This window comes from Streptomyces sp. NPDC050988 (assembly GCF_044456225.1).
Lineage (GTDB): Bacteria > Actinomycetota > Actinomycetes > Streptomycetales > Streptomycetaceae > Streptomyces.
Map to the genome: position 1 here is coordinate 115,343 of NZ_JBITFQ010000018.1, position 53,575 is coordinate 168,917.

At 69.7% G+C, this 53,575-nt stretch carries 70 protein-coding genes, 1 tRNA gene and 1 pseudogene (2 of these 72 cut by a window edge); 59 read left to right on the forward strand and 13 right to left on the reverse strand.

The genetic code is table 11. The features are described 5' to 3' along the window. Positions 1–355, reverse strand: partial view of a GTPase gene (locus ACIBEI_RS31375; RefSeq protein WP_398893658.1) — the 5' end (the start) only. 1,739 nt of this gene lie to the left of the window's left edge; the window shows 355 of its 2,094 coding nt (coding positions 1–355); it begins with the start codon at positions 353–355; its stop codon lies off the left edge, out of view. A 5-nt stretch (positions 356–360) separates the two neighbouring features. Then, entirely contained in the window at positions 361–1,968 is a 1,608-nt protein-coding gene (locus ACIBEI_RS31380) for a dynamin family protein (protein WP_362079666.1), read from the reverse strand. A 311-nt stretch (positions 1,969–2,279) separates the two neighbouring features. Between ACIBEI_RS31380 and ACIBEI_RS31385 the strand changes: the two genes are divergently transcribed. Together ACIBEI_RS31385 and ACIBEI_RS31390 are read left to right on the forward strand one after the other, a co-directional pair. Further along, positions 2,280–2,352, forward strand: a tRNA-Arg gene (locus ACIBEI_RS31385). Positions 2,353–2,464: 112 nt separating this feature from the next. After that, positions 2,465–3,436, forward strand: a complete 972-nt coding sequence (locus tag ACIBEI_RS31390; RefSeq protein WP_398893581.1) for a tyrosine-type recombinase/integrase — start codon at positions 2,465–2,467, stop codon at positions 3,434–3,436. A gap of 27 nt (positions 3,437–3,463) precedes the next feature. Here ACIBEI_RS31390 and ACIBEI_RS31395 read toward each other — a convergent pair whose 3' ends face one another. Together ACIBEI_RS31395 and ACIBEI_RS31400 are read right to left on the reverse strand one after the other, a co-directional pair. Continuing rightward, positions 3,464–3,646, reverse strand: coding sequence for a hypothetical protein (locus ACIBEI_RS31395; RefSeq protein WP_398893582.1), 183 nt, complete (start codon positions 3,644–3,646; stop codon positions 3,464–3,466). A 185-nt stretch (positions 3,647–3,831) separates the two neighbouring features. Next, on the reverse strand, positions 3,832–4,230 hold the full coding sequence (locus ACIBEI_RS31400; protein ID WP_398893583.1) for a hypothetical protein: 399 nt from the start codon (positions 4,228–4,230) through the stop codon (positions 3,832–3,834). Positions 4,231–4,508: 278 nt separating this feature from the next. Here ACIBEI_RS31400 and ACIBEI_RS31405 point away from each other — a divergent pair, with 278 nt between their 5' ends. The 22 genes from ACIBEI_RS31405 (at position 4,509) to ACIBEI_RS31510 (ending at position 17,844) form a co-directional block, all read left to right on the forward strand. After that, positions 4,509–4,841: a helix-turn-helix domain-containing protein gene (locus ACIBEI_RS31405; protein WP_398893584.1), complete on the forward strand. Its 333-nt coding sequence runs from the start codon at positions 4,509–4,511 to the stop codon at positions 4,839–4,841. After that, a complete protein-coding gene (locus ACIBEI_RS31410; RefSeq protein WP_398893585.1) occupies positions 4,738–5,067 on the forward strand; it encodes a hypothetical protein in 330 nt (109 codons plus the stop codon). The genes ACIBEI_RS31405 and ACIBEI_RS31410 overlap by 104 nt, the downstream gene beginning before the upstream one ends. Before the next feature lie 89 nt (positions 5,068–5,156). Continuing rightward, positions 5,157–5,549, forward strand: a complete 393-nt coding sequence (locus ACIBEI_RS31415) for a hypothetical protein (protein WP_398893586.1) — start codon at positions 5,157–5,159, stop codon at positions 5,547–5,549. After that, the gene (locus tag ACIBEI_RS31420) at positions 5,546–6,373 is read left to right on the forward strand and encodes a hypothetical protein (protein ID WP_398893587.1); all 828 of its coding nucleotides are present in this window, start codon (positions 5,546–5,548) and stop codon (positions 6,371–6,373) included. The genes ACIBEI_RS31415 and ACIBEI_RS31420 overlap by 4 nt, the downstream gene beginning before the upstream one ends. Further along, the gene (locus ACIBEI_RS31425) at positions 6,373–7,308 is read left to right on the forward strand and encodes a hypothetical protein (protein WP_398893588.1); all 936 of its coding nucleotides are present in this window, start codon (positions 6,373–6,375) and stop codon (positions 7,306–7,308) included. Before ACIBEI_RS31420 ends, ACIBEI_RS31425 begins: the two co-directional genes overlap by 1 nt. Continuing rightward, complete coding sequence (locus ACIBEI_RS31430; RefSeq protein ID WP_398893589.1) at positions 7,308–8,447, forward strand: hypothetical protein; 1,140 nt, start codon at positions 7,308–7,310, stop codon at positions 8,445–8,447. The genes ACIBEI_RS31425 and ACIBEI_RS31430 overlap by 1 nt, the downstream gene beginning before the upstream one ends. Then, positions 8,444–9,199, forward strand: coding sequence for an exonuclease domain-containing protein (locus tag ACIBEI_RS31435; RefSeq protein ID WP_398893590.1), 756 nt, complete (start codon positions 8,444–8,446; stop codon positions 9,197–9,199). Before ACIBEI_RS31430 ends, ACIBEI_RS31435 begins: the two co-directional genes overlap by 4 nt. Next, positions 9,196–9,684 (forward strand): hypothetical protein, encoded by a 489-nt coding sequence (locus ACIBEI_RS31440; protein WP_398893591.1) that lies wholly within the window; start codon positions 9,196–9,198, stop codon positions 9,682–9,684. Before ACIBEI_RS31435 ends, ACIBEI_RS31440 begins: the two co-directional genes overlap by 4 nt. A 5-nt stretch (positions 9,685–9,689) precedes the next feature. Continuing rightward, on the forward strand, positions 9,690–10,055 hold the full coding sequence (locus tag ACIBEI_RS31445) for a hypothetical protein (RefSeq protein WP_398893592.1): 366 nt from the start codon (positions 9,690–9,692) through the stop codon (positions 10,053–10,055). A 32-nt stretch (positions 10,056–10,087) separates the two neighbouring features. Continuing rightward, positions 10,088–10,327 carry a hypothetical protein gene (locus tag ACIBEI_RS31450; protein WP_398893593.1) on the forward strand — a complete coding sequence of 80 codons (240 nt, stop codon included), beginning with the start codon at positions 10,088–10,090 and terminating at the stop codon, positions 10,325–10,327. 1 nt (position 10,328) lies between these two features. Next, positions 10,329–10,889 carry a Holliday junction endonuclease gene (locus tag ACIBEI_RS31455; protein WP_398893594.1) on the forward strand — a complete coding sequence of 187 codons (561 nt, stop codon included), beginning with the start codon at positions 10,329–10,331 and terminating at the stop codon, positions 10,887–10,889. Beyond that, complete coding sequence (locus tag ACIBEI_RS31460; protein ID WP_398893595.1) at positions 10,886–11,275, forward strand: hypothetical protein; 390 nt, start codon at positions 10,886–10,888, stop codon at positions 11,273–11,275. The genes ACIBEI_RS31455 and ACIBEI_RS31460 overlap by 4 nt, the downstream gene beginning before the upstream one ends. Continuing rightward, entirely contained in the window at positions 11,272–11,535 is a 264-nt protein-coding gene (locus tag ACIBEI_RS31465) for a WhiB family transcriptional regulator (protein WP_398893596.1), read from the forward strand. The genes ACIBEI_RS31460 and ACIBEI_RS31465 overlap by 4 nt, the downstream gene beginning before the upstream one ends. Next, entirely contained in the window at positions 11,532–11,819 is a 288-nt protein-coding gene (locus tag ACIBEI_RS31470; protein WP_398893597.1) for a hypothetical protein, read from the forward strand. Before ACIBEI_RS31465 ends, ACIBEI_RS31470 begins: the two co-directional genes overlap by 4 nt. A 129-nt stretch (positions 11,820–11,948) precedes the next feature. Beyond that, the gene (locus ACIBEI_RS31475) at positions 11,949–12,320 is read left to right on the forward strand and encodes a hypothetical protein (protein ID WP_398893598.1); all 372 of its coding nucleotides are present in this window, start codon (positions 11,949–11,951) and stop codon (positions 12,318–12,320) included. Between the two features lie 2 nt (positions 12,321–12,322). After that, positions 12,323–13,141, forward strand: coding sequence for a DUF2303 family protein (locus tag ACIBEI_RS31480; protein ID WP_398893599.1), 819 nt, complete (start codon positions 12,323–12,325; stop codon positions 13,139–13,141). A gap of 89 nt (positions 13,142–13,230) precedes the next feature. After that, complete coding sequence (locus tag ACIBEI_RS31485; RefSeq protein WP_398893600.1) at positions 13,231–14,838, forward strand: DnaB-like helicase N-terminal domain-containing protein; 1,608 nt, start codon at positions 13,231–13,233, stop codon at positions 14,836–14,838. 375 nt (positions 14,839–15,213) lie between these two features. After that, entirely contained in the window at positions 15,214–15,675 is a 462-nt protein-coding gene (locus ACIBEI_RS31490) for an SLOG family protein (RefSeq protein WP_398893601.1), read from the forward strand. 85 nt (positions 15,676–15,760) lie between these two features. Then, entirely contained in the window at positions 15,761–16,111 is a 351-nt protein-coding gene (locus tag ACIBEI_RS31495) for a hypothetical protein (protein WP_398893602.1), read from the forward strand. After that, positions 16,108–16,686 (forward strand): hypothetical protein, encoded by a 579-nt coding sequence (locus ACIBEI_RS31500; protein WP_398893603.1) that lies wholly within the window; start codon positions 16,108–16,110, stop codon positions 16,684–16,686. The genes ACIBEI_RS31495 and ACIBEI_RS31500 overlap by 4 nt, the downstream gene beginning before the upstream one ends. Positions 16,687–16,688: 2 nt before the next feature. Beyond that, on the forward strand, positions 16,689–16,979 hold the full coding sequence (locus ACIBEI_RS31505; protein ID WP_398893604.1) for a hypothetical protein: 291 nt from the start codon (positions 16,689–16,691) through the stop codon (positions 16,977–16,979). A gap of 94 nt (positions 16,980–17,073) precedes the next feature. Then, positions 17,074–17,844 (forward strand): hypothetical protein, encoded by a 771-nt coding sequence (locus ACIBEI_RS31510; protein WP_398893605.1) that lies wholly within the window; start codon positions 17,074–17,076, stop codon positions 17,842–17,844. 51 nt (positions 17,845–17,895) lie between these two features. On the opposite strand, the gene ACIBEI_RS31515 is transcribed toward ACIBEI_RS31510, so the two are convergent. Further along, complete coding sequence (locus ACIBEI_RS31515; protein ID WP_398893606.1) at positions 17,896–18,192, reverse strand: helix-turn-helix domain-containing protein; 297 nt, start codon at positions 18,190–18,192, stop codon at positions 17,896–17,898. A gap of 164 nt (positions 18,193–18,356) precedes the next feature. Between ACIBEI_RS31515 and ACIBEI_RS31520 the strand changes: the two genes are divergently transcribed. From ACIBEI_RS31520 to ACIBEI_RS31575, 12 genes and pseudogenes are all read left to right on the forward strand, one after another. After that, entirely contained in the window at positions 18,357–18,644 is a 288-nt protein-coding gene (locus ACIBEI_RS31520; protein WP_398893607.1) for a hypothetical protein, read from the forward strand. After that, complete coding sequence (locus ACIBEI_RS31525) at positions 18,641–18,820, forward strand: hypothetical protein (protein ID WP_398893608.1); 180 nt, start codon at positions 18,641–18,643, stop codon at positions 18,818–18,820. Before ACIBEI_RS31520 ends, ACIBEI_RS31525 begins: the two co-directional genes overlap by 4 nt. Further along, entirely contained in the window at positions 18,817–19,005 is a 189-nt protein-coding gene (locus ACIBEI_RS31530; RefSeq protein ID WP_398893609.1) for a hypothetical protein, read from the forward strand. The genes ACIBEI_RS31525 and ACIBEI_RS31530 overlap by 4 nt, the downstream gene beginning before the upstream one ends. A 111-nt stretch (positions 19,006–19,116) precedes the next feature. Continuing rightward, positions 19,117–19,791: pseudogene (locus tag ACIBEI_RS31535) on the forward strand (DUF2637 domain-containing protein); the annotation flags it as partial. A 362-nt stretch (positions 19,792–20,153) separates the two neighbouring features. Then, entirely contained in the window at positions 20,154–20,315 is a 162-nt protein-coding gene (locus ACIBEI_RS31540; RefSeq protein ID WP_398893610.1) for a hypothetical protein, read from the forward strand. A 10-nt stretch (positions 20,316–20,325) separates the two neighbouring features. Continuing rightward, positions 20,326–20,841, forward strand: a complete 516-nt coding sequence (locus ACIBEI_RS31545) for a hypothetical protein (protein WP_398893611.1) — start codon at positions 20,326–20,328, stop codon at positions 20,839–20,841. Positions 20,842–21,513: 672 nt separating this feature from the next. Then, the gene (locus ACIBEI_RS31550) at positions 21,514–21,930 is read left to right on the forward strand and encodes a PASTA domain-containing protein (RefSeq protein ID WP_398893612.1); all 417 of its coding nucleotides are present in this window, start codon (positions 21,514–21,516) and stop codon (positions 21,928–21,930) included. Positions 21,931–21,999: 69 nt separating this feature from the next. Then, a complete protein-coding gene (locus ACIBEI_RS31555; protein WP_398893613.1) occupies positions 22,000–22,497 on the forward strand; it encodes a hypothetical protein in 498 nt (165 codons plus the stop codon). Then, complete coding sequence (locus ACIBEI_RS31560) at positions 22,484–23,734, forward strand: PBSX family phage terminase large subunit (protein WP_398893614.1); 1,251 nt, start codon at positions 22,484–22,486, stop codon at positions 23,732–23,734. The genes ACIBEI_RS31555 and ACIBEI_RS31560 overlap by 14 nt, the downstream gene beginning before the upstream one ends. After that, positions 23,734–23,997 carry a hypothetical protein gene (locus ACIBEI_RS31565; RefSeq protein ID WP_398893615.1) on the forward strand — a complete coding sequence of 88 codons (264 nt, stop codon included), beginning with the start codon at positions 23,734–23,736 and terminating at the stop codon, positions 23,995–23,997. Before ACIBEI_RS31560 ends, ACIBEI_RS31565 begins: the two co-directional genes overlap by 1 nt. Next, positions 23,978–25,573 carry a phage portal protein gene (locus ACIBEI_RS31570; RefSeq protein ID WP_398893616.1) on the forward strand — a complete coding sequence of 532 codons (1,596 nt, stop codon included), beginning with the start codon at positions 23,978–23,980 and terminating at the stop codon, positions 25,571–25,573. The genes ACIBEI_RS31565 and ACIBEI_RS31570 overlap by 20 nt, the downstream gene beginning before the upstream one ends. Positions 25,574–25,576: 3 nt before the next feature. Then, positions 25,577–26,716: a phage minor capsid protein gene (locus tag ACIBEI_RS31575; protein WP_398893617.1), complete on the forward strand. Its 1,140-nt coding sequence runs from the start codon at positions 25,577–25,579 to the stop codon at positions 26,714–26,716. Here the strand turns inward: ACIBEI_RS31575 and ACIBEI_RS31580 are convergent. Then, complete coding sequence (locus ACIBEI_RS31580) at positions 26,713–26,913, reverse strand: hypothetical protein (protein WP_398893618.1); 201 nt, start codon at positions 26,911–26,913, stop codon at positions 26,713–26,715. The two genes, ACIBEI_RS31575 and ACIBEI_RS31580, sit on opposite strands and share 4 nt — an antisense overlap. 112 nt (positions 26,914–27,025) lie before the next feature. Here ACIBEI_RS31580 and ACIBEI_RS31585 point away from each other — a divergent pair, with 112 nt between their 5' ends. The 18 genes from ACIBEI_RS31585 (at position 27,026) to ACIBEI_RS31670 (ending at position 41,935) form a co-directional block, all read left to right on the forward strand. Then, entirely contained in the window at positions 27,026–27,802 is a 777-nt protein-coding gene (locus ACIBEI_RS31585) for a hypothetical protein (RefSeq protein WP_398893619.1), read from the forward strand. 10 nt (positions 27,803–27,812) lie between these two features. After that, positions 27,813–29,012 (forward strand): DUF5309 family protein, encoded by a 1,200-nt coding sequence (locus ACIBEI_RS31590; protein ID WP_398893620.1) that lies wholly within the window; start codon positions 27,813–27,815, stop codon positions 29,010–29,012. A gap of 5 nt (positions 29,013–29,017) precedes the next feature. Next, positions 29,018–29,311 carry a hypothetical protein gene (locus ACIBEI_RS31595; protein ID WP_398893621.1) on the forward strand — a complete coding sequence of 98 codons (294 nt, stop codon included), beginning with the start codon at positions 29,018–29,020 and terminating at the stop codon, positions 29,309–29,311. After that, positions 29,311–29,820 (forward strand): hypothetical protein, encoded by a 510-nt coding sequence (locus tag ACIBEI_RS31600; protein ID WP_398893622.1) that lies wholly within the window; start codon positions 29,311–29,313, stop codon positions 29,818–29,820. The genes ACIBEI_RS31595 and ACIBEI_RS31600 overlap by 1 nt, the downstream gene beginning before the upstream one ends. Positions 29,821–29,832: 12 nt before the next feature. Then, positions 29,833–30,243 carry a hypothetical protein gene (locus ACIBEI_RS31605; RefSeq protein ID WP_398893623.1) on the forward strand — a complete coding sequence of 137 codons (411 nt, stop codon included), beginning with the start codon at positions 29,833–29,835 and terminating at the stop codon, positions 30,241–30,243. After that, positions 30,237–30,551 (forward strand): hypothetical protein, encoded by a 315-nt coding sequence (locus ACIBEI_RS31610; RefSeq protein WP_398893624.1) that lies wholly within the window; start codon positions 30,237–30,239, stop codon positions 30,549–30,551. Before ACIBEI_RS31605 ends, ACIBEI_RS31610 begins: the two co-directional genes overlap by 7 nt. After that, entirely contained in the window at positions 30,548–30,901 is a 354-nt protein-coding gene (locus ACIBEI_RS31615) for a hypothetical protein (protein ID WP_398893625.1), read from the forward strand. Before ACIBEI_RS31610 ends, ACIBEI_RS31615 begins: the two co-directional genes overlap by 4 nt. A 61-nt stretch (positions 30,902–30,962) precedes the next feature. Then, complete coding sequence (locus tag ACIBEI_RS31620; protein WP_398893626.1) at positions 30,963–31,394, forward strand: minor capsid protein; 432 nt, start codon at positions 30,963–30,965, stop codon at positions 31,392–31,394. 14 nt (positions 31,395–31,408) lie between these two features. Then, on the forward strand, positions 31,409–31,882 hold the full coding sequence (locus tag ACIBEI_RS31625) for a phage tail tube protein (protein ID WP_398893627.1): 474 nt from the start codon (positions 31,409–31,411) through the stop codon (positions 31,880–31,882). Further along, positions 31,882–32,391, forward strand: coding sequence for a hypothetical protein (locus tag ACIBEI_RS31630; protein WP_398893628.1), 510 nt, complete (start codon positions 31,882–31,884; stop codon positions 32,389–32,391). Before ACIBEI_RS31625 ends, ACIBEI_RS31630 begins: the two co-directional genes overlap by 1 nt. 86 nt (positions 32,392–32,477) lie before the next feature. Next, the gene (locus tag ACIBEI_RS31635; protein WP_398893629.1) at positions 32,478–32,615 is read left to right on the forward strand and encodes a hypothetical protein; all 138 of its coding nucleotides are present in this window, start codon (positions 32,478–32,480) and stop codon (positions 32,613–32,615) included. Continuing rightward, positions 32,596–34,683 carry a hypothetical protein gene (locus ACIBEI_RS31640; RefSeq protein WP_398893630.1) on the forward strand — a complete coding sequence of 696 codons (2,088 nt, stop codon included), beginning with the start codon at positions 32,596–32,598 and terminating at the stop codon, positions 34,681–34,683. The genes ACIBEI_RS31635 and ACIBEI_RS31640 overlap by 20 nt, the downstream gene beginning before the upstream one ends. A 6-nt stretch (positions 34,684–34,689) precedes the next feature. Then, on the forward strand, positions 34,690–38,484 hold the full coding sequence (locus tag ACIBEI_RS31645; protein ID WP_398893631.1) for a hypothetical protein: 3,795 nt from the start codon (positions 34,690–34,692) through the stop codon (positions 38,482–38,484). Between the two features lie 9 nt (positions 38,485–38,493). Next, a complete protein-coding gene (locus tag ACIBEI_RS31650) occupies positions 38,494–40,107 on the forward strand; it encodes a NosD domain-containing protein (RefSeq protein WP_398893632.1) in 1,614 nt (537 codons plus the stop codon). A 64-nt stretch (positions 40,108–40,171) separates the two neighbouring features. Further along, on the forward strand, positions 40,172–40,600 hold the full coding sequence (locus ACIBEI_RS31655) for a hypothetical protein (protein WP_398893633.1): 429 nt from the start codon (positions 40,172–40,174) through the stop codon (positions 40,598–40,600). Next, positions 40,600–41,427 (forward strand): N-acetylmuramoyl-L-alanine amidase, encoded by an 828-nt coding sequence (locus ACIBEI_RS31660; RefSeq protein ID WP_398893634.1) that lies wholly within the window; start codon positions 40,600–40,602, stop codon positions 41,425–41,427. Before ACIBEI_RS31655 ends, ACIBEI_RS31660 begins: the two co-directional genes overlap by 1 nt. A gap of 18 nt (positions 41,428–41,445) precedes the next feature. Next, the gene (locus tag ACIBEI_RS31665) at positions 41,446–41,631 is read left to right on the forward strand and encodes a hypothetical protein (protein ID WP_398893635.1); all 186 of its coding nucleotides are present in this window, start codon (positions 41,446–41,448) and stop codon (positions 41,629–41,631) included. Positions 41,632–41,668: 37 nt separating this feature from the next. Beyond that, on the forward strand, positions 41,669–41,935 hold the full coding sequence (locus ACIBEI_RS31670; RefSeq protein ID WP_398893636.1) for a hypothetical protein: 267 nt from the start codon (positions 41,669–41,671) through the stop codon (positions 41,933–41,935). A 725-nt stretch (positions 41,936–42,660) separates the two neighbouring features. On the opposite strand, the gene ACIBEI_RS31675 is transcribed toward ACIBEI_RS31670, so the two are convergent. After that, a complete protein-coding gene (locus ACIBEI_RS31675; protein WP_398893637.1) occupies positions 42,661–43,524 on the reverse strand; it encodes a helix-turn-helix domain-containing protein in 864 nt (287 codons plus the stop codon). A gap of 9 nt (positions 43,525–43,533) precedes the next feature. Then, the gene (locus ACIBEI_RS31680; protein WP_398893638.1) at positions 43,534–44,286 is read right to left on the reverse strand and encodes a DUF6879 family protein; all 753 of its coding nucleotides are present in this window, start codon (positions 44,284–44,286) and stop codon (positions 43,534–43,536) included. A gap of 172 nt (positions 44,287–44,458) precedes the next feature. On the opposite strand from ACIBEI_RS31680, the gene ACIBEI_RS31685 reads away from it, so the two are divergent. Genes ACIBEI_RS31685 through ACIBEI_RS31695 form a run of 3 tightly spaced genes read left to right on the forward strand, consistent with a single transcriptional unit; the run spans position 44,459 to position 45,457 of the window. After that, the gene (locus ACIBEI_RS31685) at positions 44,459–44,668 is read left to right on the forward strand and encodes a hypothetical protein (protein WP_398893639.1); all 210 of its coding nucleotides are present in this window, start codon (positions 44,459–44,461) and stop codon (positions 44,666–44,668) included. Continuing rightward, positions 44,665–45,084, forward strand: a complete 420-nt coding sequence (locus tag ACIBEI_RS31690; protein WP_398893640.1) for a DUF6415 family natural product biosynthesis protein — start codon at positions 44,665–44,667, stop codon at positions 45,082–45,084. Before ACIBEI_RS31685 ends, ACIBEI_RS31690 begins: the two co-directional genes overlap by 4 nt. Then, entirely contained in the window at positions 45,053–45,457 is a 405-nt protein-coding gene (locus ACIBEI_RS31695) for a hypothetical protein (RefSeq protein ID WP_398893641.1), read from the forward strand. Before ACIBEI_RS31690 ends, ACIBEI_RS31695 begins: the two co-directional genes overlap by 32 nt. Positions 45,458–45,565: 108 nt before the next feature. Here the strand turns inward: ACIBEI_RS31695 and ACIBEI_RS31700 are convergent, their stop codons facing one another. Beyond that, positions 45,566–45,802, reverse strand: coding sequence for a helix-turn-helix domain-containing protein (locus tag ACIBEI_RS31700; RefSeq protein WP_398893642.1), 237 nt, complete (start codon positions 45,800–45,802; stop codon positions 45,566–45,568). A gap of 699 nt (positions 45,803–46,501) precedes the next feature. Here ACIBEI_RS31700 and ACIBEI_RS31705 point away from each other — a divergent pair. Then, positions 46,502–47,419, forward strand: a complete 918-nt coding sequence (locus tag ACIBEI_RS31705) for an NADP-dependent oxidoreductase (protein ID WP_398893643.1) — start codon at positions 46,502–46,504, stop codon at positions 47,417–47,419. A 236-nt stretch (positions 47,420–47,655) separates the two neighbouring features. Here the strand turns inward: ACIBEI_RS31705 and ACIBEI_RS31710 are convergent, their stop codons facing one another. The 4 genes from ACIBEI_RS31710 to ACIBEI_RS31725 form a co-directional block, all read right to left on the reverse strand. After that, positions 47,656–47,814 (reverse strand): hypothetical protein, encoded by a 159-nt coding sequence (locus ACIBEI_RS31710; RefSeq protein WP_398893644.1) that lies wholly within the window; start codon positions 47,812–47,814, stop codon positions 47,656–47,658. Between the two features lie 114 nt (positions 47,815–47,928). After that, positions 47,929–48,591 carry a response regulator gene (locus ACIBEI_RS31715; protein ID WP_398893645.1) on the reverse strand — a complete coding sequence of 221 codons (663 nt, stop codon included), beginning with the start codon at positions 48,589–48,591 and terminating at the stop codon, positions 47,929–47,931. Further along, positions 48,588–50,699, reverse strand: a complete 2,112-nt coding sequence (locus tag ACIBEI_RS31720) for a histidine kinase (protein WP_398893646.1) — start codon at positions 50,697–50,699, stop codon at positions 48,588–48,590. The genes ACIBEI_RS31715 and ACIBEI_RS31720 overlap by 4 nt, the downstream gene beginning before the upstream one ends. Then, positions 50,696–52,789, reverse strand: coding sequence for an ATP-binding protein (locus ACIBEI_RS31725; RefSeq protein WP_398893647.1), 2,094 nt, complete (start codon positions 52,787–52,789; stop codon positions 50,696–50,698). The genes ACIBEI_RS31720 and ACIBEI_RS31725 overlap by 4 nt, the downstream gene beginning before the upstream one ends. 621 nt (positions 52,790–53,410) lie before the next feature. On the opposite strand from ACIBEI_RS31725, the gene ACIBEI_RS31730 reads away from it, so the two are divergent. Next, positions 53,411–53,575: the start of a histidine-type phosphatase gene (locus ACIBEI_RS31730; RefSeq protein ID WP_398893648.1), read on the forward strand. 1,245 nt of this gene lie beyond the right edge of the window; the window shows 165 of its 1,410 coding nt (coding positions 1–165); the start codon lies at positions 53,411–53,413; its stop codon lies beyond the right edge, outside the window.

A 53,575-nucleotide genomic window follows, 5' to 3' on the forward strand; every position in this document is an offset into this window, starting at 1 on the left:
CCTTGCTGCCTGTGCCGTCGATGCCGTCCGCGTCGTCCGTGCCGCCCCCGGAAGCGGGCTTCTCGGGGTAGTCGTCGATCTCCACGCGCACGAGCCCGAACATGCGGCTCTCCGAACGGACACCTGCCTTGCCGAAGTCCTTCTTGCCGACGTCCTTCTTGCCGGGGTCCTTCTTGCCTGGGTCCAACCTGCCGAAGTCCTTCTTGCCGAGGGTCTTCCTGCCAGGGTCCTTCTCGGGGGCGTCCTTGCGGTCGGTCACGAAATCGTCCTCCACGCGCGCGTGCCCAATGCCCTCACGCCCCTCGTCGTCTCCGGGGTGATCGGCGTGATCCGTGTGGTCCGTGACGGCGGTCACCACGATCACCTCTCCTTCTGCAGTACGGACAGCGCGGCGATGAGTTCGGCCTGGGGTTCGGGGTGTACGTCGAGTGCGTCGAGCGGCGCGAGCCGCCGCTCCCGTTCGGTGTGCAGGGTCTTGTCGAGGTAGTCGCTGAGCAGTCGCCCGCCCTTGTCGCGCAGCCGCAGGGCACCGTGGGCCCCGATCCGCTCGGCGAGTCCTTCGCCCGCGGACCGCGCCCGACGGCCGCCCAGGAGCGCGGTGGCGACCAGCGCCGCCACCACCTCGGGGTCCGGCGCGACGCTCTTCTCCAGCGCACGCACCTCCTCCTCGGCGTACTCCTCGAGGATCCGCCGCCAGCGCCGTACGGCCATCCCGATGCGGTGCTCGGCGCTCTCCAGGGTCGGATCACGGTCCGTCAGCCCCGGCGCGGCCGCGCCGGGTTCGCGGCGCCAGGCCTCGTCGATGCGCTCGTCGGCGGCGGTGACGGCGCACAGCAGCAGTGCGGCCAGGCTCTCGGCGAGCGCGTCGAGCAGTTCGCCGGCGGTGCAGTCCAGCGGATAGCTGCGCCACCGTTTGAGCGCGTCACCGGCGAGCACGGCCCCGGCCTGCAAACGGCCCCGTACGCGCGCGTGCTCGCTGTCGTACGCCCCGTCGACGGCCGCGGTGAGCCGCAGGGCGGCGGCGTACTGCGCGGCCGCCGCACCGGCCAGCTCGGGCATCCTCGTCTTCAGCGAGTCGAGCACCCCGTACGCCGTGCGTGCCATCGCCTGCTGTCGGGCTCCCGGATCCTCCACCTGTTCCGTGAGCCAGGCGAGCAGGGGCGCCACCGCGGTGGCCGGAAGCAGCCCCCCACCCCATGCCGACTCGGGCAACTCGGGCACGGTGAAGCGGGGTACGTCGCCGAGTCCCGCCTTGGCGAGGAGCGCGCCGTACTGACGCGACACCTCCGAGACGACCTGGTGGGGCACCCGGTCGAGGACCGTGACGAGCGTCGCGTCGTGTTCCTTCGCGGTACGCAGCAGATGCCAGGGCACCGCATCCGCGTACCGGGCGGCCGTGGTGACCATCACCCAGATGTCGGCCGCGCAGATCAGTTCGGCGGCGAGCACCCTGTTGTCGGCCACGAGGGAGTCGATGTCGGGCGCGTCCAGGAGGGCGAGCCCGCGCGGGAGGGTGTCGGCGGTCTCGATGCGCAGCACGCGCCCGTCGTCCTCACCCGGCAGCAGCGGATCGTCCAGGGCGTCCTGTTGGGGCACCCACACGCGCGTGAGGTCGGGCAGTACGCGCATGCCGCTGAACCAGTGATGGTCCTCCGGGTGGCACACGAGCACCGGAGTGCGGGTCGTGGGCCGCAGTACCCCGGCTTCACTGACCCGCCGCCCCACAAGGGAGTTGACCAGTGTGGACTTGCCCGCCCCCGTCGATCCTCCGATCACGGCGAGCAAGGGTGCTTCGGGTTCTCTCAACCGGGGCACGAGATAGTCGTCGAGTTGCGCGAGCAGTTCGTCGCGGTTGGCACGCGCGCGTGGAGCCCCCGCCAGGGGCAGCGGGAAGCGTGCGGCGGCGACACGGTCGCGCAGGGCGGAAAGTGCGTCGAGCAGCTGAGGCCGTACGTCCAAGGTCACCACATGCGAAGAATGCCCAATTTTGGAGGCTTTCTGAAGCATATGAGCATGCCTGCGCGCCGATCGGACATACGAGGCGGAAGGGACGCATGGGGCGCAGGCATAACGAGTGCACAACACCCGGGGCGTGAGACGCCAAAAGCGATGCACGATTCGCACCTGCCTGCGATTATCAGGACCGCTTCACTGAACCTCCACATCGAGCCACGGAGGCGAAGCACCAAGGACAGGGACCCGGGCGCTCTATCCTTGTCCCCGGCAAGGTCACGGACCCGCCCACACCCGGGCACCAGCACCACAGGCCACCACACCCGGCCCCCGTAGCTCAGTGGATAGAGCAGGCGCCTTCTAAGCGCTTGGCCGCAGGTTCGAGTCCTGCCGGGGGCGCTCACCCACTATGACCAGCGGAAACGCTGGTCTTCTTCATGTCCGGCGCTATGCACATCGCTTATGCGCCAAGCGCCTTGCTGTCCACGATCGTGGGCGCCATGATGACTCCATGGCAGACGAGCGATACAACTTGGCGCCTATGACCGCCTCATGGCTGCGCGCGCTCAAGTCAGAAAACAAGTCAGAGAACACGATCCGGATCTACGGCCACGCCGTGAGATCTTTCACCGCCTTCCTGACCGATGAGGAGGACGGCTACCGGCCGGCCGTCGACGAGGAAGGCAACCCCGGACGCCCCGCGCCGACCGAGCTGGACGAGATCCACCGCGAGCACGTCCAGGCGTACATCACCGCCACGATCGAGCGGACGAGTGCGAGCAACGCACACCAGCACTTCCGCAGCCTGAAGACCATGTTCAACTGGCTGGTGGACGAGGAGGAACTCGCCCGCTCCCCCATGCGGACCATGAAGCCGCCGACGGTCACCGAGACCGAGGTTCCCGTCATCAGCGACGACGACCTCTCCAAGCTCTTCAGGACCTGCCGGGGCAAGACGTACGCCGACCGGCGCGACATGGCCCTGCTGATGCTGTTCCTCGACACGGGCGTCCGGCTGAGCGAGGCGACCGACCGCCGCGTGGCCGATCTGGACCTGGACCTCATGGTGTTGCAGGTGCTCGGCAAGAAGAACAAGGTGCGGTCGGTGCCGTTCGGCCGGGCCACCGCGACCGCCCTGGACCGGTACCTCCGGGCCGCGGCGAAGCACAAGGGCAAGGCCCTCGAAGACGACATGTGGCTGTGGTGGGGCGACCGCAACAAGGGTCAGCGCATCACCATCTGGGGTGTAGGGACCATGCTCAAGCGGCGGTGTGCCGAGGCCGGCATCGCGGCACTACACCCGCATCAGTTCCGGCACACGTTCGCGCATCAGTGGAAGGTGGGCGGCGGGAACGAGGACGACCTCATGCGGATCACGGGATGGACGTCACGGCAGATGCTGTCGCGTTACGCCTCGTCGGCCGGCGCGGAGCGGGCGCGCGCGGCCCACAAGAGGCTGAGCCCCGGTGACCGGCTGAAGTAGCCGGTCACCGTCGGCGGGGGCTCAGGCTCACAGATGGATCAGATCGAGGCTTCCGATGAGCCGCGGTATGCGCACGCAGATGAGTGCGACGGCCGCGGCTTCGTCGATCTGTGAGGGGTCGTAGGCCATACGGACGTGTTGACCGTAGTCCCTGTACATCACGGGGATCCCCGTGTCGAGGTCGGCCTGTTCGACTTGCACATCTGTCACATGACCCCCTGTCCCGCCGGTGATCCGGGCACGCCGGATCGCACACGCGTTCGAACCGCGCGAGGTCACGTAACCATACGACTACAGAAGGGATTCATGCAGGCCGGAAGGTGGAACGAGCACAGGTCTTCCGCATTGTGACCATTCGGAGATCAAGCATCACGTACGACAAATAGCCCACGCGTCTACTCCTCTGCGGCCCAACCCTCCGCAACGGAGCGGGACTTGGAGGCAGACGCCGGCCGTTCGCCGATCTTGTGGAGCACCGTCGCGGGCGCTTCGCCCGCCAGTTCGGACTCCGTGTAGCCGATCACCTGGAAGTGGGCGGCCGCGGCAACGACTTCACGCGGCAGGCCGAGGCCTTCAGCGAGAGCGGAGACCAACTGCGGCGTGATGTCGTACGACTGACCCGCAGCGATCTTGGCGACGAGAGACTTACTCGGGGCCCATCCAGTGTCCGGGTCCACGGCGATCTCGGCGAAGGCGCGCGTGGACCAGCGCTTCCCGGCGCCGACGTTCGCCGCGACCAACTCGGTCAGAGCATCTCGCTGCTCGGGCACCACTACCGCCTCTCTGGGCGTCACAGTCCACACCTTTCAGCCGGTAATGACCAAGAAGTGCCAGGTCAAGCCGTACAACCTTTTGCCTATCGCGGCTCATTGTCCACGATCAGGGGCGGCACGGGGGCGGTAAGGGTCCCCTGATATGAAATTTGACCGAAAGGAAAACTGCCCACGCTCGTGGACACTGCTTATGCGGTGTGCTTAAGTGGAGCTGTCCACGAACGTGGGCAGCACGCCGGAGGTACTCGATGTCGTCCGCCAGACTCCACCTGACCAGCCCCGACCTACTGCGAGGCCTCATGCAATGGGCCCCGGAAGGCCGGAGCCTCAACGGGCAGGAACTGGCAGACCGCGTCGGAATCTCCAAACAGAAGGTCTCCGCACTCCTCTCCGGAGAGCGCGCAACGGTGACACGCGAGGTCGCCGGGCGCATAGCCGCAACCCTCGGCGTCCACCAACGCGCTCTCTTTTTTGAGCCAATGCCCACGCCCATGGGCGTGGGCAACTCGACTCGGAAGGACTCCCCCCATGAACACCAGCGAGCGCTCGATGCAAATGCGCCTCGCCGCGCACAAGAGCTGGGCCGTCACCCCCGACAGGGCGAGCCGTACCGCAGCCGCCCGACGGGCTAGCCACCACACCCGCTTCATCGCGAAGGCCCGCGAGCTGAACCCCGGCGCGACCGAGGAGCAGATCACGCAGATCGCCGACGCGCTGAAGAAGGCGCACTACCAGGAACTCGCGCTCCGGTCGGCGCAGGCCCGGCGCCTCAAGGGCCAGGCCGCGAAGGACGCGGCGCGCAAGAAGCAGGCGGCCGAGCTGGCCGCGTACAAGGCCGGCAAGACCGAAGCCGCCTGATCCCCAGATGCGCCGAAGGGCCGCCCGACTTCCCGGCCCGGCAGCCCTCCGTACGGCGCCTCCACCACCAAGTGAAAGCAGAGGTCACCGTGACCACCGAGACTACTCAACCGACGGCGCAGTTCACCGCACCGGACCCTGGACAGCTCGTCGACCAGACGGCCGCCGTCGAGGCGCTCTTCGCGCTGATCAAGATGTTCCCCTCCCTCCCGAGGCCGTACGTCACGATCTACTCCTCCGGCACCGAGGGCTTCAACCTCCAGCTGGATCACCCCTCGCACTTCGAGGCGTGGCGCACCGCGCTCCAGCTCCCGACCAACCCGATCACGCTGAACGCCTCGGGAGGGAGTGTGTGGCTGGACGCCTCCGGCGTCTTCCGGGGGGTGCCGCTCAGCCTCAGTGGTTTCCGCGTGCCGTTGACGAGGGAGCAGGCCGAGGCGCCGCAGGCCGTTGACGATGCCCCTTCGGCGGTGGCTGCGTGATCGCCCGGTCGGTGAACGCCGCGGCGGACGTGATCGCCCGCGCGATGGTGAACGGGAAGCAGACGCCCGCGGGTTGGGCGATGGCGCTGGACGCGACCGGCATGCTCCAGACGCCCGAGACGGCGGCCGAGCTGACACGGCTGCGCGAGCGGTTCAATGCCGCCCCGGCGGAGCTGTCTCCCGAGCAGCGCACGGCTCTGGACGAGCAGCTCGGCGACGCGAAGCCCGCCACTACCGGACTGATCGTCTCCTTCGGCCAGTCGATCGCCAACCGGCGCAACCACGAGCACCCCACGTGGGAAGACCTCTACTGCATGAACCTCTCCTCCTACATGGGGGAGCGGATGGCCCCAGTTCTGCGCCGTCTACTGGACGTTGAGGCGGAAGCCGCGCAGCTGCGGGCCCGGCTCGCCGAGTTCGAGCGCCCGGTCGACGAGGACCCGATCGCGTACGAGATGACGCCGAAGGCCAAGGCTGCGGCAGACAAGCTGACGCGCCTGTTGGCTCCGTTGCAGGCCCTCCGCGAGGACGAGTCCGCCGAGGAGCAGGCCGTCCGTCGTTCGGTCGATGCCCAGTTCCCGAAGGTGGCCGCCTTCCTCGCGGAGGAGAAGACCATCCCCGCCCCGGGGACTGCGGTCACTCCCGGACCCACCAGCCCCGAGCCCGACCGCGAGCTCCCCCAGATCGCCGTGGGCTGTCCCGCCTGCCACGCCAAGCCCGGCGACCTGTGCACCAGCCACAGCGGCACCCGCCCCCGCCGCGACAACACCCACCAGGCGCGCAGCGCTGCCTGGGCCAACACCCAGAAGGGCGGTACCGCCTGATGACGACCACCGCGCAGGCCGGGGCTTCGGCCCCGGCCGCCGGCCGCCGCCGCAAGGCCGCAGCCCCCGCACCCACCGGCGCCGACCGCATCCCCAAGCCCTCCGCCGGCTGGTACCGCGTCAAGGGCACCGACCTCAAACTCCGCCGCGTCACCACCATCCTCAACCTGGGATGCGCCAAGGGCGACGCCCTCACCTTCTGGGCCGGGAACATCACCGCCGAGACGGCGATGGCGAACCTCCCGTACCTCGTCCGCTCGTCGCTCTTCCCCGACCAGCGCACCGAGGCGTACGACTGGCTCCGCCGCGCCCACACCCGCAAGAAGGACGAGCGCAAGGACGTCGGTACCGCCGTCCACGACGTGATCGAGGCGAAGGTCCTCGGCACGCCGATGCCGGAGGAGCTGCTCACCAACCCGGAGTTGACCCCGTTCCTTGACCACTTCCTCCGCTTCGTCGAGGAGTGGCAAGTCACCTTCGAGGCCTCGGAGATGGTGGTCGGCAACGAGGAGGCTGGCTACGCGGGGAAGCTCGACTACCTCGTGAAGTCCCCGCTCATCGCCTCGGCGCTCGCCGCGTACTTCGACACCGAAGTGGCCGCGGACTCCGTGTTCATGGGCGACACCAAGACCGGTGGCGAGCTGGACGTCAAGGGGGTCTATCCCGAGGCCGCCTTGCAGATGTCGGCGTACCGGAAGTCGAAGGTCGCGTGGCTGCGCGACGGCTCGACGGTGCCGATGCCCGCCACGTTCTGGGCCGGGGTCGTGCTGCACCTGCGGCCGGAGGGCTACCGGCTCATTCCGACCGTGGCCGACGACGACGTGTTCGGCGCCTTCCTGACGATCAAGGACGCCGCCGAGTGGGCGTCCGGCCTCTCGAAGACGGTCGTGCGTCCCGCCCTCAGCCTTCCCACGCTCACGGAGAGGGCTGCCTGATGCCCATCATCGACTTGCAGCGCCGTATGCGGCAGCTCGGCGAGATCCGGATCGGTCACGTCGTCTCCGGCGTGTCCGCGAAGGGCAACGCCTACACCCGTCCGGCGAAGCTCGACAAGTTCCGCTTCACCAGCCCCTCCAGGGAGATCCTGGCCAGCGTCGCCGAGCTGTACGGCGGCGAGGTGAAGCCCTGGACCCCGGCCAACGGCGGCCCGGCTGAGTTCGAGGTGTACTCGCAGGCCAACCGGCTCCCCGTCCTCATCCCGCCCCTGGACGCCGTCTCCCAGTGGTACGAGCTGTACGCAGGCTCGAAGTGCCAGCGCCGATGCGACGGCCAGACCGAGCACAAGAGCGACCGGCCGTGCATGTGCGACCCGGAGAACCGGGACTGCAAGATCACCACACGCGTGAACGTGATGTTGCGCGACGTCCCCGCGCTTGGCCAGTGGCTCCTCATCACCAAGGGCTACCACGCCGCCGTCACCCTGCCCCCGGCCGCCGAGCTGCTGGCGCAGGCCGGCGGATACGTCGCCGGGTGGCTCGGCATGGAAGAGAAGACGGCCATCGTCAAGGACCAGGTCGCCCGCTTCCTGGTCCCGACACTCGACGTCGAGATCACCCCGGCCGCGCTCATGGCCGGGAAAATCACCGGCGCCACGGCGGCCGTCGCCCCCGGTCCGGAGCGGGTGGCCATCACGGGCGGGCGGCCGGACTACGCGGCGCTCGCCGCTGTGGCCAAGACCTCTGCGGACGTCGGGAAGTTGTGGACGCAGGCGAACCAGGCCAAGCACCTCGACGACGCCCTCGCGGCGACGCTGAAGACGCGGGCGGCCGAGCTGAAGAAGGCCGAGGAGCGCCAGGCCGAGCTGGACCACCCGGACTACGACCCGGACTACGACACCGAGCTGCTGTCCGCCGAGTCGCAGGACGTCGTCCACGACGTCGAGGTCCTCGACGACCCGGCCGACGTGCAGGACGTGTGGTTCCAGGTCATCGCCGCCGCCGGTGGACACAGCCTGACGACCGAGCAGGTTGAGGCCGGATTCGCACAGCGGCACGGAGGCCTGCACCCCTCCAGCGCGACGCTCGCGCAGATGACCGCGTACCTCGCCGTCGTGAAGGCGGGTGAGGTCCGATGAGCACCTTCGCCGACATCCGCAAGGGCGCGTTCGACACCGAGACCACCGGACCGAACCCGCTTGAGGACCGCATCGTCACCGCCGCGCTCGTCGTGCGCGGCGGGGGGCGGGACGACAAGGTCATGTCCTGGCTGATCAACCCCGGGGTGCCGATCCCCGAGGAGGCAACCGAAGTCCACGGCATCACCAACGAGCAGGCTGCCCAGGGCGCCGACCCGAAGGAAGCTCTCGACGACATCGCCGGGAACCTCGCCGCGGCCCTCCAGTACGGCATGCCGGTCATCGCCTTCAATCTCAGCTTCGACTGGACCGTCCTCGCCTGCGAACTCGCCCGGCACGGGCTGCCGTCCATGGCCGAACGCCTGCCGGGCCTGAGCGCGCTGCCGCTGGTCGACCCGCACGTCATCGACAAGCAGGTCGACAAGTACGTCAAGGGCACCGGCATGCGGAAGCTCAAGCCCACCGCCGAGCGGTACGGCGTGACGCTGGAGGACTGGCACACGGCCGAGGCCGACGCGTACGCCGCGCTGCTGATCGCCGAGGCGCAGTTCGCCAAGTACGCCCGGCAGCTCAGTCGGATGGGCCCGCAGCAGCTGTTCGCCGCGCAGAAGGCGTGGCGGGCGGAGCAACAGGCCGGCCTTCAGCAGTGGTTCCGGACGAAGGCCTCGCCGGAGCAGGGCGGCGACCCGAAGAAGGTCATCGACGGGTCGTGGCCGCTGATCCCCGCGCAGCGTGCTGGGTGTGAGGCGTGATGTTCGTTTCCCGCCGCAAGTACGACGATCTCCAGGCCCGCTACCAGAACCTGGGCCAGGACCACGAGCAGCTGAAAACGGAGCTGAAGAACTCCCGAGGCGCCACGCTCCGGCTCGCCGGGAACTACACGCAGCTGCTGGAGACCGGCGAGCCGATGCCGATGTTCTCCAGGCCGAGCAAGGTCCAGGAGCGCGTCATCAACCTGGAGCGTCGGCTGGCCCGCATCGTGCGGGCGTGCCGCCGCTACCGGGCCGAGCTGGTCGACGAGCGCGCCGTCCTGGCCAAGACCGTGGACAACTTCGAGGCCTTCGTCGAGGTGTCGGGGGGCGTCTCGGTCGACGTGCTGGAGGAGCGCCGTCTCCGGCGACTGGCCGAGCAGGCGCACCGCGGCCTGGACGAGCAGATGCGCACGCTCCAGGCCGCGAACGAGGCAATGGCCGCCGAGCTGCGCGACCACGCCGAGCGGGCGGGCGGTGACGCATGACGCCCATGACCCGAGCCCAGCTCGACGAAGCCCGGAAGCTCCTCGGCTTCGCCGCCGCGGCCAGCAACGAAGGCGTCCTGCGGGCCATCGGCGTACTCCGGCACGCCGACCGGCACCGCACGGACCCGACCGCCGTCTCCCAGGCCCTCGCCGCCGCAGCGTCCCTCGCCTGGCGGCTCATCGACGGCGAGGCCGAGCGGACCGCCTTCCGGTCGACGATCGCCCGGCTCCACGTCGCCAACCAGCACGGAGACGACTACGGCCTCGGCGACCTCGCCTTCGAGCTGGAGCGCGCCTCCATCGACCTCACGGACGAGTACGACGTCGCCAACGACCTCGCCCGCGCCGCAGGAAGAGAGGGACTGCTGTGAACCCGGATATTGCCGTCGGCGCTGCGTCCGTCATGAGCGCGCTCATCGGCGCGGTCGGGGTGGCCCGCTGGTACGTCCGGCCGGAGGAGTCGTCCGGCCGGCACCGGAAGCCGCGCACGCTGCTGCGTCCTGTCGAGGCCCTCGACCAGGCGGAGGCGTGGTGCCCGGTCGAACACCGGAAGACGCTGCACCTCCGCTTCAGCTCGGGCGGCGCGATGTGCCTGGACTGCCGCCGCGAGTTCGCCGCGGCTGCGACCACGAAGGAGAGCTGACGTGCCCGATCTGTTCACCCCTGAGGTTCCGGCCGCCACCACGGCGGCCGGGCCCCGGGCCCTGCGAATCCTCGGACTCGACCTCTCCATCACCGCGCCCGGCATCGCCTGCCCGAACGGCGACACCGTCACCATCACGGCCAAACAGCCCGGTGACTGGCGCCTGATGGAGATCGAAGCCTTCATCCACACCGTCGTCGCCGAGGGCGTCGACTACGCGGTCATCGAGGACCTGCCCACCCACGCGAAGGCGGCCGGGATCACCGGCATGGTCCACGGCGCCATCCGGCTCCTGCTGATGACCGAGAACGTGCCGTACGTCGTCGTCACCCCGGCCACGCTGAAGGCGTACGCCACCGGCAAGGGCAACGCCGACAAGACCGCCATGGCGCTGGCCGCCTTCAAGCGCACCGGCCGCGAGTTCGCGGACGACAACCAGTGCGACGCCTGGTGGCTCCGCGCGGCCGGCCTCGACTGGTACGGCGCGCCGGAGTTCGACCTGCCCAAGGCCCAGCGCGACCGGCTCGCGAAGGCCAAGTGGCCTCAGGCGGTGGCCCGATGATCGAGATCACCATCCGCCTCAAGGGCCCGGCACAGGCCCGGCGCCTCGCCACCCTGCTCCGCACCCTGGCCGACACCGAATCGGACCGCGGCCAGGCCAAGACCTACCGCGGAGCCGCCCGCCGCCTCGAACACCTCGCCCGCCCGTTCCGCTACACGACCACCCGGCCTCCCCGCCCGGCGCACGCCGAGCTGGACGAGGAAGCCGTGCAGCGCGTCGTGAAGGGGCTCCGGCCGCTGCCTGAGTTGTCCCGCGCTGAGGCGCGCATCGCGTGCTGGCGCCTCACCGCGCGCAGGTGCAGCGCGCCGGAGATCGCCGCACGGGTCGGCGTCACGCCGCGCACGGTCAACCGGTGGCGCGCCGAGGACAAGGCGGTGACGCGATGAAGGGCGACCCGTGGCACGGCCAGGCCGCGTGCGGCGACGACCCGGAGGCCATGTTCCCCGGCTCCGACACCGCGAAGGTCCGCGAGGCGAAAGCCCTCTGCGGCGGCTGCCCCGTCCGCGAGGAGTGCCTGGTCGACGCGATGAAGGCCGAGGGCAACGCGGGCAAACTCCGACGGTTCGGCATCCGTGGCGGGCTCACGCCCACCGCGCGACGCCGCCTGCACGAGCAGACGCAGCGCCGAGCCCAGGCGGCGGCATGAGGGGCGCCCGCGACCGGGAGCCCTGCGACGGCATCACCGGCGAACACACCGGCCCCGTCCGCTTCTACCGGACCGGCTGGAAGTGCAACACGCACAGCCCGTGGGCGGAGGCCGGACTGGACGAACCGAAGCCCGGCTACGGCCTGCCCCCGAGCGCCCTGCCCCCTTCCCCTCTGGCCGCGTCCGCGGTCTTCGACGAGAAGGCCATCGCCTCCGGCAAGCGCCGCTCCAGTCCCGAGGCCTACCGCGCGGCGCAGGCCGCCCTCGCCCACAAGACCACCTGACCGGCGGCCGAGCTCACGGCGCCCTCCACGCCGCGGCCGTCACCGGGCCCGCCCCCAACTTTCCCCCCTGAACGGGGGCGGGCCCGGACCTCAACCGCAACACCCGTCACAGAAAGGCACCACCAGCACATGACCCAGCAGCAGACCGAACCGGCCCAGAAGGACGACGAGTTCGCCGTCTTCCTCGTCCAGCACAGCCGCGGCGAGGCCCACGACCAGATCAGCGGCGAACTCCGCGAGCTCCTCAACGCCGTCCAGGAGCACGGCCGCAAGGGCTCCCTCACCGTCAAGGTCACCGTCGAGCCGCCCAAGGGCCACGTCGACGGCGCGCCCGTCCTCGTCACCGTCGAGTCCGACCTCAAGGCGCCCCGGCCCATCGCCCCGCCCGCCATGTACTTCGTCGACGACGACGGCCGGCCCACCCGCAACGACCCCCGCCAGACGTCGGCGTTCGACGTCCGGGACCTGCCCACCAGCAAGAACGAGATCAAGGAACTCTGAACATGACCGAGACCGACACCAGCGTCCAGGCCGTCGCCGCCCTCGCGCAGCAGGCCCTCGACCCCAAGGAGGTTGAGCCCGGCGGGATCTACCTCGTCGCCACGGCCGACGGCGGCGTCCAGCCGTTCGACCTCACCGGGCCCGAGTACACCGGCCGCGTGACCCGCAAGACCGGTATCACCACGGTTCGCGACGCCGCCTCCTTCCTCACCTACTACGCCAAGCACCGCGACGTAGACGCTAGCGAGGTCTACTCCGACGTCGAGCGGCTCTCCGTCACCGCCGTCCTCGACGCCCACGCCGAGGACGAGCCCGGCTTCGCCGAGCACCGCCTCATCCTGGCCCTGCGCCGCACCAAGGCCTGGCAGGAGTGGACCGACCTGGACGGAAAGCTCGTCGACCAGGAGCGGTTCGCGAACTTCCTCGAGGACCACCTGCCGAACCTCGTCGAGCCGGACGCCGCGACGATGCTGGAGATCGCGCAGTCCATCAAGGCCACGACCAAGTGCGACTTCCAGTCGTCCACCCGACTGCAGTCCGGCGAGCGGAAGTTCGCGTACGTCGAGGACACCAAGGCGACCGCCGGCGGCAAGGGCGACATCGCGATCCCCGAGACCTTCAAGATCGCGGTCCCCCCGTTTGAGGGCGCGGACGCCTACTCGATGGTCGCGCGCTTCAAGTACCGGCTGGACCGTAGCCAGCTCACGCTCGGCTTCAAGTTGGAGCAGCCCGAGGAGCGTGCCAAGGCCGCCTTCGCGGACGTCCTCAAGGCGATCGCCGACGGTATCGACACGCCGATCCTGAACGGCTCCCCGGCCTGACCCGCCCCGCAGGTGGGGCGGCGTCGACTCTCGCTGCCCCACCTGCGGCACCCCTCCCCATCACCACGCACCACCGAGGAGACCCGCACGTGGAGAACGTCCGCCGCATGGAACCGCGCGACACGGCGGACGACGACGGGTTCACACGGGTCCCGCCCCAAGATCTGGACGCTGAACAGTCCGTCCTCGGCGGCATGCTCATCTCCGAGCGAGCCATCACCGAGGTCATCGAGGTCCTTGACGGACCCGAGTTCTACCGGCCCGCCCACGAAACGATTTTCCTCGCCATCACCAGCATGTCCGTGCGCGGCGAACGGGTCGACCCGATCACCGTGGCCGCGGAACTCACCAAGCTCGGCGACCTCGTCAAGGTGGGGGGCGCGACCTACCTCCACGGCCTCGTCCAGAAGGTCCCCAGCGCAGCCAACGCCGAGCACTACGCCGAGATCGTCCGCGACACCGCCGTCCGCCGACGCATCATCGAAGCCACCGACCGGGCCGCGAACCTCGTACGGTCCGGCGAAGGCGACCTCGACGACGTCCTCGACCTCGTCCGCGAAGAGATCACCACCGCCACCGAACCGACCGGGCCCCGCTCGGCCGAGACAACCGGCTGGGACTTCTCCGACCTCACACCGGTCCTCGACGGCACCCACAAGCCCGCTCAGCCCGTCATCGGCGCGCGAGACGACGGCATCGGCCTCTTCTATCCCGGCCGCGTCAACGGCATTCAGGGCGAGTCCGAGGCCGGCAAGTCATGGGTCGCGCTCATCACTTGCCTCGTCGAGATAAACCGCGGCAACCGCGTCGTCTACCTCGACTTCGAGGACTCCGAGGAAGGCGTCGTCTCCCGCCTCCTCCTCATCGGCGCCACCCCCCAGGACATCGCCGAACGCTTCCTGTACGTACGCCCCGGCTCCACACCCACACCCGCCGCGCTGCGTGCCTTCATCGCCCGCATCGGCGACCTCGGCCCGTCCCTCGTCATCGTCGACGGCGTCACCGAGGCCATGGTCATGCTCGGCCTGGAGCTCAAAGAGAACACCGAGATCGCCAAGTTCGGCCGCATGCTCCTGCGCCCCCTCGCCGACACCGGGGCCGCCGTCGTCCCCCTGGACCACGTGGTGAAGAACAACGAGTCCCGCGGCCGGTACGCCCTCGGAGGCGTCCACAAGCTCAACGCCGTCGACGGCGTCCAGTACATGCTCGAAGCCGTCCGCCCCTTCGGCATCAACACCGAAGGCCGCTCCCGCCTCCGCGTCGCCAAAGACCGGCCCGCGCAGATCCGCAAGCACGCCCTGCCCGGCGGCCGGAACCCCATGCACTGGTTCGCCGACCTCGTCATCCGCTCCGAGGGCGACCAGTTCGCCACCGCGCACCTCTTCCCGCCGATCGACCGGACCGAGGAGCCCGTGGACCGCACCGCGGAGGAGGAGAAGGACGCGCAAGAAGAGCAGGAGATCAAGGAACGGGAGGACAAGGTCCTCCAGACCTTGACCAAGGCCAAGGAGCCGCTCAGCAAGAACGCCGTCGAGGAGCTCATCCCCGGCCGCGTGTCCGTCACCCGCCGGGCCCTCACCCGCCTCGTCCACACCGGCCGAGTGAAGGCCGAACGCGGAGTCCGAGGAGCGGTCCTTCACAGCATCCCGGACGCCCCCACGGACGCCGTCGAGGACACCACCGCGGAGGCCTCATGAACCACCCCACTTACTTTTCCTCACCTCGTCCCGACCTCGTCCCGATCATGAACCGCCCCGGACCAGCACACGAAGAAACCCCAGGTCACAGCCCCGCCGACCTCGTCCCCGATCTTGAAACGACCTCGTCCCGACCTGACACACCATCACGGGACGAAGTCGCACCACCCCTGACCAGCACAAACGCCACCCCAAACGACCTCGTCCCACCTCGTCCGGGACGAAGTCAGGACGACGTCAAGCGACCTCGTCCCTCGTCCCCCGCCCTATAGGGGGACGAGGACGAGCGTCGCGCCGCACACGCCACAGAGACCACACGAGACCCGCCGCCGTCATCCGGTTCCGCCCACCCACGCGCATACACAGGACGTGATCATGGCCAACTCGAACACCACCTACCGCGTCCTCGTCACCGGCAGCCGCGATTGGACCGATCGCCGCGCAGTCGAGGACACGCTCACCACCGCAGGCGCTCTCGCCATCGCGCTCGGGCAGCGCCTCGTCGTCGTCCACGGCGCGTGTCCGACTGGCGCCGACGCCATCGCCGACGCGTGGGCCGAGTGGCACCGAGAGCGCGGCCAGCCGATCGACCTCGAACGCCACCCCGCCAGGAACTTCGGCCCGTGGCCCGCGGCCGGACCCCGCCGCAACGCACACATGGTCCGGCTCGGTGCAGACGCCTGCTTCGCCTTCATCGGCCCGTGTACGTCGCCCCGCTGCCGCCGCACCGACCCACACCCGTCGCACGGGGCGAGCGGCTGCGCGGACCTCGCCGAGGAGGCCGGGATCCCAATCCGCCGCACCACCGTGCCCCAGCAGGTCGAGGAGTCGACGTGATCGCCGTCTTCGCCTTCGTCGCCCTGGTCGTCATCACCGCCGGCCTACCCCTCGCCCACTGGCTACGCACGCCCTGGAGGAAGCCGTGACGCGCCGCTTTACGCACGCCCTCGCCGGCCTCTACGCCCTCGTCGCCTTCGTGCTCCTCCGCTGCGCGGCCGTCAGCTACCAGCACGGGGCACTGCACTACGCCCTGTTCTTCACCGCGGCCGCCGTCGCCTTCGCCACCGCGATAGTCCACCACTCCTACCTGCGCGACGAGTTGCGCGCAGCACACCGCGAACTCGACGCCGCCACCAAGCCCCGCGCTGCCACACCAGTCGAAGACGGCGTCCAGGCCGTCCTCGTCACGGGCTGGTGCTGCGACGCGTGGGCCGCAACCGCCGGCGCCGAACACGACCCCGCCACCTGCACCAGGAAGGACCACCACGCATGACGCAGTACCTCGATCACACCGGCGTCGCACAGAAGCTGCTCGACCAGCAAGGCCAGATCAACGACCTCACCGCCGAGCGGGACGGCGCGTACCGCGAGCGCGCGCAGCTCCTCGCCCTCCTCGCCTCGCTCCACCCCTCGGTCATCGCCCCCGCGCCCGACGTCGACGAGGACGGCTGGCAGATCCTGTACCTCTGGATCGGCGGCAAGCAGGCGTCATGGCACATCGCTCCCCGCGACGCCGAGCTGTACGCCCACGTCGAGCACGTCCCCGCCGACGACCGTCGGGCGCAGTGGGACGGCCACACGACCGAGCAGAAGTACGCGCACATCGGCGAGCACGCCGCGCGGCTCTGCGCCGAAGCTCTCGGCCAGGCCGAGAAGACCACCCTCGTCTTCGCCGCCCTCCACCGGTTCGCCGAACAGGACGTATCCCGCGTCATCGCCCTCTACGAGCGGTGGGTGAAGGCTGGCCCGCCCCCGCTCGGCGCGAGCCTTGCCCGCTGGTGGGACGCGCGGCTCGTCGAACTCCACGACGCGCTCCTCCGGTCCGACGACCAGCCCAAGGAGCAATGATCATGGCCACCATCTCGGTCCATGCCGTGATGCTCGGCTGCGACGGCTGCGGCACGCGCCTTCGAGACGGCGAACAGTTCAACAGCGTCGCTGACGCCCGAGGAGCCGCTTACGGCGACGGCTGGAGATTCCCTCCCCAGCTCAGCAAACGCACCGGACAGCCCCTCACGACCTGCACGTCCGACGTATGCCCTGCCTGCCTGCCCGACTGGAAGCCCCAGACGCTTCAAGGCAGAGCCGTTGGGCGCGGCTACGAGCGTCAGGACGGCTCGATCCGGCCCGCCCGCGCCTGAGCACGACGAAGGGGCGTCCTCGCAGTCTCCCCAGACCAGGACGCCCCCCGGTGCTGATCACCGTACCGCCCCGCGCACCACAGGAGCACCCACGATGACCACCACCGCGAACCACCTCCGCACCATCGCAACCCGCTGGAACGACCTCTCTGAAGCCCTCGGCACCACCGGCACCGCCACCTGGCCCCCCGCCGGCCGCATGAGCGACTACCTCGCCAGCATCGACCGCCTCGACAACGAGGAGCTGGAGGCCGAGCGGCACCGCGCCCTCGCCCTGCGCACCCTGGAGCGCGACCCCTCACAGATCGGCGAGACCCGGCCGCCGCTCCGTATCGCGATCCTCGACACGATGCGCATCGTCGAGGTCGTCCTCGTCCAGTGCGCCGACGACATCGCCCACGCTGCGCAGCGCGCCCCGATGACACCCCCGCGAGCCCAGCGCGCGGCCGTCGCCCGCACCCGCGCCGAGCGCCTCGCGTGGGAGGACCGGGCCCGCCAGATCACGCAGGCGAAGGCCGACCTCGTCGACCCGCGCCGCTGGAGGTACACCGGCCGCCGCACTGCTCCGTACGCCGCGCTGTGGCTCCTCGCGCGCGTCGAGCACGCCCCGGGCCCGTGCCGCACGTTGACCGAGGAGGAGGAGCGGAGGATCGAGCGCGTGGCTGAGGGCGCGGCCGAGCGGGTGGAGCGGGCCCTCGACATCGGCGCGCGCGTCGCCCCGCTCACACAGCCGTGCCCGCGCATGATCAACGTGGTGTTCCCGTGCGAGGGCCGTATCGAGGTGTACGGCGGGGCCGGCGCTCCCCCTGTTGCGCACTGCACGAAGTGCGGGCACATCTGGTCCGAGCAGGCCGCTGTCGCCTGAGCACGACGAAGCCCCCGCCGACACCTCCGGCGGGGGCTCGCGTACGCCCTGCTACTCCTCGGCCTGCGTCGCCCGAGGCCGGTCCCTCCCGGAGCCCGTGTAGCCCCGCTCGATGTCCTGCACCGTGGCCAGTCCCACGCCGAGCGCCGCCGCGATCTTCCGGTACGAGACGGGCGGATCCTGCGCGCGCATGTCGAGCACGACCTGCCGGCGCAGCTCACGCCACCGCTTCCCGCGGTCCGCCTGATCGGCCATCACCTCGCCGATCGCCTTCGCCCGTTGCTCCGGGTCGGTCATCGCCTCCACGGCGTCCATGGCGTCGATCACGCGCTGAGCCTCCTCGGTCACACCCGGCCTCATCTCATCGGGCGGGCCGCTTGCCCGAAGTGTACGGGGCCCCGTACGCTCTCAGGAAGTAGCCCAGCTACTAAGCACAACGGCCCCGTCCCGCTGAGTTGGCGCTCCGGGACGGGGCCAGGCCCACCTCAACCTTCACGAAAAGGCAGGCCCTGATGGCCAACCGTACCGATCAGCCCCCCGAGCGGCCCAGCCCCTTCGCCGGCCTCCCCGCCGGTCACGCCGTCAACTACGACAACCACGGCTCCGTCTGGGGGACTGACACCCCCGAGGCGACCGAGGCCCTCCTCGTCGCGGAGCGCGCCACTGGCACCGCCATCGAGGAGTGGAACATCGCCGCCCTCGACGGCCAGCCGCTCCGCATCGTCCGCCTCGCCGACCCGACGTTCCTCGACACCATCTGCGTCATCACCGGTGCGAGCCATGACGCGATGTCCGCATGAGCGAGCGGCAGACCGTCCCGTGCCCGACCTGCGACGGCGACGCTGGGTCGTACGAGGAGTCCAGCAGGCCGGCCACCGACCACAACGGCAACCCGGTCACCGTCCACAGCAGCGTCTGGCGGCCGTGCACCGGCCCCTGCGCGGGCTCCGGCCAGATCATGGGCGGCCACTCGTGAGCCGTCGCCGCGACAAGTCGACCCGCGCCTACCCCGCCGCCGGAGTCAGCGTCACCGGATGGGCCGACCGCTTCCGCAGTCACAAGACCAGCGGAGCCCGCGACGCCGACCGCCAGGGCCAGGACTGGGAGGACCGCGACCGCGCCCAGGACCGCAAGGGCCCCTGGTACCGCTCCGCCCGCTGACCCACCCCGATCGGCCGCCCTCCCGCGACAATCCCCCCGCGGGAGGGCGGTCCCACGCTCTCGGAGGAGCACGTGAAGACGCCCAACGGCGACCGCCTCCAGCTCACGGCCATCCAGCGGCGACTCGTCATCACCGTCGCCAGTGGTGCCGCCGTGATCGCGGCGATCGGCTTCCTCGGCTCGTACACCGCAGTACGCGAACTCGCCCTCGACAAGGGCTTCGGCAAGTTCGCCATGATCTTCCCGGTCGGCATCGACGCGGGGATCTTGGTCCTCTTGGCCTTGGACTTGCTCCTCACCTGGATCCGGATCCCGTTCCCGCCACTGCGCCACACCGCGTGGCTCCTCACCGCAGCCACGATCGCGTTCAACGGCGCAGCAGCCTGGCCCGACCCGGTCGGCGTCGGCATGCACGCGGTCATCCCGATCCTCTTCGTGGTCGTCGTCGAGGCCGCCCGACACGCGATCGGCCGGATCGCGGACATCACCGCCGACAGGCACATGGACAGCGTTCGGCTGGCCCGCTGGCTGCTCGCCCCCTGGTCGACGTTCCGGCTGTGGCGCCGCATGAAGCTGTGGGAGCTCCGCTCGTACGACGCGGTGATCGCGCTGGAGCAATCCAGGCTCATCGAGCAGGCGTACCTCCGCGCGGAGTATGGCCGCCGCTGGCGCAGCAAGGCCCCGGTGGAGTCCGTCATGGCGCTGCGCCTCACCCGCTACGGACGCCAGCTCGCCCCGGTCCACAGCGTCCTCAACGTCGAGCGCGTTCCGGCCGGCGCCGCGGCTCTCGACGCGGCGAACACGGTCCCGCTCGCGATCGAGACGAGCACCTTCCAGGCCGCCGCCGATCAGGCGATCGACGTTGTTCGCGAGCCCGAGCTCGGTGATCGCGAACAGCCGAACGCCGTCGCGAACACCCAGCCGAGCCCCCCGAACAAGGTCCGCGAACAGATCGCGAACAAGGCCTCCACCAGCGCGAACGCTGATCGCGAGCAGCCGGTCATGGCCGACGTCGTACGCGAACAGATCCGCCTCCACACCGAGAACTCGGCCGCCGTGCTCGGCGTGCTCGCGAACATCCCCGACGCGAACAAGGCCAGCGTCGCCGCCGCTGTTCGCCGCGAACGCAGGAAGGCAGGGCCGTACCTGTGATCCCGCCCATCGTCTGGCCGCTGGCCATGCTCCTCGGCGCCCTCGGCCTCCGTGCCATCGCACCCCGCCGCGCGCCCGGCCTGTACCTCGGGCCGGCCGCGGGCACCGTCGCCCTCATCGCCCTCGCCGCGGCCTACGTCGTGGCCGTCTTCCGCTGAAGGATCCACCGTGAACTACGTGACGTTCGGCGGCGTGACCGTCGGCCTCATCGTCCTCGGCTACCAACTGACCCTCTGGTACCCCGGCCGCAAGCAGCTGATGAAGGACCCCCTCAAGCACGCGTCCCGACTGCTGCCCTTCCTCGCCTCCTGGTGCTACGGCTGCCTCACCACCCTCGGTATCGGCGGCCTCATCGGCACCGCCTCCAGCTCCGTCCTCGGCCTGTCCAACTGGCTCGGCGACGCGGCCCTCGTCTGGGGCGTCGGAGAGTCCGTCGGTCAGCAGGCCGGAGCCAAGATGTTCGTCCCTCTGTCCACCCCCGGCGCGGCCGTGGTGCTCATCGCCACCGCCGTGTTCGCCGCTGCGATGAAGAAGGCCGGCGACGAGACGCGCGGCGAGCTCAAGCGGGGCGCCTGGTGCGGCATCACACTGGGAACCTCGGCCGGGGTCGCAGGCTTCGCCGCGGTTCCCCTCGCGACGGCCGCGAACTGGTGCGGCGAGTACGCCTACACGGCGACCCGGTGAGCGCCAAGAAGAAGCCGGCCGAGGAGCCGGAGGAGCCTTCGAGGGCGGCCGGGGCGTGCGTCCTGGTCGTCCTCATCGGGGTCGTGACGGCCGCCGTGTTCGCGGTGTCGCCGACAGCCGGTCCGCTGTTCGTGTGGGGGGCCGGCGCCGTGGCCGTCTGGTGGCACGTGCGGAGGATGCCCGAAAAGTCCACCCCTCCCCCACCGGCGCCCGGGCGCCCCTCCTGTAGGAAATGCGCAGGTCAAGAGCCTGTCAGCGTGACCCCTTCTGAAACCCAGAAGGGGATGTTGATCTACAGCTTCGCTCTCGCCAAGCGGCCCGGTCACACCCACCTCCACGTAGCGGAGGAGGTGAACGAGACGTGATCGCACGCCTGTTGGCCCGACTCGGAGTCGACTCCCGCACGTACTACTGCCGGAACTGCGCGGGCCACTACCCGGCCTCCCACTTCCCCTGCGCGTGATCCGCCGCGCGCGCACGCGTAGTTGCGTTCCGCGCGATCATGACGCATCCTGACCTCACGTCCGGCGTGCCCGGACACAACAGGCCCACCACCGTGTGGGCCTTCGTCATGTTCGACACCCGTTCGGGTCACAGAACCGTCACTGTGCCGTCACTCACTGCACACACGGCGCATGATGCCTCCCTCAGCACGCCATCCCAGGGGGGACCATGCGCACCCGCATCACCATCACCGCCATCGCCGCCGCCACACTGCTCGCGCTCACCGGCTGCGCAGCCGAGGACACCGGCACCGACTCCGACCCCGCGCCCAAGGCGCCCGCGACGAGCCAGACCAGCGACACCAAGCAGGACAACGACGCAACCAAGGAAGACGCCCCGGCCGCCGAGCAGAAGCCCGAGACGGCAGCACTGCCCGACGTCGTCGGCCAGGACCTCCAGGCCGCACAGGACGAAGCGCAGGCCGCCGGGTTCTACGCCCTCGACGACCAGGACGCCAGCGGCCAGAACCGCTTGCAGGTCTTGGACCGCAACTGGACGGTCTGTAGCCAGGAACCCGCGGCCGGCACACACCCCACGGACACGTCAGTGGTCCTGTACGCCGTCAAGGACACCGAGACCTGCTGACACGCCCCGCTGAACTGGCCCGGCCCGCGCCCGTGCGTGGCCGGGCCTTCGCATGTCCGGAGGTGACCCGTGCCGAACCAGAACCGGCCCGTCACCGAAGAGGACTACGAGCGCGTACGCGAGCTGCACGCCCTGCGCATGGGCCGCAACGAGATCGCCCGCGAGATAGGCCGCGCCCAACGCACCGTCTCCGTCATCGCGCAGGACCTCGGCCTCGTCTTCGACACCACGATGACCGAGGACGCCACCCGCGCCCGCGTCGCCCAACTCGCCGAGAAGCGCGCCATCCTCGCCGATGCCCTCACCGACGACGCCCTGAAGCTCACTGAGCAGGTGTGGGCGCCCGCTGTGATCTACAACTTCGGTGGCAAGGACAACACGTACGAGGTCCGCGAAGTCAACGAGCCGCCGGCCATCGACAAGAAGGCACTCATGACCGCGGCCGGGATCGCCGTGGAGAAGTCCCTCAAGCTCGTCCCGTCGACCGACGGAGACGACACGGAGGAGGTCGGCTCGCTGCTGACGAACCTCTTCGACAAGCTGCGAGACCGCCATGGGGACGGATAGCCCAGGCCTCTCCGAGAAGCAAGAGATCTCGATCGCCCGCTCGACCTCATGGTTGAACGTCTGGGACGGCTCCGTCCGCTCCGGCAAGACGATCGCGAGCCTGCTCCGCTGGCTGATGTACGTGGAGAACGCACCTCCTGGGGGCGAACTCGTCGTTGTCGGCAAGACCTTCGACACAGTCAGCCGCAACGTCTTCGGGCCCCTCACCGACCCGAGCCTCTTCGGCGCCGCGGCGAAGACCGTGAAGTACACCCGCGGCGCTTCGGTGGCCTGGATCCTCGGCAAGCAGATCGAGGTCATCACCGCCAACGACGCGAAAGCCGAGGGCCGCCTGCGTGGCCTCACCGGGGCCGGCGCGTACGTCGACGAGATGACGCTGCTCCCGAAGGAGTTCTTCAAGCGGCTCGTCGACCGCATGAGCGTGCCCGGCGCGCTGATCTTCGGGACGACGAACCCCGACAACCCGGGCCACTGGCTACGCAAGGAGTGGCTCAACAAGTCCGATGAGCTGGGCATCCGTTCGTGGCACTTCGTCATGGACGACAACCCGTCGCTGACCGACGAGTACAAGGCGCGCATGAAGGCCGCCTTCACCGGCCTCTGGTACCGCAGGTACATCCTCGGCCACTGGGTCATGTCCGAAGGCGCCATCTACGAGTCCTTCGACTCCACCCGGCATGTGGTCGACGAGATCCCCACGATCACCCGCTGGCTGTGCGACGCGATCGACTACGGCACCGTCAACCCCTTCGCCGACCTGATGATCGGCCTCGGGGCGGATCAGCGGATCTACGTCACGTCCGAGTACCGGCACGACTCGCGCACCGCGCGCCGGCAGATGACGGACGCCGAGTACTCCGCAGCTCGCCGCGTCTGGCTGAACGGGCAGGGCGTACGGCCGGAGTTCACCGTCGTCGACCCCTCGGCCGCGTCGTTCATCGAGCAGCTGCACCGCGACAACACCCCGGGCGTCGTCCCGGCGGAGAACACCGTCCTCGACGGCATCCGCACCGTGGCCTCCCTGCTCGCCGCCGACCGGCTGCGCATCCACCGTTCCTGCGCCGGGCTCATCGATGAGCTCCCCGGCTACAGCTGGGATGACGAGGCCGCGGAGAAGGGCGAGGACAAGCCCATCAAGCAGGACGACCACTCCTGCGACGCCCTCCGGTACGGCGTCCGTACGACCGAGGCCCTGTGGCGGCCGCACATCCCGATGCTCCTGGAGGTGGCCGCGTAATGGCCGTGCAGCTCCCCCGAACCGTGACCTACTCGCAGATGCAAGACGTCTGCGCTGCGCTCGGCATCCCCCAGGGCGCGGCCGTGCGCGAGGTGCGTCTCGTGTTCGGCGGGGATGACGCCGGGATGACTGTCGGAGTCCTCGCCCGGAACCACGCCGGCGTCTTCATCGCCGACGGCGACGGCGACCCGCTCATGGCCTACGGACACGTACCGATCAGCGCCGACCCGGAGGTGAGCCCCGATGCCTCTGCCCACGGCTGACACCGTCTGGCCGCCGACCGACGAGCGCGTCCAGGCCGCGCTCGCCGACTGGGACGCCTGGTACTCCTCCGAGCCCGACCGGCTCGAACAGCGCTACCTCGGCCGCGGCTACCGCGAAGCCGTCGACCGGCCCGCGCAGCACCGCGGCGGCGTAGTCGGCAAGCTGGCCCGCTGGTTCTGGGGCAACCCGACCCCCGAGGGCGAGAAGCGCGAGAAGCTCCACGTCCCGCTCGCCGGAGACATCGCCCGTACCTCCTCCGAGTTGCTGTTCTCCGAGCCGCCCACGCTCCAGGCCGCCGAGGGCGCGAGCGAAGCGACCCAGGACGCCCTCGACACGCTGCTGGAGACCGGCCTCCAGCCGACCCTCCTCGAAGCTGGCGAGGTCTGCGCCGCGCTCGGCGGCGCGTACCTGCGCGTGGTGTGGGACGAGGACGTCTCCGACCGGCCGTGGATCGACGTCGTGGCCGCGGACCGGGCCGTGCCGGAGTTCGCCTACAACCGGCTGCGCGCGGTGACCTTCTGGACCGTGCTGGAGTCCGAATCAGCCGACGACCGGCGCGTGTTCAGGCACTTGGAGCGCCACGAGAAGGGCCGGATCTACCACGGTCTCTACGAGGGCTCCGCCGGATCGCTCGGTATGGTGCGACCGCTCGCCGACCACCCCGTCACGGCGCCCCTGGCGGCCATGGTGGACGCCGAGGGCGGCCTCGACACCGGGGCTCCGAAGAACCTGACCGCCTCGTACGTGCCCAACGTGCGCCCCGCGCGCGCCTGGAGGCACATCCCCACAGCCGCGTACTGGGGGCAGTCGGACTTCCAGGGCATCGAAGGCCTCATGGACGCCCTCGACGCGACGTACTCGTCATGGATGCGGGACGTCGACAACGGCAAGGGCCGGCTCATCGTGCCCAACTCGATGCTCGAATCCATGGGACCCGGGCAGGGAGCAGCCTGGAACGAGGAGCGGCGGATCTACTCCGGGCTCAACATGCTCCAGCGGCCGGGCGACCCGAACCCGCTGACGATCGTGCAGTTCGAGATCCGCGTCGAGCAGCACCGGGACACCTGCCAGTCCCTGATGGAGCAGGCCGTACGACAGGCCGGCTACTCCGCGGGCACCTTCGGCGAGTCCGACGGCCAGGCCGTCACCGCTACCGAGGTGAAGGCCCGCAACCGGCGCTCGCTGAGCACCGCCGGCCGCAAGGGCAAGTACTGGGGGCCCGGCGTGGCCGACATCACCGCTGCCTACCTGGCCGTGCTGTCCGGCTTCCGCTTCCGGATGGGCGGCCTCGACCTGAATCCGCCGAAGGTCGAGTTGCAGGACGGCGTCACCGAGGGCCCGATCGAGCTGGCGACCGCGGCCGAACTGATCGCCCGCGCGGAGGCCGCCTCGAAGGAGACGCTGGTGGCCATGGTCCATCCCGACTGGGACAAGGACCAGATCAAGGCCGAAGTGGCCCTGATGAAGAAGGAATCGGCGCTCGCCGACCCCGCCCTGACAGGCGCCGAAGGACCGGGCCCCGGCTTCCCCTCGCCCGCCGGCCAGCAGCAGGGCGAGGACGACGGGGAGGCATAGCCGATGCCCGTGTCCCCCGCGATGGCCGAGGACCTCGCCGCCGCCATCAGCACGCTGTACGCGGACGCGGAGCTGTCCATCATCGAGCGGCTCCGCAAGGCCCTGGAGGAGGGCATCGACTCCCCGCTGTGGGCTGAGATCAAGGCCCGCTCCATCGGCGACCTGCGGGAAGCTGTCGAAGAGGTCACCGCGGCGCTCCAGCAGGACGCCAACGGGGCCGTCGCGCAGGCGCTCGCGACCGCGTACGGGCGCGGCAGGCAGGCGGCCGTCGCCGAGCTGGGGGCCCTCGACATCGGCCGGGAGCTCCAGGCCCGCCGCATCCTGCCGAACGCCCCGTCCGTCGACCGGTTGGCCGCCTCGTACGCCGCTGACACTCGGCCGCTGTACCAGCGCATCACCCGCGCGGTCGTGGACACCTACCGCAACGTCATCACCCGCGTCTCGTCCGGCCCGCTCCTCGGCACAGTGACCCGACGACAGGCCTCCCAGCGCGCCCTGAACCAGTTCGCGCAGCGCGGGGTGAGCGGCTTCACGGACCGGTCGGGCCGCAACTGGGAGCTCGCCGCGTACGCCGAGATGGCCGTGCGCAGCGTGACCGCCCGGGCCGCGATCGAGGGCCACATCGACGCCCTCGCCGAGATCAACGTGGGCCTGGTCATCGTCTCCGACGCCCCGCTGGAGTGCCCGCTGTGCAGGGCGTGGGAAGGCGAGATCCTCACACTCGGGCAGGAGGCGGGCCCGCAGACGATCCGCGCGGAGCACGCGATCCAGCCCTCAGGCCTGTTCGCACCAACGCGGACGGTCGCCGTGCACGTCGCGGGCAGCCTCGCCGAAGCCCGCGCAGCCGGCCTCTTCCACCCGAACTGCCGCCACTCCCTGGCCGCTTACCTGCCAGGTGTGACCACCAGGCCGCCACACCACGCGACCCCGGGCACGACGTACGAGGACACGCAGCGACAGCGCGAGATCGAGCGGCACATCCGCCGCTGGAAGCGCGAGCAGGCCGCCGCCATGGACGAACCCCTGCGCAAGCGGGCCGGAGCGTACGTCCGCAAGTGGCAGGCCGCGCAGCGCGAGCACGTAGCCGCGCACCCGGACCTGCGGCGCAAGCCCGCGCGCGAGCAGATCGGTGCCGCGCGCTAGGGCTTACCCGACTGTCCCTCGACGCTCAGCCATGCGGATGGGCCGTACGCCTTGTGCGTTCTATCCGACTGACCCCCTTTGGTGACCATGACGCGCAGCGCCCCGCCGGGATCTAGCAGGTAGTAGTACCTGCCTTCGCTCTCCGCGTCCTTGAACTCCGACGAGGCCTTGTTCACCAGCACTACGGAAACAGACATATCGCCACGGTATGGCGGACGCGCCGGTTCCGCGCACCTCGCGTAGGCGCCCAATGCTTCCCGGCACCCGCCGCACGGCGACCGCCGGACATCCCGAAAAGGGAGAACACCCATGCAGCACCCTTTCAAGCACCCGCTCGCCACACACCACTCGATGGAGGTGCTCGGCTCCCGCCGCAACGGCTCGCCGATCTACGCCATCGCGGGTGGCAACGGCGCGGGCGAAGGCGGCTCCGGATCCGGCGCGAGCAGCGGCGGTGACGGCGGCTCAGGCGCTGGAAGCCAGGGCGGGGCCAGCGGTCAAAGCTCCGGCGACGGCGGCCAGGGTTCCGGCACGGCCGGAGGCCAGGGTTCCGGCACGGCCGGAGGCCAGGGCAGCGCAGGATCCGGCGCAGGCGACGTCACGGACTGGAAGGCGCACTCCCGAGAGTGGGAGAAGCGGGCCAAGGCCAACGCCGATGCTGCGACCGAGCTGGAGAAGCTCAAGGCCGCGAACATGAGCGAGCAGGAGAAGGCCGTCACCGAGGCAGAGAAGGCAGGCCGCACGGCCGCCCTCGCCGAGGCCATCCCCCAGATCGCTCAGGCCCGCCTCGAAGCCCACGCGGCGCGCGCGGGCGTCGACCTCAGCGAGTTCGCCGAGTTCATCGACCTCAAGAAGTTCGTGGGCGAGGACGGCCAGGTCGACGACAAGGCCATCAAGGCCGCCGTCACCAAGTTCGCCAAGCTCGCCCCGCCCGGGGCCGGCCGCTCCGGCGGCGACATGGGCGGCGGAGGCGGTTCCGGCGACCAGGGCGCGTCCATCGACAAGCAGATCGAGGAGGCGACCGCGAAGCGCGACTTCGCGACCGTCATCCGACTCAAGCGGCAGAAGGCCGCACAGACCACGTAAGGAGTAGGCCATGGCCGGAATCACCGGGATGGGCACCACCTTCAACCTCCCCAACTACACAGGTGAACTCTTCGCCCTGACCCCGGCGGACACTCCGGTCCTGTCCGCGATCGGTGGCCTGACCGGCGGTGGCATGACCACTTCGGTTGAGTTCGAGTGGGAGACCTACGACCTGCGGGACCCGGCGCAGCGCACCAAGGTGGAGGGCGCGGACGCGCCGACCGCTGAGGAGCGCGCGCGGGCGAACGTGACGAACGTCTGCCAGATCCACCAGGAGCAGGTCTCCGTCTCGTACACGAAGCAGGCCGCGATCGGCCAGGTGGCTTCGCCGCAGGCTGCGCCGTTCAACCACAACGGTGGCGACAACCCGGTCACCAACGAGCTGGACTGGCAGGTCGCGCAGACGCTGAAGCAGATGGCGCTGGACATCAACTACAGCTTCATCAACGGCGCGTACGTCAAGCCGACGACCAACGCGTCCGCCCGCCAGACCAAGGGGCTCCTGGCTGCAGTGACGACGAACCGGATCGCGAAGGGCGTCACCACCACAGGTGCCACCTCGGCGACGGACACGATCACGTCGACCGCTCACGGCCTGGTGGACGGCGACAAGATCGTGTTCACGATCACGGGGGCCGCGACCGGGATCGTTGCCGGGCGGATCTACTACGTCGACGCCATCGACGCGAACACGTTCAAGGTGTCGACGTCCTCGGGTGGCGCGGCAATCACCCTCGGTACGGCGACTGGCATCGCCTACACCAACCCGTGGGAGACCGCCCTCACCACCGACCACGTCGCCGACCTGCTCCAGCTCGCGTACGACAACGGCGGCATCAGCGAGCAGGAGACCGCGACGCTGATCACGAACTCGGCGCAGAAGCGAGCCCTCACCAAGGCCTTCGCGAGCGCCTACGGACAGTTCCACGAGACGAGCCGCACGGTGGGCGGCGTCGCTGTCGACACGATCGTCACGGACTTCGGCACCCTGTCCGTGATGATGGACCGGCACATGCCGCAGGACGTCATCACGGTGGCCTCCATGGAGCAGCTGACGCCCGTATTCCTCAACATCCCTGGCAAGGGCGTGATGTTCGAGGAGCCCCTCGCGAGGACCGGGGCATCGGACAAGGTCCAGCTGTACGGCGAGGTCGGCCTGAAGTTCGGCAATGAGAAGGCCCACGCGGTCATGACCGGGCTGAAGGTGTGACGCGGATGCCGATCTACGAGCGATTCTCCGGTGGCCAGGTCTCCGCGAGGGTGCGTCCCGTACCGGGCAGCGCAGCGGAGGACGAGTACGCGGCGCTCGCCGAGGACTCCTCTTCCGGCTGGCGCTGCTCCGAGCCCGACCCGGAGCCTGAGCCGGTCGTGCTGGAGCGTCCGGCCAAGTCGGCGTCCAAGGCGGACTGGAAGGCCTACGCCCTCCAGGAAGGCCTGGACGCCGAGGAGGCGGAGAAGGCCACGCGTGACGAGCTGGCCGCGAAGTACGCGGACGGAGGCGGTTCCTGATGGGTGTGACGAGCACGCTGTCCATCGCTGCATCGGTACTCCAGACCAAGGCCCTGGACCTCACCGCCGCGGAGGACTCCCTCGCGTTCCGCAGGGCCGTGAACCTGTTGTCCGGCACGGCGGCAGGGCAGGCCGACAAGGTCTTCCACGACCGCCGTGTCCTGGCCGCGTCCGGGACCGAGGACCTCGACCTTGCGGGGGTGCTCAGCGATGCCTTCGGCGTGGCGATCACCTTCGCCCGGGTCAAGGGCCTGTTCATCAGCGCGGCAGCTGCGAACGCCAACAACGTGGTGGTCGGGGCCGCTTCGGCGACCCAGTGGGCGACGCTCCTCAACGCGGCGGGCACGGTGACGCTGCGCCCGGGGGCTACGTTCGCGGCGATCGCAGGGGCCGCGGACGCCACCGGATACGCGGTTGGCGCTGGCACGGGTGACCTGCTGAAGGTCGCCAACAGCGCGGGCGGCACACCGGTGACGTACGACATCGTCGTCGTCGGCGCGAGCGCGTAGAGGGGGTGCCCGGTGGCCCGGAACTACGCGACGTCGGCGGACTACCAGCAGTACACCGGGCAGACCCCGCCGGCGGACATCGAGGCCCGGCTCGGCCGCGCCTCGCGGTTCCTCGACAGCGACGTCTTCCGGCTGTGCTGGTTCGAGGCGGACGAGGACGGCTACCCGGCGAACGCCATCGTGGCGGAGGCGTTCGCGGCGGCGGTGTGCGCGCAGGTGCAGTGGTGGGCGGAGACCGGTGACGAGCTGGGGGCCGGAGGGCAGTGGGACTCCGTGAAGTTGGGATCCCTGTCCCTGTCGCGGGGCTCGTCGTCCGGCTCCTCCTCGTCGGGCCGTGAGGTCGCTGAGACGGCGATGGAGGCCCTGCGGAGTCCGGACCTCACGAGGGAGATCTTCGTCCTGGGGCTGGTGACCCAGTGCTGATCCCCGGCTTCCTGCTCCAGCACGAGGTGACCGTGGAGGCGTGGGAGGGCGAGAGCCCGTACGGACCCACCTACGCGGCCCCGGTCGTGGTGCGGTGCTTCCTCGAGGAGAAGACCCGCATGGTGCGGAACCCTGCGGGCGAGGAAGTCACCTCCTCCAGCACCTTCTACGCCCTCCCGACGGAGACCTGTCCGGCGAAGTCTCGCGTCACGCTGCCGTCAGGTCGGGTGACCACGGTCATCGCCTCCTACAGGCACGACGCGGGCACTCTGCCGGCCCCGGCCCATCGGGAGGTGCAGCTCCAGTGACGCAGTACGCGCGCATGACGTGGAACGGCAACCGGCTGTGGACGTCGCGCGGTCGGCGTCTCGCCTCCGAGGGTCTCCAGCGGGCGTTGGAGCACACCCTCGGCAAGTCCAAGGAGCTCGTGCCGCTGGAGGAGGGCACGCTGGAGCGCTCCGGCCGCGTCAACATGCTCGGCGCCCTGGAAGGTCAGATCACTTTCGACACCGTGTACGCGGCGAGGCAGCACGAAGAGCTGACCTGGAAGCACTTGCCGGGCAGGCAGGCGAAGTACCTGGAGCAGCCGATGAACACGGAGCGCCAGGTGATGTTGGAGCTGATGGCGGTGCCGTTGCGCCGCTGGCTCCGCGGCTGACCGAACCCTCACCCACGCCCCCGCCTGCGCGGGGGCTTTCGTATGCCCGGAGGAGGCGCCCATGGGGTACACGACCTCGCTCCTGGACGGGCTCGCCGCGCTCATCGCGGAGGCCGGCCTCGCCGTGTACCGGCCCGACGGCGCGTACACGGCGGGCGAGACCGGGCTGTTGTTCACGGTCATGCCCGACACCCCCGAGCGCGTCATCGTCCTGACCGCCTACCCGGTCGAGGACACCGACCTGACGGACGCGATCACCGGCATTCAGGCGCGCATGCGATGCGGCCGCGACCCGCGCGAGGTCGACGACCTGGCCGACGGGCTGTTCGCGCTGCTCCACAACCGCCGGGGCCTGGTCCTCGACGGCGTGCAAGTCGCCCTGATCTGGCGGCAGTCGCAGGCGCCCATGGGCCAGGACACCCACGGGCGCCAGGAGATCGCCGCCAACTACTACGCGCGCACGACGCGCCCCGCACCTCACCTGTACGAGTAGAAGGAGGCCGCGTCATGTCGACGCCCACCGAGACCGCACTCGCCCGCCGCTGGCGGCTGGACATCAACATGGACGAGGTCCTCACCCCGGACTTCCAACTGTGCCCGGCGATCACCGAGTTCCAGTGGACGGCCGAGCCGAACCTGGAAGACGACACGTCGTACGACACGGACGGCTGGGGCGAGCAGACGAAGACGGGCCAGGACTGGGAGGTGCAGGTCACCTTCAACCGCAAGGCGAGCCCGGACTCCACCGTCTACAGCACGGTTCACGAGAAGATCCGTCTCGCGGCCATCGGCGCCTACGGCGAAGCCTCCAAGATCCACCTGCGTTTCCTCGACCGCAACGGCCTCCCGGAGGCGTACGAGGGCCGTGCGATCCCCGAGTGGGAGCCCCAGGGCGGCGAGGCGAGGGACTTGGACCAGGTGCAGGTCACCTTCCACGGCACGGGCCCCCTCACTCCGATCACGAATCCGGTGACCCCCTGATGGCGGGCTCCTTCAAGGTCCTGGAGGAGTTCCAGGACGACGCGCTCACTCTGCCCGTACGTCTGCCCAACGGGAAGGTGAAGGAGTTCCGCATCCCGTCGCCATCCGCCGAGGACGGCCTGCGGGTGCAGAAGCTCATGGAGCAGAGCGCACGCATGGCCGAGGCGGGCACTCCGATGGAAACCGAGGTCCTCGACGATGCGCAGGAACTGGACTTGTTTCAGACTGCGCTCGGTGCCGCCTACGACGAGTTGTACGCGGCTGGCCTGGACTGGTCCCGGTTCCGGCATGTCGCCATGACGGCCGTCATGTGGATCACGGCCGGGCTGGAGATGGCCGAGAAGTACTGGGAGGCGGAGGGCGACCCTTCTCGGGTGACCCCGACGAACCGGGCGGGGCGCAGGGCGGCTTCATCGGCTGCGGCGAGTACGACGAAGCGACGCAGCTCTACGAGTGGTACGAACGGCCGAAAGGCCACCGCCCGCGCCCCCAGGGCCGCGAAGACCTGACGTGGGGCGCCCTCCTCGATGAGTGGGCACTGATCGAAGCCGACCTCCACTCGGTGTACGGCATCGACCTCGACACCCCCGGCCTCATGCAACAGCGCACGTGGCGGTGGCTGCGCATCCGCATCCTCGGCCTGCTCTCGGCCGAATCGCGGCTCAACCACCACTTCGCACCTCCCGAACCCAAGCCGAAGGGAGGCCTGCGTCGTGGCGCTCAACCTCGGTGAACTCGTCGCAGGACTACGCGCGGACGAGGCCCCGTTCACGCGGAGCCTGAACGCCGCTCAGCTCCGCATGCGCGGTCTCACCCGCGACGTCAACGGCCAGCTCCGCGACATCAACGGCAACTTCGTCAGCGCATCCCGCGGCATGGGGCAGTCCCTTTCCCACGGGATCGGTATGGGTGCCCGCGAGGCCGTGTCCGCGCTGCGGAAGATCGGCCCGGCGCTTGCCGGAATCGGCGTAGGCCTGCCGGCTGTTGCTGCGGCGGCAACAGCCTTGGGTGGTGTGGCGGCGGGTGCTGCTGCGGCTGGTATCGCGGTGAAGGCGTTCTCTCTGGCTGCGACACCGCAGATGGAGCAGGTCACCGAGGTCTCCAAGCTGGCCGAGGAGGCGCAGAAGGCTCACGCCGCGGGCGCCGAGGATGCGGCGGAGAAGCAGAAGGCGTACGCGGATGCGCTCAGGGCGCTGCCTCCGGCGACGGAGGCGACCGCGCGGGCGTTCATCGGGATGGAGAAGGACTACAAGTCGTGGTCCGACAGCCTCGCCAGCACGACGATGCCCGTGTTCACCAAGGGCATCATGATCCTCCGGGATCTCCTGCCGACGCTGACGCCATTCGTGCAGGCTGCGGCAGGCGCGATCGGCGGGTTCCTCGACAAGGTCGCGGTCGGCGTGAAGTCCGCGGCGTTCAAGGAATGGGCTGCGGACATGTCGGCGGCGGCCGGTCCGGCGCTGTCGAACTTCCTCGAAGTGATCAAGAATCTTGCGGTCGGGTTCGGCGGCCTGCTGCAGGCGTTCCTTCCGGTCTCCGGCGAGATGACCGGCGGCCTGGTGAGCATGTCCGAGGCGTTCGCGGACTGGGGCGCGTCGCTGAAGGGCTCGGAGGGGTTCGCGGACTTCCTCGCCATGGCCAAGGAGGGCGGCGGGGCGCTCGCCACACTGGCCGGCGCGGCCGTGCAGCTGCTGGTCGCAATCTCGCCGCTGATCGGCATCACTGCGCAGATCGCGACGTGGCTGGCTCAGATCATCTCGAACACTCCGACGCCGATCCTGACGGTACTGGCCACGGTCATCGGCACGGTCGTGGCGGCGATGAAGCTGTGGGCGATCGCTCAGGCGCTCGTAGCCGCACGGAACAGGATCTGGACGGCGACGCAGTGGCAGCTGAACGCGTCGATGTTCGCCTCGCCGATCTTCTGGGTCATCGCGGCGGTCATCGCATTGATCGCGATCATCGTCCTGATCGCGACGAAAACCACCTGGTTTCAGACCGCCTGGCAGTACACGTGGAACGCCATCAAGGCCGTGACGTCGGCGGTCGTGGCCGCAGTCGGAGCAACACTGTCCTGGTTCGGTTCACTGCCGGGCATGTTCGCGGGCTGGATCGGCGCGGCCAAGGACTGGGTCGTCACCAAGTTCATGGAGATGGTCGCCTGGGTGGCCGGCCTGCCGGGCCGTATCGGTGCTGCTCTGGGTGGCCTGCTGGGTGTCCTGCGGAACGCGGCCACCAACGGCTTCAACGCCTTCCGGTCCGCCGCGGTGTCACGCGCTACCGCGATGGTGGCCTGGGTGAAGGGCCTCCCCGGGCGGATCCGATCCGCTCTCGGCTCGCTGGGCTCGCTCCTCATCGACAAGGGCAAGGACGTCGTCCGCGGTCTGTGGAACGGCATCAAGAGCATGGGCAGCTGGCTGAAGGGCCAGTTGATCGGCTTCGCGAAGGGCATGATCCCCGGGCCGATCGCGAAGGCTCTGGGCATCGGCAGCCCGTCGAAGCTGATGGCCGACGAGATCGGCCACTGGCTGCCGCCCGGTATCGCCCAAGGAGCCCTGGCCAACACCGGGCCCCTCGACAAGGCCATGGGCAGCCTCGTGTCCACACCCACACCGTCCATGGCGATGGCCGGCGCCGGGGCCGCGGTCGCAGGGGCAGCGGTCGGGGGTGTGGGCCGCGGCGACGTGGTGACGCTGCGCGGCGGCGACGCGTGGGGCGACCTGGTCATTCAGACAATCCGCGACCGGGTCGGCATCGGTGCCGGCGGGGACGTGCAGCTGTACCTGGGCAAGAGGAAGTGAGCGACTGTGGCGTTTCCTGAGACTCCGCTCGGCCTTCGGGTCGAGACCCGCATGGGCCTGGTATGGACGGACATCACCGCCCGGGTGAAGCTGTCGGACCCGATCGTGCACTCGCGGGGGATCCGGTCCGGCGGCGGGGATGCGGAGCCCGCCACGGTCCCGCTGAAGGTCGACAACAAGGACGGGGCCTTGAGCCCCCGCAACCCGATGAGCCCCTACGACGGGCTGTTCGGCCTCAACACCCCGGTCCGCCTGTGGCTGCCGGACGGCCCGCACTTCCTCGACCTCGACGGCGACCCCGCCAACATCGTCACCACCCCCGACAACGCGGCACTGGACATCACCGGCGATCTGGACCTGCGCGTAGAGCTCGAAACCAACTGGTACGGGCCCGCCAACCAGATGCTGCCCGGCAAGTGGGACGCCGCGGGCGACGAGCGGTCCTACATGATGCGCATCCAGGGCGGCACCCTCTACCTGCACTACACGACCGACGGGACCGCCGCCGGAGGGTTCTTCCACGGCCGCCCGCTGCCTGCCCTGCCGGAGCGTGCAGCTCTGCGCGCAACGCTGGACGTCGACAACGGGGCGGGCGGGCGGACAGCCCGTTTCTACTGGGCCCCTTCGCTGGACAGCGACGAGTGGACGCAGTTCGGCACGGACTCCACCCTGACCGGCACTGTGACCCTGCACTCGGGGTCGGCGCCGCTGTCCATCGCCCCCTCCGACACCACCCAGTCGCAACCCCGGCTGCCCGTCGAGGGCAAGGTCTACGCGGCCGAGGTCCGCTCCGGTATCGATGGCACGATCGTCGCCGCCCCCAACTTTGAGGCGCAGCCACTCGGCGCCACCGGGTTCACGGACTCGGCGGGCCGGGTGTGGTCGTACAGCGGCAACGCGGCCGTCGCCGACCGGCAGGACATCTTCTACGGAGAGATCTCCAACTGGCCGCAGCGCTGGGTGCCATCCGAAGAGGCCGTGTGGATGCCCGTCCAGGCGTCCGGGCTCCTGCGGCGCCTCGGCCAGGGCCAGAAGCCGTTGGACTCCACCCTGCGACGGCGTATCCCCTCCGGGAACCCCACCGCCTACTGGCCGTTCGAGGAGGAGAGCCTCGCCTCCCGCGCCTACAGCCCCATCAGCGGGGTGACACCGGCCGCGGTGACGGGTGTGGAATGGGCTTCGGTCGACACCCTGCCCAGCTCGAAGCCCCTGCCGCGGCTCGCGGCAGCGGCCACCCTGTCGGCGATCGTCCCGGCCGTGGCGGACGGCGAGTGGCAGGTCGAACTGCTCTACAACGCCGACGACAAGGCCCCACCGGCGGCCGGGCCGCGGGCAGAGCTGTTCTCGATTTCCAGCACGGGCACGATCCGCCGCTGGGTGATCAGCCTGCGCGCCGACTCGGCGCACGTGTTCGGCTACGACGCGTCCGGTACGGCTGTCGTCACCCAGGCCGTGAACGCGATCGAGAACATTTTCCACGGCTGGTTCCGGCTTCGCTTCTACGTGGAGGACCTGGGCGGCGGCGACATGCGGTGGGTGGTGGGCTGGGCCAACGTTAACGGCGGCACCATGCAACTGGCCCGCACCATCACCGCCTCACCTGGCCACGTCACGGCTGTGACAGCGAACTGGGGCGCTCTGACGGAGGGCTGGTCGGTCGGCCATCTGTCGGTGATGCCGGACGCGGCGAACACCATCTACGACGGCTCCGACTCCGCGTACGCGGGCGAGACTGCGTGGGCGCGGCTGCTGCGCCTGTCCAGCGAGCAGGGCGTGCCCATGGCCCGCATTGCCGGCCAGTTGGCGCCGGAGCAGGTGGGCCCGCAGCGCCCGGCCAAGCTGCTGGAGTTGTTCCAGGCTGCGGCGGACGCGGACGGAGGTCTGCTGCTGGAGGACCGCAGGCGGCTCGGCCTCGTGTACCGGGACCGCTCCAGCATGTACACGCAGGAGCCCGCGCTCACCCTCACCTACAAGCAGCCACCGCTGGCCCCGCCGTTGGAGCCGGACGACGACGCGGACGTCACCCGCAACGACCGGACGGTGAAAAGGGACGGAGGCAGCGAAGGACGGGCGATCCTCCGCGAGGGCCGCCTGAGCATTCAGGACCCGCCGGACGGGATCGGTTTGTACGACGACTCGGTCACGCTGTCGCTGGCCGACGACACCCAGGCCGAGCCGATCGCCTACTGGCTGCTGCACCTGGGCACGTTCGATGGGGCCCGCTACCCGCAGGTGACGATCCGTCTGCACCGGGCGCCCGCCCTGATTCCGCAGGTACTTCGGATGCGGGAGGGCGACCTCATCCGCCTCAAGGGCCTACCAGGGTTCGTGGCCTACGGGGACGTGGATGTGATCGTCACGGGCTGGTCGGAGACGCTGAAGCCCCGCACGTGGGAGCGGACGTTCGTCTGCGAGCCCGGCGGCCCGTGGAACACCGCCAAGGCCAGCCATCCCGTCTATGGGAAGGCGGGCACGGCACGGCATGAACTCGCGGCCGCGGTGAACCCGGATGCGGTAACGCTGCCCGTGCGGGCGGCCTCCGGCCCACGGTGGGTGTCGGCGAACCCGATCCTCAACGCGAACAGCGACTTCGCGGAGGGTCTTGCGCCCTGGTCGGCGTTCGACTCGGCAACCGAGCGGATCCCGAAGCCGGCCGATGCCCCGTTCCGCGGGGACTGGGTCATGCAGATCACCCCGAACGGCGTGGGCCAGTTCCCCAACGCGGGCAGCGAGCAGATCCCCATCGTGCCGGGGCTGGGCTACGTCCTGTCCGGATGGCTCCACTGCGCCGTGTCGAGGAACGTCGCCCTCAACGCCAACTGGTTCGACGGCAGCTTCGGCTACATCACGACCAGCGCCAACGACCAGTTCGTCACCGCGGGCGTGTGGACATGGTTCGAGGCGACATTCACGGCGCCCGTGGGGACCGCGTACGTCAACCTCAGCCCCACCGTGCCCAACTTCCCCCCGTCGTCGGATGTGCTGATGGCCGGGAAGGTGACGTGGCGGCGGGCGGGTGGCATGCCGCGGGAGTTCCCTATCGACGTCCAGGTGGGCGGCGAGGTGGTGGCGGTGAACGCCATCACCCCGTCGCTCGTCGACTCGTTCGCCCGTACGACGTCGCCCGGTTGGGGAATCCCCGACATCGGCGCCGCGTGGACAGCGAGCGGAGGCGCTGGCGGCGACCACTACACCCAGGGCGCCGAGGCCGCGCATCTGCTGACGGCCGTGGATGTCCCCCGGCTCGACCTCACCCCGGTCGCGGGGGCGGACCACGACGTTCAGACGGACGTCGCCACCTTCGCGCTCGCCACCGGCGGCCCGCAGCTGGTGTCTGTCGTCGCCCGCGCGGCGGACGGCGACAACTGCTATCTCGCGCAACTGTCGATCTCGACGACGCAGACCATCACGCTGACGCTCCGCAAGCGCGTGGGCGGCGTTGAGACGCAGCTCGCCACGGTCGCGACGTCGCTGGTGCACAGTGCTTTCGCGTTCTTCCGGCTCCGATTGCAGGTCATCGGATCGGAGTTGAAGGCCCGGGTGTGGCCGGCCGGAGGAGCCGAGCCGGTCGGCTGGCAGGTGGTGGCCACCGACGCCAGCCTCACCGCGGGGGGCTCCGTCGGATGTCGCAGCGTCCGGCAGACCGCGAACAGCAATGCCGACCTGGTCGTCGCGTGGGACAACGTCGTGCTGCACAGCCCGCAGGCACTCAGCGTGGCCCGGTCGCGGAACGGCGTCGTGAAGTCTCACGCGGCCGGCGCTCCGGTTCGGCTGGCCTTTCCAGCGATCGCACCCCTGTGAGGAGGGCTCTTGAGTACGCCTGTTGAGCAGTGGCTGGTGGGCATGGACATCACGGCCGAGCGGCTGGAAGCCATGCAGCAGGCCGCCTCGCTGCTGGTGACGAACTACGGTGCGGATCCCTCGGGGACCGCCAACGCGGCCCCGGGGATCCAGGAGGCGCTGGACATTGCGCGTGATCTGGGTGGCGCGCAAGTGCTGGTGCCGCCGGGCGTGTATCTGATCGGCACGACGTTGCGGATCTACGGCAACACCCGGCTCAGCTTGATGGCTGGGGCCGAGTTCCGGCGCAACGTCGCCGGGACGATGATCATCAACGGGGATTCCGGGCAGGCTTTCGGCGGCTACACGGGCCACAGCAACATCGTCATCGAGGGCGGCCTGTGGAACATGCGCGGCACGACGGTCGGATTGACCGCGAGCGCGATGTGCATGAGCTTCGGCCACTGCCAGAACATCCTCGTGCGCGACGCCGAAATCCGCGACCTGCCCGGATTCCACGGCATCGAGCTCAACAGCACGCTGCACGGCCGAGTCCAGGACTGCCGATTCCGCGGCTACGTCGACCCCGGCGGCCGCGATTTTTCCGAGGCCGTACAGATCGACCTCGCGAAATCGTCAGGAGTATTTGGCGGGTTCGGCCCGTATGACCACACGCCATCGGAAGATATCGCCGTCACTGGCTGCTATTTCGGCGCTTCCGGCACGGCTGGCACGACTGCTTGGCCCAGGGGAATCGGCAGCCATAGCGCGACCATCACCAAATATCACCGCCGTATCCGCATCGCCAACAACGCGTTCGAGAACCTCCTCCAGTTCGCGGTGAGCGCGTACGTCTGGGAAGACGTCACGATCGTTGGCAACACGTTCAACGAATGCGGCAGTGGCGTCCGTATCCGGTCGGTGATCGTCAGCGACACCGAGGACACCAAACTCCCGGACGGAACGCAGACGTCGGCGTCGCAGTCCCAGCGGAATTTTGCTGTGGTCGGCAATGCCTTCCGTGGCGGTGGGGGCTACGACAACGCGATCATCGCGTTGGGTGAGACGTCGGGCAAGGTGCACGGCGTGGTCATCGTCGGCAACGCGATCGACGGGACCGCGACCCAGGCCGGGATCCGGCTGCAGTACGTCGAGCGGGCCACCGTTGCCGACAATGTCGTGACGAGCACGGGTGGCACGGGCATCTCCACGGAGGATCAGAACAACACGATCATCTCGGGGAATGTGATTTGGAGCCCGACCACGCACGGCATCACGATGGTCGACAGCGACAACTCGAACATTATCGGGAATCACATCCGCGACCCGGAGAACAGCGGAATTCTCGTGCAGGGCGGAACTGATATCCAGATCCGGGACAACTTCGTTGACGGCGCGAACACTACGGCCAGCAGTTCGTACGGAATTCGCGTCTCTACATCCGCTGTCGCCGTCGCCATCAGCGGGAACAAATGTCGCCCTGGCGCGGCGGCCACGAAGGCTGTCAATGGCTTGTCCATCGCGGCGGGAGTGACCGGAGTTCACCGCTTCGGAAACGATATGCGCGGGACGTGGTCCGGTGCTGCTGGTGGAATCGACGACCTGTCGACCGCTCCGCAGACCGTGGCGACGGACATCGAATAGCCGTCCCTCTCCTTTCGCCCCGCGCCGTCCGGCCGGGGCCTTTTCTATGCCCTGGAGGACACCAGTGCTGAAGCCCAACACGGTCGAACTCGCCGAGACCGCCTACGCGGCCTACGGAGCCGCGACCGGCCACCGCACCTACGACGACCGTCCGATGCCCGCGTGGGAGGACCTCGGCGCACGGGTCCAGGCAGCGTGGGTCTGCGCGGCAGGCGCCGTAGCGCTGGACACCCTCGCTCGCGTCGGAGCGAGTAACTCTGGCTGCGCGCCGGACGTCGGCGACGTGGTCCTGGTCCCGATGGACCCCGTGCTCAACAACGGCGCGGCCGTCGCACCGGCCCTGGTCACCCGCGTGTGGAACCCCACCACGGTCAACGTCCGCATCCTCGCCGACAGCGAGGCGATCGAGTGGCGGACCTCCGTCGTCTACCGCGACAGCCTCGACGACGTCGCCGTCCCGGCCGCCGTCTGGACCTGGCCGGGTGGTCAGTGATGAAGCTCGTCACCCGCGCCGCGTGGGGAGCACGCGCCTACCGCAGACCGAACGGTGCGACGACGTACAGCCGGGCCCGCCGTGGCGTGAAGCTCCACTACCTCGGCACCACCTACACCGACCGGACGCACGACCGGTGCGACGACTACGTGCGGCAGATACAGGCGCAGCACATGGACGGCAACGGCTGGTCGGACATCGGCTACAGCTTCGTCGTCTGCACCCACGGCTACGTGTACGAGGGCCGCGGCCTGAAGCGCCGCAACTCGGCGAACGGGTCGACCTCGCTGAACGAGCAGGACTATGCGGTGCTGTTGATGGTCGGCTCGGCCGGGTTGACGAAGCCCACCGACGCGCAGCTGCACGGCGCCCGTGACGCGATCGAGCACTGCCGGGAGGAGGGGCCGGCGGGTGACTGGCTCGGCGGGCACAAGGACGGTTACGCCACCACGTGCCCGGGCGCTGTGGTCTACGCGTGGGTCAAGAAGGGTGCGCCCCGTCCGGGCGGGAAGCCCGTGGAGCCGAAGCCCGGTACGGGGCGGCCGGTCGTCGACCTGTCGCAGCTGCTCGCCGCGGCGAAGACGGACCCACCGAAGAAGGGCACGCCCGTCAGCTACGCGGGCGTGAAGGTCGTCGAGGACGCCCTCGTCCAGGAGGGGCTCCTCGCGAAGTCCCTCGCGGACGGCCACTTCGGCACCGCCACGAAGGCCGCCTACGGCCTGTGGCAGATGCGGTGCGGCTGGCGCGGCGAGGACGCCGACGGCCTGCCCGGTCTCGCATCGCTCACCAAGCTCGGCAAGCGCCGCGGCTTCAACGTCACCGCCTAACACCGAAGGGAACCACCCATGAAGATCGCCAGTGCCGCAAAGTCGCTCATCGCCGGTATCGCTGCCGGGTCCGCAGCCGCGATCACGGCCGTGCAGGACAACGTCCTCACCACCGGGGAGGGCGTCACCATCGCGCTTGCCGTCCTCGGCGCCTGGGGCATCACCTACGCCGTGCCCAACAAGCAGAACAACGCGGGCATCTGACGCTGACCCATGAAGACGCCGTGGGAAAGGTGGTGGCGTGGACGCGGCCATGGTGACGGCGATCGCAGCGCTGATCGGCGGACCCGTGGCCGCGGCGGGCGTCATGTACGGCAGCCGCGGCGCGACGAGGGCGGCCCGGGAGGGCAACGCGGTGACGGGTTTCAACAGCCTGACGGATCAGCTTCAGGAGGAGCGGGGGGAGCTGAAGAAGGAGGTCGCCACGCTGCGCGCCGAGTTGGCCGCGGAGAGGCTGGAGACGGCGCGGCTGCGGCTGGTGGTGCAGCAGTTGGGGGGTGCGCCGTGACGCGTACCCAGTGGGCGCTGTACCGGCACCGGAGGCGGCTGCTGCTCGTCGCGATCCTGGTGACTTTGGCCGGCGGGTTGGGTGTGGCGTTCATCCTGATCGACCGTGCTTCCGGGCGGGCCGATTACGCGCTGGAGGAGGCGAATCTTCGGGGGGAGGCGGTGTCGACGTTGGCGGGGGATGTGCGGGCGTTGCGGGCGCAGGTGGAGGCGGAGGGTGGCACGCCCGTGGCGCCGGACCCGACGAAGGCCGTGGAGGACCTCCCCGATCGAGCTGAGGTTCCGGTGCCCATCCCGGGGCCGCCTGGTCCTTCCGGTGATCGCGGGCCGTCGGGTTCTCCAGGAAAGGACGGCGGCGACGGGACGGACGGTACGACGGGCCCGAGCGGAGTTCCGGGCGTGGATGGCGCGGACGGCGCGCAGGGACCGCCTGGCCCTCAGGGGGACGTCGGCCCGGCCGGGCCTCAGGGCGAGCAGGGCCCGCAGGGTGAAACCGGGGAGCGAGGGCCGGCAGGGGAGTCGTGTCCGGAGGGGTACAGCTGGCAGACCCCGAGCTACGACCCCGATGCTTTGGTCTGCCGGAAGGATGGCGCCCCGGATCCGAGTGAGGAGCCGACGTCTCCGCTGGCTGCCGGGTTGGATCCGCAACGTCGTGTGTACGTGTGAACAGGATGGCCCCCTCTCGCCTTCGGGCGGGAGGGGGCCTTTCGTCATGCCCGGATCCGGTCACCTGGTGAGGTCCCGCGGGTTCAGGGTCCGGCGGGCGCGATTGATGACGTTGTGGGCGTCCGCTCCGTACACCGCGGACTCCCGCAGGGTGTGCCAGACGTGGAGGTAGGTCGCGACGGAGTCGGCGTCGTCCAGCCAGAGTTCGGCGTGCCAGTCCTCGGCGATGACGAGCCTGTCGTCCAGGACCCAGAAGCCGTTCGCTGTGGGGATCTTGAGGGATGCGCCGAGCGGGATGATCCCCAGTTCTACGGTGTCCATGCCGATCGTGCCCGCGAGGCGGTCGAGTTGGCTGGCGAGGACGGCCGGGGGGCAGATCAGGGCGTGGAGGGCGGCTTCCCAGATCAGGGTGTGGAACTTGTGGCCGCCTGTGTAGAGCCACGTCTGGCGCTCCTGCCGTGCGCGTACGGCCGCGTCGGTGTCCGGCTTTGAGCCCTGGAGGTCTGCGTATCGCAGGAACATGTGGCGGGCGTAGTCGGCTGTCTGGAGGAGGCCGGGGATGACGGCCTCCTCCCACGCGTAGATGACCTTCGATCGGCCGACTTCGAGGTTCCAGGTGTCCTGTACGGGGCGGTGTCCTGAGGCCAGTTGGCGGCGCCAAGATCGGATATGGGACTCGAACCCCTTGAGCCGCGCGTCCAGTTCGTCAAAGGCATCGGGGTGGCCGACGCCCTCGGCCCAGGCGCGGAGGTCCTCGACGGTCGCGGTCTGCCGTCCGCCTTCCAGCTTGTAGACCTTCGAGTGCGGCCAGCCGAGCCGCTGTGCGAGCTGGGTACCGGTGAGCCGCCCGCCGGAGGCCGTAAGGCGCAGCTCCCTCAAGCGGATGCCGAGGACCTCGCGGGCCTGCTGGTAGTCCGTGCTCACCGGTGCCGTTTAGCCCTTCGGGTTGAGCTGTGCCGCGAACTGGTCGTACGGGATGGAGGCGTGGACGGCGGCGTCCCGAACCTGGCAGTACCGCAGGACCTCGGCAGGCTCCGTGATGACCTGCACGTCGTGGAAGACGTCCTGGTCGTCGAAGCGGAGCACCGCCACGAGGCGGCTGTCGAAAATCCAGAAGTCCTCAGCGGGCAGGTGTGCCTGCTCGGCGTCCTGGCGCCACAGGTTCCGTGCGTCTTCGCCCGTGGCTGCGTTGCAGCGCGCGTAGCTGAGCAGGAACAACTGGCCTTCGGTCGGCGGATTGTCGACGACGCGGACCCGCCCGACGTACTTGCCCGCAGAGGTCTGCCGACGGATGTTGGTGCACCACTCGCTGTCCAGGTCCATCGGGGCCTGGCCGGTCTGGACGAACTCCTCGTACCCCAGGTCCTCCTTGTCGGAGGCGTAGCCGCGGCGAGTCTCAAGGTGCCAGGCGGAGTGCTCGAAGTTGTGGAAGAGCCGGCCGAACTCCTCCAGGCTGATCAGCTTGGTCACACGCTCCATCTCCTTGGGCCCGTGGTTCACCAGCAGTTCGCGAGGCACAGCCACCGCCGCGTCGCCGGGGCCGAAGTGCTGGAGTTGGCGGAGGTCGTTCGGGTCGGTGACGGGTGTGCCCTGGACGATGATCTCGCCACTGTCGAGGTCCTGGTGAACCGCCGGGCATGCGCCGTTCTTGCTGTCCGTGCCGTTGAAGCGCAGTCGTCGCGCCATGTCGCCTCCCTTGGTGTGGGACTTGTCGCCACCAGCATCACCAGGTGCGCTGTGCCGATCTACAGCGTGCACTCCCCTGTGTGAGACCACACGAGAACATTTGGCCAGACAGCGAGAACATTCGAGAACATCGCATCGCGCGTGTCAACGGGGCCTTCGTACCGTCCTGTTCATGGTCAAAACACGCGAGTCGCAAGACGTCGATCCCTTCACGGCCATGGAGTCACTGAGAACGGCACTCGATCAGGTCGGCATCGTGCTGCCGTCCCTCGCGGTCGATGCGGGTTCGCCGGCCCTTGGTCTCGTGGAGCTCGGTCGCGTTCGCGCGGAGGTCGCGTTGCGGCTGGCGCACACGCTGCAGCGAGGGGCACCGGCCGCATGAGCACGAAACAGCACGTCGAGCCCCTGCCGGCAGACCTCTCGCTGATGCGCGAGACCGCACAAATTCTCCTCGGCCCCGATGCCGCGCCGGACGTGCTGCCGCCGTCCGCCGACGAGCTGGACACGCTCATCCGCACGCTGCGCGGGCACCTGGAGCTGCTTGCCCCCGAGGTGGAACAGGCGGCCTCGCGCCTCGACCAGGAGAGCATCCCTCGGTACTGCGCCCGGGCCTGCGTCGTAGAGGTGCGCGGCAAGCTCCGGGCGCAGCCAGGCCCTGGCCTGAGTGGAGCGGCCGCGTACGCCCGACGCCTCGCACGCGCGCTGAATGCCCTGTGCAACCACTACGAAGGCCTGCTCCGCACACTGGCGAAGGAGGAAGAGCCCAATGGAGATCAAAGCCGAACCCTCGGCCGATGAGGTCGTCGAGCCGCCCCTCGGCGAGCAGCTGCTCGCCCTCGCGGGCAGCCTCGGCGAAGAGGTAGCTGTGTGGGCGCTGGCCACAGAGGAGCAGATCCTCTCTCGGAGCACCGTCCGCAAGGCACTCGTCTACAGCAACTTGGACGGCACGCTCGGCCTGGCGTGGGAGCGGTTGGACAGTCGCTTCTACGAACTCGGCCTGGACGAGGCGGCGCTCGCGTTCTTGGACCTCGTTCTGTCGGTAGCGGGGATCGCGCACCGGACGAGCCTCGTTCGCGTCATGGATCTCGACGAGCGCCGTACGGCGATCATCTTGCGGACCATGATCCGGCTGTCCGGCTGCGACACCCTCGCGGTGGGAACGCGCACCTGATGCGGGCACTGACCGGCGCCATCCTGCGCATCATGTGCGACCGCTGCGGCGGCGTGTACAAGCCGACCAAGGCGGGCGGCTTGGCCTGCAGTTGCTGAGGCGCGGCCGTCACCTCACGAGGTCTGCGAGCGGCACGTCCAGCGCGCCCGAGATCAGGATGAGCGTGTCGAGGAGCGGCGAGGCGTGGCCCTGCTCGATGCGGTTGTACTTCGCCCGGTCCATTTCGATCTGCTCGGCGACCTGCTGCTGCGTCAGGTTCGCGTGGACGCGTGCCGCTCTGATCTGGTCACCGATCTGCTGTCTGCGCGTGACGACCCAGTCGGGCGAGGAGGTGGTGCGTGGCACCCGTACACGCTCGCGAGTCCATGATCGAAAGTATGTAGCCTTGACGGCACATCGTGTGATCTTGGAGGGCGTGGGTATGTCACGGGCCTACCCCCCTCCGTATGCGCCCGCCCTCGTGGCGGGCCCCCGGGGATGCGGCGGACACCCTCGCGCGAGGTCGGTCGCCCCGTCCAGATGGCGGGACCGCACTCCGGGGCCGCCCCGGGCTCGTACGCTAGAGCCCGGGGCGGGGCCGTCGATTTTCCGTCGAAGTCTCCGAGAGATAGGCCAAGCGCCTTTCCTTAGATTGGTTCGACGCGACCAGCAAAAACGCAGGTAGGCACATCGCTAAACCTCGCACACCTTCTAAGCGCTTGGCCGCAGGTTCGAGTCCTGCCGGGGGCGCCTATCCCCGCCCTCCCGTCCGGGAGGGCTTTTTTGCTGTTCAGGTCACGTGCGGCTCGACGCGGAGGAGCGCCGCCACGCAACGCCTTCGAATGACTGCCTTTTGCCGGTAGGCCGAATCTCCGCGTACCCGCGCGACGCGGTGCGGTCGGGCCACAAGCACGTTGCCGGGGCGGGCCGTGTCGCCGGCGGCGGCGTTCTTGGGAATACCGCTCCGTCCTGGGCCATTGAACGGCACGGCCCGGGTCGATGTGTGTTCAGCCGGCGTGTGGCCGTCCGAGCCCTGTCCGAGCGAGGAAGTGCGGTGATCACGCGATGAAGGCGGTGCGGTTCCATACGTACGGCGGGATCGATGTGCTGCGGGTGGAGGAGGTGCCGCGGCCCGCACCCGGCCCCGGGCAGGTGCTGGTCGAGGTCCGCGCGGCCGGGATCCAACCGGGCGAGGTGATGATCCGCGAGGGCGCTCGGCACGACCGCTGGCCGGCGACGTTCCCCTCCGGGCAGGGCAGCGACCTGGCCGGAGTCGTGGTGGAGGTCGGCACGCAGGCGCGCGGTTTCGGAGTGGGCGACGAGGTCCTGGGGTTCACTCACGATCGGGCGAGCCACGCCGAGTTGGTCGTGGTCGACGACGTGAATCTGGTGTCGCGTCCCGCGGGACTCTCCTGGGACGTGGCCGGTTCGCTGTACGTGGCGGGCACGACCGCGTACGCCACCGTGTTCGCGGTGGACCCCGAACCGGCCGAAACGGTCGTGGTGTCCGGTGCGGCGGGCGGTGTCGGATCCCTCGCCGTCCAGCTCGCGCGGCGGCGCGGCGCGACGGTGATCGGGCTGGCGAGCGAGCGGAACCACACCTGGTTGAAGGAGCACGGTGTCGTCCCGGTCACGTACGGCGAGGGCATGGCCGAACGGATCCGGCAGGCTTCCGGCGGGAACGTAAACGCGTTCATCGACACGTTCGGCGACGGCTACGTGGACCTGGCGGTGGAGCTGGGCGTGCGCCCCGAGCGGATCAACACGATCCGAGACTGGCGGGCCGCGGCCAGGATCGGTGCGCGAACCTATGGAGAAGGCTCGGCGGCGAGCGCGGTCGTGGTCGGCGAGCTGGCCCGGCTTGCCGCTCGCGGGGAGCTGGAGGTGCCGATCGCGCGCACCTACCCGCTGGACCGGGTGCGCGACGCGTTCCGCGAGCTGGAACGGCGGCGGACCCACGGCAAGATCGTGCTCCGGCCGTAGCTCTCACTGTCCGGGGCCGGCCGCGGCTGTCGGGAGCTGTCCGGGGCGACCATCGAGCGGGCGCCCCGGAATCGGCAGCAAGGGCCTTGGCGGCCTTCGTACGTGGGCGGCCTGCTCACCACACCGGTGAGCACACAGGTGAGCACACAGGTGAGCAACACCCGCTCGGGCCCGCACACCTTCCAAGCGCTCGGCCGCGGGGTCGAGTGCTGCCGGGGCGCTCACATCAGGGCCGGTCAGGCACCTCGTCCGAGCCATGCCTCGTAGGCGGCGACAACCGTGGTGACCGTGGTCGCCACGACCGGCATCCACAGCCGTACGGTCCTGCCCCAGCTTCGAGCCGTACGCCGCCTCTCGAGCCGTTCGGTAGCGGGTTCCTGCTTGTTGCTCTGCATCTGCTTCTCCCGTTGGCCTGGTCCCGGTCGATGCCTCGTCCGTTGGGAAGAGCGTGGGTCCGAACGGCTCCCACCGTCACGGGAGTTGCCTACCGCCGGAACGGGATCCGCAGGTCATCGCCCTGTGCCGAGGCCTGCGGCCCGGGCCATGACGACGAGTTCCGCACGGTCGGGCGCGCCGAGTTTGGCCTTGATGTCGGTCAGGGCGTTCTCGACCCGCTTGGTGCTGATGCCCAGCCGGGCCGCTGCACCGGCGGTGGTCTGTCCGGGAGCGGCGATGATGTCGAGGATTTCCCTTTCCCGCGCGGTGAGTTGAGGAAAGGCGGTGTCCCGTCTGGCCTCCCTCAGTTCGTCGAACCAGGGGCGGATGCGGGCGGTGTCGGAAAGGTTGAAGATCCATGCTCCGGCGGCGACGTCGTGGACCGCACGGAGGATCTGCGTGATGTCTCCGGCCTTCATGAGAAAGCCGGACGCGCCGGCGCGCATCGCGGCCATCACATTGGGATCCGCCTCGTATTCGGAATGGACGAGGACCTTGGTTCCCGGGCGGGATCTCTGGATTTCCCGGGTCGCCCACAGCCCGCTGCCGTTGGGCATCCGTACGTCCATGACGACAACGTCGGGGCAGAACTTGAGTGTCTGTTCCACCGCTTCGCGGCCGTCGTGCGCTTCCGCCACCACGGTGATGCCGGGGTCCGATTCGAGCAGGACACGCAGCCCGTACCGGGTGAACGCGTGGTCGTCCGCTATGACCACGCGGATCTCCTGTTCCGTCACCTGATCCCGCCCTCCGCCGAGTTGCCGATGTGTTCCGCGCCCGCCAGGGTGAACGGCAGGCGGGCGACGACCTCCGTCCCACCGCGGGTGCGCGGGCGGATCTCGCAACTGCCGCCGATCTCGACGGCACGCTCCCGCATGGACCCCATGCCCACCCCGGGGCGGAACCGGCCGGGAAGACCACTGCCGTCGTCGGCAACGGTCAGAACGAGGACATCACCCAGTTCGAGGGAGACCCGGCAGGTGTCGGCGTCGGCATGTCTGAGGACATTGGCGACGGCCTCGGCGAGGATCCAGTAGGCCGCCTCCTCCACCGCGGCCGGAAGCCGGGGAATCTCGTCGGGCAGCTCGCACTCCACCGGCAGGGACACGCGGTCGAGGTGGACCAGCACGGCCTCGCGGAGCCCGAGTTGGTCGACGGGCGACCGCAGGCCCGTGGATATCCGGCGCAGGTCCTCCGTGCCCTGACGGATGTGGATCAGGGTGGTGGCCAGCAGTTCGTGTGTCGCGCCGGGATCGCTGCGCAGCTTGGTGACGGCTGCCTGGAGGGTCCAGGTGGCGCCTGTGAGTACGGGCCCGACCCCGTCGTGCAGATCCCGGGCCAGGCGGCGACGTTCCTCGGCCGTCGCGGCGACGGCGCGCTCCTGGGCGCGCTGCAGAGTCAGTGCGAGACGCACGGCCGACGCGGCCTGCGCGATGTGCCGGGCCACGTCCCGCAACAGGCGCAGGTCGGCCGCCGAGAAGTGCTCCTCGAACGACCTGGGCCCGACGAGCAGGGCGCCGATCTCCTCTCCCTGGTGCACCAGGGCCAGTCTCAGCGGGTGCTCGACCTCGGTGCCGTACGTGGCCACACGCGTGCGGTAGGGGCCTCGTGTCGACCGGCCGTCCAGTTCGACGGCCACGTAGGACAGGCGCAGGGCTTCGGCCACGGTCGCTGCGGCCTCCGGCAGGACGTCCTTCGGGGCGCTCGTGGTCTCCAGGCGCCGGCCGAGCGTGGCCAGCGCCGTGTAGGGGTCGTCCCGCAGGCCGTACACGAACCGGCTCACCAGGCGCTGCAGCACAGCGCGAAGGGGCTGCAGCAGTACGGCCACCACGCCCGTGGCCAGCAGCGGGGCCAGGCCGGAGGCGGAGTGACGCAGCAGCAGCCCGAAGGCGCTGACGGTGCCGATGTAGAGGCCGGCCACCGCGGCGGTCAGTCCGGCGTACATCAGGGTGTTGCTCAGGAGGCGGTCGATGTTGAACAGGTTGTGGCGCGTGATGGCGATCGCGATGGCCATGCCTAGCAGCGCGGGCACGGCGTCCATGGCGAGGGATTCCGCCGGGCCGTCCAGCAGCACGATGTGCACCGTCACCAGACAGACGCTCACCAGAGCCGCCCAGGCCACCCATTTCAGCTGCCGCCGCACCAGCCCGGTGGAGCTCCGGTACCGGACGAGCATCGACGCGATCGACAGCAGGAAGGGGAAGAGGACCATGAGGACCGACACGGCGCCCACGTGCGTCACCGCGAACGACAGTGCCGCGATGCCCGCCGGGTTGGGCGCGCCGAAGTAACCGGATCCCAGCGGTCCCGGCATGAAGGCCCCGATGAGCATCATCACGCACCCGCAGGCGACCACGTACCGCGCGGCGAATCGCCGGCCCGCAGAAGGCAGACGATCGCCGGGGAACACGAGAAAGAGGAGCATGAGCGGGAAGCCGAAGAACACGAACGACCAGTTGGTCGCCCACATGGCCGGTACGGCCCCGGCCAGCCCACGCGGCATCGCGTAGAGCCCGTACGCGTGGACGAACAGGTCGAAGGACGCGCCGGACCCCGCAGCCAGCAGGAGCCAGCCCGCCGGATTGCCCGGTCGGCGGACGGCCACCAGCAGTCCCAGCTGAGCAAGCACCGCACCGGTCGGCGCCTCTACGACCATCAGCCACCACGGATGCCAGTCCGGACGCGGCGTCGCACGGGACAGGACCGCGAGGACGGCGCCGGCGACCGCGGTGATCACCGTGGCGGCCCACAGCGCCTGAGCGGTCCGCCGTGTCGCCAGACGCGTCAGGGGGTGCGGCCCTCGACGGGTCGCGCGCGCCGCCCGGCTTCCCGTGAGCTCGTTCATGGCTCACCTCCAGCACGATCACCCTGGCGGTGGTCGGCTCCCGGCTGCCAGGGAGGCCGGTCCCGGGTCGCCGGGAGTGCAGTGTCGGCCGATGGGCGAGGGAGGCAGATGACGCACTCGCTCCCGCCGCCGGGGCGTGCCCGGAAGGCGCAGCTGCCGCCGATCTCGACGGCACGCTCCCGGATCGAGGTCAGCCCGGCACCCGGCCGGAAGGCTTCGGGAGGTCCCTGACCGTTGTCGGCCACCCTCAGCGTGAGGTGCTCGTCGCCCAGTTCCAGGCTCACCCAGCAGCTTTCGGCCCGGGCGTGCCGCAGCACGTTCGTCACCGCCTCGGTCATGGTCAGGTACGTGACCTCCTCGACGGCCGCGGGAAGCCGGGGAAGCTCGTCGGGCACCGTGACGTGCACGGTCAGCGAGACACGGTCGAGGTAGCCGAGGACCGCCTCGCGGAGCCCCAGCTGGTCGACGGGCGACCGCAGGCCCATGGAGATGCGGCGCAGGTCTTCGCCGCCGAGGCGCACGCGGTCCAGTGCGGTGACGAGGAGTTCGTGGGCCCGGTCGGGGGCGGTGCGCACCAGCGCCGCGGCCTCCTCCACCGTGGAGGTCGCTTCGGTGAGGACCGGGTCGATGCCGTCGTGCAGGTCCTTGGAGAGGCGGCGGCGTTCCTCGGCCCGTGCGGCGACTGCCCGTTTCTGCGAGTGCTGTACGTCCAGCGACAGCCGTACGCTCGCCGCCGCCTGGGCTATGTGCCGGGCCGTGTCCTGCAGAAGCCGCAGGTCCGCGGGTGAGTAGCGTTCCTCGGCCGATCTCGCGGCGATGGCCAGCGTGCCGATCTCCTCACCTTGGTGGACCAGTGGGAGACGCACCACGACGGGGGTCTCGGCACCGTGGAAGGCAACGCGTGCCCACGTGCCGCCGGTCATCGCCGAGCCGTCCAGCTCGATGGCGACGAAGGGGGAACGCAGGGCTTCCGCCACGGTGGCGGCGGCCTCCGGGAGTACCCGCTGCGGGGCGCCGACCGCCTCCAGCCGTCGGCCGAGACCGGCCAGCGCCGCGTACGGGTCGTCCCGCAGGCCGTACACCAGTCGGCTGACCGTCTTCTGCAGCACGGTCCGCAGCGGCTGCAGAGCCGCGGCCACCACGCCGGTCGCCAGCAACGGGGCCACCCCGGAGGCCGACCGCTGCAGCAGCAGCCCGAACAGGCTCACCGTGCCCGCGTAGAGCCCCACCACACACCCCGTCAGGCCGAGGTACACCAGTGAACGGCTCAGCAGCCGGTCGATGTCGAAGAGGTTGTGACGCACGATCGCCAAGGCGATGGAGGCGCTGAGCACGACGAGACCCAGGTCGATGGCGATGGTTCCCCAGGCACCCTGGTGGAGCGGCATGGTCACCACCACCAGGGTCACAGCCGCCAACGCGGCGAACGCGACCCACTTGAACTGCAGACGGGCCACCCCGGTGGAGCGACGGAAGCGGAGCAGCAACGAGCAGGCCGAGGCGAGGAAAGGCAGAGCGACCACCAGAAACGAGATCAGTCCCTCGTAGCGGTGGAAGAACATCAGCCAGGAAACGCCGAACGGGTTCTGCACCTGGGGGAAATAGTCCCGGTCGATGGACCCGGGAATGAAGCTGATGGTGCACATCACGAATACGGCACACGCAGCGACGTACCAGGTGGCAATCCGTCGGCGTCCGGTGGGAAACCGCCCGTCCGGGAAGCACAGGAGCAACGCGTAGACCGGGAAGAAGTTCAGCGCGAAAGCCCAGTTCGACACCCACGCCGACAGTCCGATTCCCGGAAGGTCATGGGCCAGCGCGTAAACGGCGTGCGCATGTCCGAGGGAATCGAGAACACCTCCGAACCCGGATACCAACAGCAGCCAGCCGACGCGATTGCGCGGCCGACGACGGGCCACCACGAATCCCGGGTACGCGAATGCCACGAGTGCCGCGGGCTGGAACACCGCCACCGCCCAGGGGTGCCATTCCGGGCGTGGATACGAACCGGTCGGCAGCACGAACGCGGTGGTCGCCAGGCCCATGGCCACCGTGCCGATCCACAGCGTCCACGCGATCCGCTTCCTCACAGGATGTTCCGCCGCACCCTCGGCCGCCCCCGCCGGTCCGCTCATCCCCACCCCACGGCCTTGCGGCGCTGCGCTCCGTCGTCCGGGCACAGCTCGCCGTTCCCCCGCCGCTCCTGTCGAATTTCCCCTGTTCAAGAGCTTGTTCGTCACCGTAGCGAGACGACTGGCGACCGCGTCGCGGGAGTTCATGACCGACAGAGAGTGACCGCTGTTGTCCCGGACGTGCACGAGGATGTGCGCTCGGAGGATGCGCGCTCGGCGGACCCAGGATCCAAGTTGGCTCGAACTCGTCGGAGAACCCTTCGAACCCTTCGCACGGGTCGGTGTCCGCGGTTTCAGGACGGTCGGTCCGGAAGCTGGCGTACGAAGCGGGTGCACCCACCCACACCCGCCCTTGACCAGCCCATGGTCCCTCCATGGACCACCGGTCGGAAACGAGCCACGCACCGGTCACCCGGTGTTGACCCGCGGCGGAAACGATACGGCGGATCGTTCGATCCACGACGGATCCCCTCGTTCCCCTCGTCCCCCCGATCCCCTCGATCCCCTCCCAGAGGCCGCAACCGCGGACACGGCCTCCCCGCCCGACGAAACGACGGCCCACCCATGAAGCGACGACCCATGAGACACCTCTCCCCCCGTCCTGCCCCCGGCGTCACCCCCGCCCTCGCCCTCGCCCTGTGCGCCCTCCTCTCCGGCGCGCTGCCCGCCCACGCCGCAAGCCACTCGACCGGCGGCCACAGCGCCGGCAGCCGTGAAAGCTACGGAACGAAGGCGTCGTACGAG

What these genes read in the sequence shown, in the direction of transcription:
- ACIBEI_RS31390 (WP_398893581.1), top strand. Translation starts at nt 2,465, where the DNA reads ATGGCAGACGAGCGATACAACTTGGCGCCTATGACCGCCTCATGGCTG.
- ACIBEI_RS31405 (WP_398893584.1), top strand. Translation starts at nt 4,509, where the DNA reads ATGCAATGGGCCCCGGAAGGCCGGAGCCTCAACGGGCAGGAACTGGCA.
- ACIBEI_RS31410 (WP_398893585.1), top strand. Translation starts at nt 4,738, where the DNA reads ATGAACACCAGCGAGCGCTCGATGCAAATGCGCCTCGCCGCGCACAAG.
- ACIBEI_RS31425 (WP_398893588.1), top strand. Translation starts at nt 6,373, where the DNA reads ATGACGACCACCGCGCAGGCCGGGGCTTCGGCCCCGGCCGCCGGCCGC.
- ACIBEI_RS31430 (WP_398893589.1), top strand. Translation starts at nt 7,308, where the DNA reads ATGCCCATCATCGACTTGCAGCGCCGTATGCGGCAGCTCGGCGAGATC.
- ACIBEI_RS31435 (WP_398893590.1), top strand. Translation starts at nt 8,444, where the DNA reads ATGAGCACCTTCGCCGACATCCGCAAGGGCGCGTTCGACACCGAGACC.
- ACIBEI_RS31445 (WP_398893592.1), top strand. Translation starts at nt 9,690, where the DNA reads ATGACCCGAGCCCAGCTCGACGAAGCCCGGAAGCTCCTCGGCTTCGCC.
- ACIBEI_RS31450 (WP_398893593.1), top strand. Translation starts at nt 10,088, where the DNA reads ATGAGCGCGCTCATCGGCGCGGTCGGGGTGGCCCGCTGGTACGTCCGG.
- ACIBEI_RS31460 (WP_398893595.1), top strand. Translation starts at nt 10,886, where the DNA reads ATGATCGAGATCACCATCCGCCTCAAGGGCCCGGCACAGGCCCGGCGC.
- ACIBEI_RS31465 (WP_398893596.1), top strand. Translation starts at nt 11,272, where the DNA reads ATGAAGGGCGACCCGTGGCACGGCCAGGCCGCGTGCGGCGACGACCCG.
- ACIBEI_RS31470 (WP_398893597.1), top strand. Translation starts at nt 11,532, where the DNA reads ATGAGGGGCGCCCGCGACCGGGAGCCCTGCGACGGCATCACCGGCGAA.
- ACIBEI_RS31475 (WP_398893598.1), top strand. Translation starts at nt 11,949, where the DNA reads ATGACCCAGCAGCAGACCGAACCGGCCCAGAAGGACGACGAGTTCGCC.
- ACIBEI_RS31480 (WP_398893599.1), top strand. Translation starts at nt 12,323, where the DNA reads ATGACCGAGACCGACACCAGCGTCCAGGCCGTCGCCGCCCTCGCGCAG.
- ACIBEI_RS31490 (WP_398893601.1), top strand. Translation starts at nt 15,214, where the DNA reads ATGGCCAACTCGAACACCACCTACCGCGTCCTCGTCACCGGCAGCCGC.
- ACIBEI_RS31500 (WP_398893603.1), top strand. Translation starts at nt 16,108, where the DNA reads ATGACGCAGTACCTCGATCACACCGGCGTCGCACAGAAGCTGCTCGAC.
- ACIBEI_RS31505 (WP_398893604.1), top strand. Translation starts at nt 16,689, where the DNA reads ATGGCCACCATCTCGGTCCATGCCGTGATGCTCGGCTGCGACGGCTGC.
- ACIBEI_RS31510 (WP_398893605.1), top strand. Translation starts at nt 17,074, where the DNA reads ATGACCACCACCGCGAACCACCTCCGCACCATCGCAACCCGCTGGAAC.
- ACIBEI_RS31520 (WP_398893607.1), top strand. Translation starts at nt 18,357, where the DNA reads ATGGCCAACCGTACCGATCAGCCCCCCGAGCGGCCCAGCCCCTTCGCC.
- ACIBEI_RS31525 (WP_398893608.1), top strand. Translation starts at nt 18,641, where the DNA reads ATGAGCGAGCGGCAGACCGTCCCGTGCCCGACCTGCGACGGCGACGCT.
- ACIBEI_RS31550 (WP_398893612.1), top strand. Translation starts at nt 21,514, where the DNA reads ATGCGCACCCGCATCACCATCACCGCCATCGCCGCCGCCACACTGCTC.
- ACIBEI_RS31560 (WP_398893614.1), top strand. Translation starts at nt 22,484, where the DNA reads ATGGGGACGGATAGCCCAGGCCTCTCCGAGAAGCAAGAGATCTCGATC.
- ACIBEI_RS31565 (WP_398893615.1), top strand. Translation starts at nt 23,734, where the DNA reads ATGGCCGTGCAGCTCCCCCGAACCGTGACCTACTCGCAGATGCAAGAC.
- ACIBEI_RS31570 (WP_398893616.1), top strand. Translation starts at nt 23,978, where the DNA reads ATGCCTCTGCCCACGGCTGACACCGTCTGGCCGCCGACCGACGAGCGC.
- ACIBEI_RS31575 (WP_398893617.1), top strand. Translation starts at nt 25,577, where the DNA reads ATGCCCGTGTCCCCCGCGATGGCCGAGGACCTCGCCGCCGCCATCAGC.
- ACIBEI_RS31580 (WP_398893618.1), bottom strand. Translation starts at nt 26,913, where the DNA reads ATGTCTGTTTCCGTAGTGCTGGTGAACAAGGCCTCGTCGGAGTTCAAG.
- ACIBEI_RS31585 (WP_398893619.1), top strand. Translation starts at nt 27,026, where the DNA reads ATGCAGCACCCTTTCAAGCACCCGCTCGCCACACACCACTCGATGGAG.
- ACIBEI_RS31590 (WP_398893620.1), top strand. Translation starts at nt 27,813, where the DNA reads ATGGCCGGAATCACCGGGATGGGCACCACCTTCAACCTCCCCAACTAC.
- ACIBEI_RS31595 (WP_398893621.1), top strand. Translation starts at nt 29,018, where the DNA reads ATGCCGATCTACGAGCGATTCTCCGGTGGCCAGGTCTCCGCGAGGGTG.
- ACIBEI_RS31600 (WP_398893622.1), top strand. Translation starts at nt 29,311, where the DNA reads ATGGGTGTGACGAGCACGCTGTCCATCGCTGCATCGGTACTCCAGACC.
- ACIBEI_RS31620 (WP_398893626.1), top strand. Translation starts at nt 30,963, where the DNA reads ATGGGGTACACGACCTCGCTCCTGGACGGGCTCGCCGCGCTCATCGCG.
- ACIBEI_RS31625 (WP_398893627.1), top strand. Translation starts at nt 31,409, where the DNA reads ATGTCGACGCCCACCGAGACCGCACTCGCCCGCCGCTGGCGGCTGGAC.
- ACIBEI_RS31630 (WP_398893628.1), top strand. Translation starts at nt 31,882, where the DNA reads ATGGCGGGCTCCTTCAAGGTCCTGGAGGAGTTCCAGGACGACGCGCTC.
- ACIBEI_RS31635 (WP_398893629.1), top strand. Translation starts at nt 32,478, where the DNA reads ATGCAACAGCGCACGTGGCGGTGGCTGCGCATCCGCATCCTCGGCCTG.
- ACIBEI_RS31660 (WP_398893634.1), top strand. Translation starts at nt 40,600, where the DNA reads ATGAAGCTCGTCACCCGCGCCGCGTGGGGAGCACGCGCCTACCGCAGA.
- ACIBEI_RS31665 (WP_398893635.1), top strand. Translation starts at nt 41,446, where the DNA reads ATGAAGATCGCCAGTGCCGCAAAGTCGCTCATCGCCGGTATCGCTGCC.
- ACIBEI_RS31680 (WP_398893638.1), bottom strand. Translation starts at nt 44,286, where the DNA reads ATGGCGCGACGACTGCGCTTCAACGGCACGGACAGCAAGAACGGCGCA.
- ACIBEI_RS31685 (WP_398893639.1), top strand. Translation starts at nt 44,459, where the DNA reads ATGGTCAAAACACGCGAGTCGCAAGACGTCGATCCCTTCACGGCCATG.
- ACIBEI_RS31690 (WP_398893640.1), top strand. Translation starts at nt 44,665, where the DNA reads ATGAGCACGAAACAGCACGTCGAGCCCCTGCCGGCAGACCTCTCGCTG.
- ACIBEI_RS31695 (WP_398893641.1), top strand. Translation starts at nt 45,053, where the DNA reads ATGGAGATCAAAGCCGAACCCTCGGCCGATGAGGTCGTCGAGCCGCCC.
- ACIBEI_RS31705 (WP_398893643.1), top strand. Translation starts at nt 46,502, where the DNA reads ATGAAGGCGGTGCGGTTCCATACGTACGGCGGGATCGATGTGCTGCGG.
- ACIBEI_RS31710 (WP_398893644.1), bottom strand. Translation starts at nt 47,814, where the DNA reads ATGCAGAGCAACAAGCAGGAACCCGCTACCGAACGGCTCGAGAGGCGG.
- ACIBEI_RS31720 (WP_398893646.1), bottom strand. Translation starts at nt 50,699, where the DNA reads ATGAACGAGCTCACGGGAAGCCGGGCGGCGCGCGCGACCCGTCGAGGG.